We start from the raw sequence: 57,671 nt of genomic DNA on the forward strand, positions 1-57,671 counted from the left end.
CCTAAATTGTGTGACAAACAGGTTTAGCTTACTTAATAATCATTAGTAATAACTATCCGATAGTCATGTTTATTTTACCCGATCAAATGGGTTATGTAAATATAAATTAGCAAATACTGCGTAACGCTTTCAGAAAAAGTTTTTTTAATTTTCAAATCATCATCTTTTAATTTTGTCTATCAAAGCATATAATTACTTTTATCATTCAATTTAAGTAAGGTAAAAATATGAAAAGACAACTCAACTTTTTCGCCGCTCTAGCCACTGTCATGGGCACCATGATTGGTGGCGGTGCTTTTTTCAAAATTGCTAACATTTCAGCTTTAACTCACAATGCCTGGCTAAGTATCATAGTATGGCCATTTGCCGGCTTCATTACTCTAATGGCAGGATTAAGCATAGCTGAGTTAGCGTCAATATATCCCAAAGATGGCGGACCCGTCAGATATCTGGAAGAAATATACGGTCCCAAAGTTGCCTTTTTGTTTGGCTGGTCGCTAATAATCGTCTATTATCCGGCAAATATCGCTGCACTTTCAATCGTATTTGCAACCCAACTAAAAGAAATACCGCATTTTAAAGACTTATCTACTACAGTGATTGCTCTAATCGTGATGCTGGCAATTCTTTTGATCAATTGGATCGGATCAAAATTGAGTGGTCAGGTACAAAAAATAACTTTAGTTATTAAACTATTGCCAATTGCTGCAATTATAATCTTTGCTTTGTTTTATAGTGGACCTAATCAGCTAGCAGGAGCTCCAGCGCCTAAAATAGCATCTGCTTCGGGAGCAATGGCCTTCGGACAGGCTCTTTTAGCTGTGCTTTTTGCTTATGATGGCTGGCTAAGTATCGGTAATTTAGCCAGTGAAATCAAGAATCCCGCAAAAACTTTAGCCAAAGCTATTATTTGGGGACTTTTTGGGGTAACGATCATTTATACTCTTCTTAACTGGAGTTATGTTAGAGTCATTCCCTGGTCAAAAGTTGTAGGTAACCAGACAACAGCTCTACTTACCGCCAAAAAATTATTTGGTAGTGTGGGGGGTACTTTGGTTGCTACAGGTATTTTAGTTTCAGTGTTTGGTGCCATTAATGGCCACCTTCTTTTGGGATCCAGAATGCCTTATGTTTTAGGCAAAGAAAAGAAATTGCCAGCTGCAAACTTTTTCAGCAAATTAAATTCTAAAACTATTGTGCCTACCAACAGCATGATTTTTGAATGCGTAATTGCAACCATTATGATTTTTTCTGGTACATTTGATTCATTAACCAACATGCTGGTTTATGTTTCCTGGATTTTTTCAATTTTATTATTTTTAGGTGTCCTTATCTTACGTAAAAAACAACCAGATCTTTTACGACCGTATAAAACTCCTTGGTATCCTCTTCCACCTATTCTTGGGATCTGTGGTGCTTTATTCATTGTTGTTACCACTACGCTAACCCAGCCACTTTTGTCACTTACAGGTATTTTATTGACTCTTAGCGGCTGGCCGGTTTATGTTTATGTGCAAAAGAGAAATCAAACTTAATTAAAGTATAAAAATCTATATTAAAGACTTTTATAGAACAAAAAATATAGCCTTGGAGTATTTTCTATTCCAAGGCTTTTATATATTTCAAAATTATTTATTTTTTCGCATTTCTTTTTTTAATACTCGAATTAATTTCTTTTACAGTCTGCCTCTGTGACAAAATAATAATCAGCCAAATAACAATATAAACTAAGACAAAGACACCAACCAACCAAAAATCAATCGGCCACTTATTTATCCAGCACATTAACAACACCAATAAAAATGTCCCTATGATATGAACGCTAAAGGCAATAGCAGGTGGTACATCCATCGCAAAAATCATTGATAAAATTCCTATTAATCCAGAAATAATTAAAACAGAAATAACACCTAAACGGGTAGGAATACTAGGAGAAGCAAAAGTCAGTATTATCAAATAAGTAGCTGCACCAAAGCCCACACCGGTAAAGAAATAGTTAATGAAATTACTTAATTTTCTCATTTTACAGACCCAACTCTCTTTTTAATGCAGGCAAATACAATCTGGAAACATCAGCTTTTAGATTGTTTTGTAAAAGTGCGATCATATTTCCTGCAAAGCCTACTTCTATCGATTCCAGAAAATTAATATTGATAATGCCATGTTTCGAAACTTGGATAAACCCATCACCCAGTTTTTCTAGTACCTGATATAATCGACCAGTTGTTTTTATCATGTTTTTAGTAGTATAAAACGTAATATCTGTTGTCTGGATTTCTACTTTGATAATTTCTGTTCGTTTAATGGTTACTATTCTGTCTTCCACTTTAACTGGTAAAAGATCATACCTTTTTTCACCAAATTTATGCAAATAATTAATTAAATCATTAACTACTTCACTTTTTTGAGCTGCTTTAATTTCAACTTCAATTTCCTGTTCATTTAAATCAGAATCCGTTTTAAATTCAATTTTCACTTTACTTATTGCTCCTCCTATCAGTGATAAAAGAAAGCAAACCAATTACTAAAATTAGTATTGCAATCATTAATAGCAAAACGAGCATATTATTTAGCCGCCAATTATTCATCTTAAATTGTATTCCTAAATAATTTGTTAAATGCCGTTTTACATTAGCAGGAAAAGTGGCCAGTGTCTGCTTAAGTAAAAAATATCTTAAAGCAGCTGCTTCATAACTACTTGGTACTAATTTTACCAAACTTTGGGCGCCAGAAACCAATATGCCATAGGGCAAATATGTTGCTACAGCAAACCCAGCAGCAGCTCCTAAAACAGCGGAAAGCCTGCTAAAAGTAGTGCTGGAATGCATGAAAAGCACGATTATTTCATCTAATAAAGTCGCTGCAATCGCACCTACCAAGATATACAAAAGTCCGGGTAAAAGTGCTGATTGAGGAATCGAGATATGATCAACTAATGAAAAGTACATGGCCATTACGATAAAGGTGATGATTTGCATAAAAAAGCTGACTGTTGTTCCGGATAAAATGTAAGCAAAATTTTCTGCAAAACGTGATATGCCAGTTAGTTCAAAATCAGCGTCGGCTCGCGTTTCGCGGTCACTTACTTGTTGACCTAAGGCCTGAAAAGCCGTAGTAATACCAGAAACCGCAACAATACCCGCTATCATCCATAAATCCAACATTTTAGTCACATGAGGTAATTGCTGCCAATTACTTCTTAAATTATTTTGCAAAAAGCCAATATAGATAAAGAAAGAAATCAGTGCACCCAAGCATGACATGAATACAGCAGGAATGTTAGAGAAATAAATTTTCAAATTTCTACGAAATAATGCAAACATTTAATGTATCTCCTTTCCGGTAATCTGAAGGAAGGCATCATTGATTGTTCCTTTGCGATACGAAAAATCAATAATATTTTCTTGATTGTTTTTTAAAATTTCAATTGCTTCTTGAGGGGATAATATGTCAATCGCAACTTGATCTTGACTGAGTCGAATAACTTTTTGTTTAATCTGTAAAATTTTTGTTTCCTTAACAGTAAGAATCAATTTATTAGGGGCAAATTCCGTCTTAATTTCCGCTGCGGAGCCACTGGCAAGAATTTTACCGTTTTCCAAAATATACATTTGGTCAGCATTTTCTGCCTCTTCTAAATAATGCGTTGTCAAAAAAATAGTAAGGTTTTGTTGCTGCTGCAGTTTAGTCAATAATTTCCAAATAGCATTTCTTGTTTGAATATCAAGTCCTGTAGTTGGTTCATCTAAAAAAAGCAAATCCGGGTTACAAATCAATGCTCGAGCTATGTCTACCTTTCTTTTTTGACCACCTGATAAAGTGCTAAATTTTTGATTTAAAAATTCTTTGATGCCGATCAAATTAATTAGGTGTTCAAGCCACTCATTAGAAAATTTACGATACATCTGTGCCCTTAAATAAAGGTTATCCTTGACTGTTAAAACATTATCTAAAACGCTATTTTGAAAAACTACTCCAATTTTAAGATTTGAGGCTTTTGAAATGATACCTGAAGTTGGTTTTAATAGTCCTGTTAACATATTTATTGTGGTTGACTTGCCTGCACCATTCGTACCTAAATACGCCACTAATTGTCCTTGCTTTATTTGAATATCAGCTTTATTAACGGCAATTTTATTACCAAATTTTTTAGTTAACCCTTGTGTTTCAATTAACATAGCGACACCTCTTCCTTAATTTGAAATAAGCATACTAGTTCAAATAAAATTTGTAGCGCATTTTATAATAAGAGACAAAATAGTAATCACAAAAAGATGAAATTAAGACACAAAAATAAAAAAGGTGTTGATCAAATTTTGGTCAACGCCTTTAGTGTTCAAAATTAACTTATTTACTTAAATGAATCTCGCGGTCAAATAATAGCTGCAATTTTTTATCAAAATTATGGGCGATGAAAATGACAGTACTCGGCAATTTAAGGAGTTCTTGCAAGATCGCTCTGGTCCCTGCCTGATCAATTGCACTTGTGCCTTCATCAATTAACAGAATCTTACTGTCATGTATCTGGGTACGCGCTAAAATTATTTTTTGCCTTTGGCCACCTGAAACATTCAGTTTTTGCAAATTTACTTTGGTTTCTATACCCTGAGCAAATTGAGCCAGATCTGGTTTTAACCCAACGGTAACTGCAGCGGGTTCAGCTAGTTGGTTTAACTGAGGGTCAAACATCGTAATATTGTTTTTAATGGTGCTGGGAAATAAAACAGGATCTTGGGCAATATAGCCAATTTTAGCCAAATCAGGTTTAATCACTTTTCCCTCTTGATCCTTAAACGCTATTTTCCCCGAACTCGGTGGCAAAATCCCTAAAAGTATTTTAAACAAAGTTGACTTGCCTGCACCGCTATCACCTGATAGCAAAATTTTTTCGCCAAAATTGACAGTGATATCAGGGAACTTTAGAGTCTCACCATTAGGAAAACTAATTGCCAAATCTTTTGTACTAAAAGCATAAGGTGTTGCTAAGTTTTCCTCATCAGTTTTTACTGGCAAAGTCGCCGCTGTAACTTTATTTCTTAAAGTTTTACTGCCCTTAATTAAGCCAAAATAGAATGGCAAGTATTCGATTGCCAGCGAAATATAATGACTAAAATTACCGATAACCGCAATCGCACCAAACGTGACTAGTCCGCTTTTAATTAAAATACCCGTCCAGACGAACAATATCAGGATCATAATTTGCGCAACACCATTGGTAATAATGGACAAAACTTGTTGTTCCTGTGTCTGCTTGAGGTTGGCTTTTTCTAAATCTTGCGCGCCCTTGTGCATTACGCTAGTTAATTTATCACCGGCAAGATACCGCTCTAATTCAGCAATACCGCTTAACCATTTTTCAATTAGATCCAAATATTGTCTATTTTGATGAGAAACCTTTTCCGTTGCTCTTTGCAACGGCTTTTCAATTATTTTAGGTAAAACAATGGAAACTGCTACCGAAATTAAGATGAGCAGCAACAAACTCCAGTGCATCGTTAGCAGGGCAATTACGGAGAAAATAACATAGCCCAGAAAATTGCAAATGACCGGAATTAAGTTAAAAGACTGATCATTAACCGTATTAAGATCATTGGTCAGGCGACTTTTAACTTGCGAAGTTTGATAATCTTTACGATCATGGTAGATGTGACTTACCATCTTGCTTCTTAATGTGTGATTAAATTCTTGAACTTGTCGTGTCAGTAAACATTCGGAACCCCAGTCAAAAGCATACGATGAGAGATAAGCTAACGTAGTAAAAGCAATGATTAACAGCCACGCTTGACCGTCATGTTGGCGCAAGGCGGTAAATTCCCACATATTTGAGTAAGATGCCCCGATTAAAACAAAGGGTTGCAAGAGGCTAAAAAGCACCATAGATATGAAACGAATTCGATTGGTATGAAAGAAGTTTTTAAAAGTCATTGTGGTTCTCCTTCTGGCTTGCTAACCGAATCGTTTTATCAAACATATTTTTAACTTCAGAATTAAGATTATGAGCAATCATGATCACAGTCTTATTAGTGTGAACAAGTTCAGCAATAATTTGCTTAGTCGCTTTGCTATCAATGGCACTTGTCGCTTCGTCCAGCAAAATAATTTCATCAGCGAAAACTTCTGATCTGGCAAGGATAATCTTTTGCCTTTGACCACCGGATAAATTATTTTTATCCAAATCAACTTGGGTATCAGTTCCTTGGGGAAATCTCGCAATGTCGCTCTGCAATTGCACTTTATTAATTAAATTAGGTACTTGATCCAACAACTGCTGGTGAAACATCACGATATTTTCCGCAATTGTTCCTGGAAACAATTGCGGATCTTGAGCAATGTAACTAATCCGGTTTAAATTTGGTTGAAAAATCTGCCCCGTATTATTTCTAAAAATAATTTGACCTTGATAGGGCTTGATCTTACCCAAAAGAGCTTGAAGCAGTGTTGACTTGCCAGTTCCGCTATCCCCTGCAAGCAAAACTTTTTCACCCTTATTGATCACAAAATCAGGGTATTTAATTATTGGACCATTAGGATATTTAAGCGCCAAATTTTTAATTTCAATTTGGGCAATTTGAGTAGATGACCTATTCGGTTTGGTTTTAGTGTTAGAAATCAGACTAGCAGTAGTTTGATTGATATTTTTAGTAGATTTAATCTTGACCGCAGCACTTGTAATAGAGGATACAGCTGAAAAAATACCAAAAGCAAAAGAAGTCGAAGCTAATGCCGCCCCAATTTTTATTTGACCAGTTAAAAATAGGATGCCTGCTAAAAAGGCAATCGACATTTGCCCTAAAGTATTACCAATTCCATTAATTGTATTGGAAGCACAGTTTTTATTGGTTTGATTGACTTTGGACTTTTCCAACTTCTCAGCATAGCTGCTCAATTCTTTATTTAAGATCGTCCACGCATGATACCGCCGCAGTTCATTTAAGCCATTGATCCATTCACCGATACCAGTTAAAAAAGCGCTAGTATTTTTCATCACTTTTCTACTTGCCTCTGAAGTCATGCGCGCCATTATTTTGGGTAAGCTTAAATCTATTAGAACAAAAATTGCAGTTAGTAAAACAAAAGACCAATTTAAGCTAAAAAGGACGCCAGCAGAAAGCAAGATAATGAATAAATTGCTAAGAACATTAACCCACGGCAGAGCAAAATCGCTGGTCAAAGTATCGAGATTGCTTTGCAGACAGTTCTGCATTTGCGCCACAGTCGCATCGTTTTCAGTATAAAAATGGTCTACCATTTGCCCTCTTAATTGATCAAGATATTCCTGAATCTGTGCGTTAAAAAGGTAAGTCGCTAAAGGTAGAATAAATACACCACAAACTACCGGGATAAATTCAATTAATTGCCAGCGAATGTAAACGGGCAAATTGCCGACGCTTAATCCATTAACTGCAAATTGAAAAAAATATTGGTCAAGTGAGCCGGTAACAGCGAAAATAAAATAAAGTAAGATAATAAAAATTGCTCGTTGTTTATTAGAGCCAATCAGTCCCTTTAATGTCATGTGCTTGCATCTTTCATTTTATGCTAAATCAATTTTATTAAATTTATCTAATAATAAAATGAATGAGCAAGGGTGTCAAATTAGCAGGCAAAATATAATCGCCGGTTATAAAAAAACTAATTCTTTAAAAAGAATTAGTGTGAAAGTGATTAAAATTTTACATTGGCGGTTTACGATAATGATGGTAGTTAATGGTTGCCTTTTTAAACTCAGCCTTTTTATTTAATTTCTTTGCCAATTTTTGATCTAAGTACCCTTTAGTTACTTGACTTTCTTTTTCCAAAGCTATGAACTGATCATAAACTTTTCGTTCTAATGTTCCATTGTTAACAGCTTCTTTAACGGCACAGTCAGGCTCATCTATATGCTTACAATCATTAAAGCGACACTTCTCAGAGAGATCGGCAATCTCAGGAAAAACTTGCTTCAGATTGCCACCACTAACGCCCATACTTTTAATTCCAGGTGTATCAATTAGAACAAAGTCTCCAAGTTCAATTGGGATTAATCTTGAGCTCGTTGTTGTATGCCTGCCTTTATCAGTCTTTGCACTGATACGGTTTGTAGACATCAATTCTTTTTGAGCAATGGCATTAATCAAACTTGACTTTCCAACTCCTGAATTACCATAAAAAGAAACAGTTTGCCCTGGCAAAATACTTGAACGTAATTCAGCCAATCCTTTTCCAGTGATACATGAAGTACAAAAAACTGGTATTTTTAATTTATCAGCAATTTGTTGGGCAAGGTTCATACTCTCTAGGAAAAGATCTGATTTTGTTAAAACTATTGATGTTTGATACTCATTTTCTTTTTTTAAAGCATAAAGAAAACGGTTGATACGGGAAGTCTTTAAATTTTTATTCATTGAAAAACAAATAAACAGCTGATCAATATTGCTTGCCGAATCTTTTTCTTGGGCATGAAATTCTTCACCGGTTATTCGACCTAATGTACTATAACGCGGTAGGCGCTCATTAATTAAATCAAAATCTATTTGTGGGTCTAAGGTTACCCAATCACCTACCAGAAATTGCTCTGACCGTTTTTTAGGAATGGCATTATTTTCACTGCCATCCAAACGCATTACTTTATACATATCAGCAGAATTTAAGAAAATTCTTCCAAGTGTCTGTTCTTTATCAACTGACTCATGTTGTTTATATATATTTAATCCTAAATCCAATAGATGCTCCTATAGATTAATTTAATACTCCGATCTACTTATAAGTTAATACTATAGCATGATTTTATATTAAAAAATAGTTAAAAATTATTCCGATTTCGAAATAACATTATCTAACTTGCTGGTGTCACTTAAATTGGCGTTTAAAAATTCTTGATTATCTATCGGTAAATGCAATTCAAAGTTTTCTATTGGCTGAACGCTGACTGTTACATCTTTCATCGTAGCTGCCAAAACATGACCGCCAAAGCTTAAATTATCTGCCAAAAAGTGATTGTGAAATCCTGAAACTCCAACACCTTGAAAAACAGTTGGTGTGTAATAAGTAATCATTGTGCCTGAAATATTTTCAGCTTCAAACTCTACTTGATTTTCAGCTATTTTCCCCAGAGATGGATATGGCTTATGAGATTTTTTAGAAGACCTCGTACGAATTTTTTGGAAAACACCTTTAGTCAATATTGCGAAAAATTGATTTCGGGCGTTATTTTTGGTCAAAACATCTTTTAGCATTTCTGTTAATTCGACATTTTGGTATTCTTTGAATTCGTGATAATCCGCAAAACTAACGTCAGCATATGTTACTTTAAAGTCATCTGGCAGTTTCACTGCCGGACCACTAACATCTATTTTGTAACCGACACCGTCTAATATAACTAATTCACCATCAACGCCATCACCAGTTCCGATACCAATATTGCCATGTTTTAACAATTCTCGCAGGGGTAAAGTGCCTTCCAATAAACCTTCAACTAGCATTTGCATAGTCCCGTGTTGAAATAATGTGTTTTTCGTCATATTTGCTGCTCCATTAATTCATACACTTATAATAAAACAAGCTTAATTTATTAATATTTTCTATCTGCTTGATGGAAATTTTCTTCTATCAAGTTTATTCCTTCATTACCAATTTAATCCAAAATATCCAAAGCTTTTTTATATAATTCAAAATTATTTACACTTAGCCATAATAAAATACCATTTGCTATAAAAGCCTGTATAATATTTGATTGTTTTGGTAATATTTCCAAAAGCATTTCTTGAGGAGCAATTTCAAATTTAGTAATAGTTTTATTTCTGGCATAAACATTTTTTCCTATAAAAGTCGACTTCCTCATACTATACGAAAAATTCAAATGTGCTGAAGCATTTCTAATTCTTTTATCCATACAGTCAATTAGAAAATCCCAATCAGTAGTTGACTGATGCAATCTATTGATTAAACTTCCCGCAGATTCAAAGTATAAATATTCAAGTGAGTATTCTTTATTATTCAATAACCTGTCAATACAAACCAAATTTGCCAATATTTTTTTATCAAGTTCAAAAGAATTCTCCAAATCTGTTATTAACAAATTAGCTAATACCATTTTATGTATTGGCTTTTTATCAATAATTCTTTGAATGTATTGTCTCACTTCAGTATGCTGATTAATATAAGCATCATAAGATGATCTATTTTCTAAATTTCGATTTTCTTTTGTACCTATTACCCAAGCACCAATTAAGTCCGCTGTTTTGCTTGCATTTACCATACAAGCTTCATTAATTATTAAAGCCAGTTTTCGAGTAATAGTCTTTAAATGATCTAATCTAGTAGAATCTGGAGCAAAAATAGCTATATAATCTTGATAAAATTCTTTCGGAGTTTTAATCTGGTTCATTTTTCAACCTTCTTACAAAAATTACATATCAAATAATAATGATAAGTGTTCGCTATTGATTTCAAAGCCATTAATTCAGTTTACTATTTCATTTAACTTTTAACCATTTTTCAACAACTTAGAGTTTTTTGGAGAGGTGCATATGTACTCTTGTTAAAATGCCAATCTTTCTTTCATAAATATCAAGAAGGTTAAGCACGAATTTATTTTCTTTTTTATAACTTATAAATGCCTCTTTTAATTTTAAGAATTTTATTTTTGCCTTTGCATTGCGATATAAAGACTCACAAATTAAAACATCTTTTTATTAATTATCATCTAAATCATTATCTAACTCAACATTTTTTAATTTAAAAAGCCCTCAGTTTTAACTAAGAGCTTAATCAATACGGTAAACCTTTGATATAAAAAACTTCTAATTTTTTATATGGGATATTGCCATTAAATATGATTCTATAAAAATTTAATTTACCCTCTTATTCCCACTCAATCGTTGATGGTGGTTTACTGGTGACATCATAGACTACACGGTTGATGTTTGGCACTTCATCAACAATACGCGTTGAAATCTTTTGCAAAACATCCCATGGCAAGCGAGCAAAGTCAGCGGTCATCCCATCAATTGATGTAACTGCACGAATACCAATAGTATAGTCGTAAGTGCGACCGTCACCCATCACGCCCACGGATTTGATTCCGGGTAAAACGGTAAAGTATTGCCAAACTTTTTCCTGTAAACCGGCTTTTTTAATTTCATCCCTCAAAATTGCATCACTGTCACGCACCAGTTTGAGTTTATCCTCAGTTACTTCGCCAATAACGCGAATGCCAAGACCAGGTCCTGGGAAAGGCTGACGCCAAACCAAATCATGCTGAATGCCTAATTTTTCACCCAGTTCACGCACTTCATCCTTAAATAACTTGCGCAAAGGTTCAATTAATTTAAAATGCAAATCTTTAGGTAACCCACCAACGTTATGGTGCGACTTAATTGTCTGGGCAGTATTTGTGCCACTCTCAATAACATCGGTGTACAGGGTGCCTTGGGCCAAAAAGTCTACATCCTTAATTTTCTTTGCTTCGTCCGCAAACACCTCAATAAACTCTTTGCCAATGATTTTACGCTTTAGCTCTGGATCGGTGACACCTTTCAGTTTATTTAAAAAGCGCTCTTGGGCATTCACACGAATAATGTTAACGCCTAAATCACGGTTCAAGGCAGCCATTACTTCATCGCCTTCATTTTTGCGCAACATACCGTGATCCACAAAAATAGCCGTCAGCTGATTGCCAATTGCTTTGTGTAAAAGTGTCGCCGTGACACTGGAGTCTACTCCACCTGATAGTCCCAGAATTACTTTCTTATCTCCCACAGTTTTTCTAATCTCAGCAATTTGCAGGTCAATAAAATCAGACATTGACCAATCAGCCTTAGCACCGCAGACTTTAAAGGCAAAATTACGCAAAATATCAAGACCATATTGCGTATTGCGTACTTCTGCGTGGAACTGAATACCATACATTTTGACTTGATCGTTAGCAATAGCGGCAATCGGGCAATTCTTACTTGAAGCGACCGTTTCAAAGCCAGCAGGCGCACCAGTGACCAAATCACCGTGACTCATCCAGACGTATTCATCTTTGGGCAAACCGGCAAATAAAACGGAGTTAGTATCTTCAACTTCAATGTCGGCACGACCGTATTCAGAATTATCAGCTTTTTCGACTTTGCCGTTTAAATAAGAAGCCATTAGTTGCATCCCGTAACAAATGCCTAAGATAGGAATGCCCAATTTAAAAATTGCAGGATCTACTTTCAAAGCGTTTTGGTCATAAATACTGTTGGGCCCACCTGAAAAAATAATGCCCTTGGGGTTAATCTTTCTTATTTGGTCCATACTAATATCATGCGGCAACAACTCGGAATAAATTCCAAAATCCCTCAGTCTGCGTGTGATTAGTTGATTATATTGACTGCCAAAATCGAGCACAATAATCTCATCAAAATCACTAATATTCTTTTTCACCGACATCCAAGCTCCTTTACTAACTATCTTCAATACCATATCAACTTTACTAAGAAATAGGTCACTGGTCAACAATTTTTTAGCGTCATACTAATAATTCACGAATATTTTTAAAAATAATTATCTAAATAATTCGCGATTTCATTCTAAAATTGGTCTTGCACATATTATGCGACTCTGTTACAATGCTTGCAACAGGAAAATAAATATCTATATATTGCCGTAATGAGGTCGGCAGTTTCTACTCAGAACCGTAAATTCTGAACTATGGATAATATAGCATTTTGTGCGGCTATTTGCTGCTTTAAAGGGCTTTTTTTACCATAGTTTTGGTAGAAAAAGCCCTTTTTGTGATGAAGGAGGAAAAAGTGAAATTATTAGAAGACCGGATTCGCAGTGACGGAGAAGTTTTACCCGGTAACGTTTTAAAAATCAACTCATTTCTAAATCATCAGGTAGATCCCGAACTAATGAAGAAAGTCGGAGAAGAATTTAGTCGGCTATTTAAGGATAGTGGTGTTACAAAAGTGTTGACTTGCGAAGCTTCCGGAATTGCCCCTGGAGTAATGACAGCCTATGAATTGCATGTGCCTCTGGTCTTTGCTCGCAAGAAAAAGCCTGCAACACTGAATGACGCGGTTTATTGGGCAGATGTTTATTCTTACACTAAAAAAGTTACCAATCAGATTTGCGTTGAACAAAAATTCCTGCACAAAGATGACCACCTGTTAATTATCGATGACTTCCTGGCAAACGGTGAAGCTGTTAAAGGCATGATTAATATTGCTAACCAAGCTGGTGCTGAGGTAGCTGGTGTCGGTATCGTAGTTGCTAAAACATTTCAAGGCGGCAGCAAGTGGATTAAAAATCACGGGTATCACCTTGAAGCATTGGCAGAAATCGATAGTTTGGCCAATAATCAAGTACATTTTGTGGGGGAAAAATAATGGCAGAAAAAGAAGTTAGCCAGCAAAAAGCAGCGGTTTTAGGTTTACAGCACTTATTAGCAATGTATTCCGGGGCAGTCGCTGTACCCCTTCTAATTGGTAATGCACTAAAATTTTCTCCTGCACAAATGACCTATCTAGTTTCAATTGACATTTTCATGTGCGGCCTTGCGACACTTTTGCAATTAATGCGCAATAAGTACTTTGGTATTGGCTTCCCAGTCATTTTAGGTTGCGCCATTCAAGCAGTTGCCCCCTTGCAAATGATTGGGCAGAAATTCTCAATTAACGACATGTATGGTGCCATTATAGTTGCCGGCATTTTTGTCGTTTTAATCTCAGGCGTTTTTGCTAAAATTAAAAAATTCTTTCCTCCCGTCGTAACAGGGACTTTAATCACCACTATCGGTTTAACACTTGTTCCAGTGGCAATTCAAAATATGGGTGGTGGAAATTCTGCTGCTAAAAGTTTTGGCAGTGGTCAAAATCTCCTTCTGGCTTTTTGCACCATGTTCATTATCTTGGCACTGGAAATTTGGACTAAAGGATTCATCAGGTCAATCTCAGTTTTAATCGGCTTAGTTGCTGGGACAGTAATTGCAGCCTGTATGGGCCTAGTTTCATTCACTCCCGTCATGGAAGCATCTTGGTTCCACTTACCCCAACTGTTCTACTTCGGAGTGCCGAAATTCGAATGGTCTTCCAGTCTGACAATGATCATCATTGCTTTAGTCTCAATGGTCGAATCAACCGGCGTATTCTTCGCTATCGGTGACCTCTTACACCATGACGTCACTGAAGAAGACTTGAAGAAGGGTTACCGCGCAGAAGGTATCGCCCAAATTTTTGGCGGTTTATTCAATGCGTTTCCTTACACTACTTTCTCTCAAAATGTTGGTCTTTTGCAATTATCCGGTATTAAAACCAAGCGTCCGATTTACTGGGCCGGCGGATTACTCATGGCTATGGGTTTATTGCCTAAAATTGGCGCAATGGTAACAATCATTCCTACCCCAGTTTTAGGCGGTGCCATGCTGGTCATGTTTACCATGATTGCTGTTCAGGGCATTAAGACTTTAGCTAAAGTCGACCTCAGTGATAACAATAATGTGCTAATTATAGCCATCTCAGTGGGACTTGGACTCGGCGTTACTATTTATCCCCAATTTTTCAAAAACCTGCCGGCTACTGTCCAATTATTTCTAAGTAATGGGATCGTGATTACCAGCTTGTCAGCTACTATTCTGAATTTCTTACTTAAAGGAGGTGATAGAAAGGCAAAACAAAAAACTCAAACTGCAAATATCATGTAAATAAAATTGTTTTTACCCTTGAGACAATTTTGTTTGCGCCAAAAAAGTATCTTCTTATTTTGAAGATACTTTTTTAATTTGTAAATATCAAAGCACTCATGTTTGCCTTGTCGCTATTTTTCTTTCTGATGCCTAAAAATGAAAAACAAGTTGCCAGCATTTGTTCACCAATTTGCTTAAATGGCTTGTCAGCAATTTTTTCAGTATATTTCATAATTCCAATCGCAGTTATAAAAATTAGAAAGGACTGCGTCAAAGGAGTAACTGCTACTTCTTCACCACATTTTCTATACCCATTTATAAAGGAAGCAATTAGTTTTTGATTTAATCTAAAATCTTGGTAAAAAAGTTTAATGAAGTCCTGATAATTTACCCCCATGCGAGCGCGCTCAAAATCAATTAAACTCAGTTTCCCTCTAACAATTTTATAATTACGTAAACCTACATCCCCATGTAAAACTGTAGTTGCATGTGCTATCAAGTCTTTTTCAATATCCGCTTTTTGCGCTGTAAATAAAGCTAACACTTGCAGCAATCTGCTTTTAATTTCTTCATTCTGCAAGCTATTGCTATCCGACTTTGCTTTCTCAAACAATTGATTATTAAGATATATGCCAGAAAAAGGTTTTACGTTTCGGTGAAAACGAGCTAACTGTGTTCCCATCTTAAATGCTAAATCAGGGGTAATTTGTCCTTTAACATCAGTTGGCGCCAAATCTTTCATGACCAAAACAAATTGTTGCGTTTGTTTGACAACAAAAGAGTCTAATACCCGAGTATTTATTTGCTGGTTAACAGCTTTTTCAGTTAAAAATTTCCCTGCTTGTGCAAAGACTTTAACAAATATTTTTTGCTTAAACTTTGCACTATCACCAACAAAAGTGCTGTTTTGTGACTCGTGCGTGATCTTTGTTAAATTAGCTTGCAGTTTTTCTTGTACAATTTTTTCTATAGTCATTAGCCTAGTTCTCTCATTTCACCAATGCGGGCAATGCCCAAGCAACTTAGCACAAAAGTGGTTTACCGGTTTTCTTGCCAATCAAGGTAGCAGTATGAAAATGCACAATAAACAATGTTCTTCTTTGTATTAATCATTTTTTTCGCCTTCATATAAGAACAATTCGTCAACCGTTACCCTTAATATTTGCGCCAAGTGAAAAGCGTGTCCTAAAGATGGGTCATACTTATCATTTTCAATAGCATTGATCGTTTGCCAAGTAACATGAGCAGCTTCTGCTAATTTAGCCTATGAGTATCTCTGCTCTTTACGCAATTGAGCAATTCTATTTTTCACTAGTTCACTCTCCTGTCAAACATATTTGACTATTTTAGTAAACCAACTTTTACATTTTTCGTCAATCATAAATTAGAATTTAGTTAAAATCGTTAATTCGAAAAAGTAATAATAATTTAGGTTTAAGTTTACTTATTTTTTTGCAAACAGCCCTTCTTTTTTAATACAATATAGGTTAAGTAATTTTGAAAGGACAGATAAGATGAAAAAAGCAGAATGTACGACTATTCTCGTCGGTAAAAATGCCACCATTGACGGCTCAGCTATGATTGCCAGAAGTGAAGACGGTGGCCGTGAAATAATTCCTGAAGGGTTTGAACTTATTACACCTGAAAAGCAACCTAAGCACTATGAAAGTGTCATTAGTCACCAAAAGATTGATGATGAGGACTTAGCAGAAAAGCCTTTACGTTATACTAGTGCACCTGATGTCTCTGGTGAAAGCGGCATCTGGGGTGCAGCCGGAATTAACTCAGAAAACGTAGCAATGACTGCTACTGAAACTATTACCACAAATGCACGTATACAAGGCATTGATCCCCTTCTTGCAAAAGGCGGTCTTGGTGAAGAAGACTTTGTTACTTTGACATTGCCTTATATTCACAGCGCACTTGATGGCGTTAAGCGCATTGGTTATTTGCTGGAAAAATATGGCACTTATGAAATGAACGGTATGGCTTTTGCCGACCACGATGAAGTTTGGTACCTGGAAACTATTGGTGGTCACCACTGGATTGCACGCCGTATTCCTGATGACGCCTACGTTGTTGCTCCTAACCGTTTAAACATTGATGAATTCCATTTTGGTAAAGATGGTTTCTTGGCAGACGATGCCTTAGAAGATTTGATCAAGGAATACCACTTAAATCCTGACCGTGAAGGATACAACATGCGACACATCTTTGGTAGCTCAACCATAAAAGACGCCCACTACAACAATCCACGTGCCTGGTTTGTTCACAATTACTTTGATCCAGAATTCGGTGGCAAGCCAAGTGATCAAGATCAACCATTTATTTGCCATGCTAACCGCAAGATTAGCATCGAGGACATTTGTTTTGTTGAAAGTTCCCACTATCAAGATACGCCATTTGATCCTTATGGCGACCAAGGTACTTCTGAACAAAAGAAGACATTCCGTCCAATTGCCCTTAACCGGAACTTTGAAACCCATATTTTGCAAGTTAGAAATGATGTTCCTGAAGAAATCGCTGGTGTGCAATGGCTTTGCTTTGGTCCAAATACCTTTAACAGCTTTGTCCCATTCTATACCAACGTTAATGACACTCCAGCCAGTTTCCAGACTGGTCCAAAGTTCGATTTGAATAAAATTTTCTGGTTGAACAAATTAACAGCACAATTGGGTGACACTAATTTTAAGGTCTACGGTGAACTAGAAAATGACTTTGAGCAAAAATCATTGGCCCAATGTCACTTCATTCAACATGAAACTGATAAAAAAGTTGCAGGTCTGTCAGGCAAAGAAGCTGAAGACTTATTAACTGAGGCCAACCAAAAGATGGCTGATCAAGTTTACGACAACACCATTGAACTGCTGGGTAACATGGTCAATGAAGGCCATAATCTAGCAACACTTAAGTTTGACCTATTAGACTAATTTAATAATCAAGCTCTTAAGAAAAGTTAAAAAAGGCTCAATTACGTTAATTAACGTTATTGAGCCTTTTATATTGCCTATTTAGCAAAAAGTACAAATTTTAATGGAATCTGTCGTTACCTAATTCTTATTTGATAAACATCAGGATCCACAAATTCTTCACTACACTGAACTATTTTGCCATCCTGATTTTTAAGTACATTGTCAATATTCAATAATGAACAACCAAACGGCTTAGCCAGCAAATCAGATAATTCTTTATCAGCTTCAGTTGCACTGACTAATGTTTCTTGGGGACTTAATTTTTTAATAAGTGGATTCCTTTTTAATGCTTCATATAAAGATATTTCAATGTCACTTTTTTGCAGAAATTCATAGAATGGAGCCAAAATATAACTATCATCAACAATTACTGGTTGTTCATCAAGAAACAGAACCCTTTTAATGTTTAAACAAGTTGACGAATTTAAGCGAAAAATATTTTGAATTCTGCGTGACGGAATAATTTGGGCAAAATTGATTATCTTGGATGAAGGTAAAAAGCCGTTCTTTTTAGCCGTGTATGAAAAACCTTCTACAGAATTAAGCCGCAGAAGCTTTTTTACTTTTTCAGGTTTCCTAACATAGCTGCCATTACCTTGAATCTTTTCGATTAGTCCTTCTGTTGCCAATTGATTAATTGCTTTTCTTAAAGTTACGCGACTAACTCCAAATTCATCTTGTAATTCACCTTCGGTAGGAAGCTTAGAATCGACTGGATACTCACCATCCTGTATTTTTTGCTTTAGTTTTAGCATTACTTGATAATACAAAGTATTTTTTGCTTTCATTCTTTTGAAAACCAACTTCACTTCATTTAAAATTACTTAACGCTATTTGCTTTAGTTATCAAAACATCTTTTGTATTCGGATAATTCCTAACATTAAGGTCCTTACCCTGACCAGTATAAAGTAAATAAGCAAATAATTGCAACGGTATACAATATTCTAACGGGCAGAAATCTGCATCATTCAAAAATGATCCTTTTAATACATGATTAGAGGATATTCCTTCTTGTGAACCAATAGAATATGCATGATCAGTTTGTTCATTCAAGGCTTTGAAAAGCTTATTAGCTCTTTCATAGCCATAATTTACTGGTGCAACAATAATAGTATATGTTTCTTTATGCATTGAAGCAATAGGACCGTGTAAAAATTCTTCTACTTCAAAAGGTTGGAAATAATCTCTAACGGTTTCCAGAGATTTTAATGCACCTTCCATTATTGTGCCTTTATTATTACCATAACCCAATAAGTAACCGTGATGGCAGTTTTTCAAATCAGCTGAGTTTTCTTCAAACCAATTCTTACTTTCTTTGATAATTTCATTCAAGTTATTAACTGTTTTTTCTAGACGGTCAATATATTCATCAAATTCTTTAGTGGTCAATTGGCCCGCCCTTTTAGCCGCTTCTAGTGCAATTAAATAAAAGGTAAGAATAGATGCACTATAGCCTTTTGTTTTAGGGCCAACGTGCTCAAAGCCGCAGGCCAAAACAATTTTGTTTTGCGCTACCTGTGAACAAGAATTATCCCGATCTTCAGTAATCACAAAATTATCACAATTTAGGCTGTTTGCTCTGTTTAAAGCTGCAATTGTGTTAGTGCTTTCCCCCTCTTGGGTAATAGCTATGACTAGATCAGCACTCGTTGCCAACTGTTCATAATGAGCAAAATTATATGAGTTAACTGGAATTATGTGCTTTTTCAAGATTTTTTCCATAAAAGGCTGAGCTGTAATGCAAGAATTGAAAGATGTACCTGAGCCAACCAAATAAATATTGTGGTATTTATTCGTATTATCTGCAAAAGTTTGTGCAAAATTGTTATACAATTGTTCTCTATTGGCAATCATTTTTTTAAGAGTATCTTCTGTTTCATCAATATAATCAATCATTGACCAAGTTTTCATTATTAATTATCCCTTTCTCTGTTTAATAGCGAGTTTTACTTAAAAATCCCGAAATATTTAAAAATTATTCCAAAGGCGAAGCAGCCGATCATAATCCAAGAAGTTTTAACGTGCTTCTTTTGTAGTAACCAGTATATGAAGAATGTAACTGCTAACGGCAACAAATCTGGACATATTTGATCAACAATACTTTGTAGATTCAAAACCGTTTTACCTGATTTAAAGACATAAGCAAACTTGATATTAACCATTGAAGCTATCATGCCGCCAATTACAGTCAATCCCATGACAGAAGCAGCATTAGTTGCTTTTTGGAAACCACTACCACTAGATAGAGAATCAATTGCTTTAGTTCCCAGATCATAACCAAGAAACAAACCATAATACCTGGTCAAAAAATGAGGAATATTGTATAAAATCAAAAATAATATTGGTCCCAGGATATTTCCTTTTAAAGCTAAAGTAGTACCGACACCGGCAGCAATAACTCTAAATGTTCCCCAGAAAAATGTGTCTCCAATTCCTGCCATTGGCCCCATCAAGGCAACTTTAATATTGTTAATAGTTGAGATGAAAAAGTTGGAATTAGTAGCTGCCTCTTCCTCCATTGAAGCAGTAATTCCCAGTATAAAAGGTGACATAGCATAAGTGGTATTGTACACTTCGGATTCTCGGGTCAAAGCTTTACTCAAATCCTTTTTATCAGGATAGAGCTTTTTTAGCACAGGAATAATTGAATATGCGAATCCAGGTGCCTGCATTCGGTCCATACTATAACAAGCTGGTAACAAGAACGCGCGCCAAAAAACTGACATTAAGTCTTTTCTAGTTAGCTTTTTCCCTTTAAACATTTCTTCTTTAGATTTCATTGTCTTCTGTCTTCCCTTCGACTCCACTGCTGTTAGATAATAATATTAATGCTGCAATTACCGCACCAACCATTGCGACTCCAATGTTAGTAAGCTTAAAGAATGCTACCAAGATGAAACCCAAAAATAGGTATGGAGCAAATTTTTTGGTAAATGTCAGTTGCATAAGCAATGCAAAACCTAATGCTGGTAAAATACCTGCTGCTAAGGCAAAACCACCGGTAAGCCAATCTGGAATAAATTTCACCAGAGATTTAAATACTGGTGCACCTAAAAGCATAGCTACCAAAGCGATCAAGAATGGGAAAATAAAATAGTTAAATAATCCCAGCCATTGATTTCTTTCCATCGTTTTAGTATCGCCTCTGCCAGCAGCTTCTAATGACTTTTGACTTAAAATTTGATTTAAAGGCACATAGGTGATGTATTTTGTTGCCATTGCAAATGCAGCAATTGGCATTACCAAAGCAAGTGCAAGTTTAGGGTCAGTATGCGATTGCAATACTAGTGCAGTGCTAAGTGCACCACCCAAAATAACATCAGGTGGTGCGGCATTGGCTCCAATTCCTACAACACCCATTGAAAGAAGTTCAATTTGAGCTCCCAAAATTAACCCTGTTTTAACATCTCCATAAACTAGCCCCACCAGCGTACAAATTACAAGTGGTCTTTCCATCATGGTCATACCGAAAAGTCTTTCATCAATATGTCCAATTCCTGCAATTAACGCAACCAAGAATGACTGAATCATAGTCTTCCCTCTTTCTTTTCAAACATAACTATTGTTTATCAGTAATACTTTTAAAAGTATCTGACAAATCTTCAAATTTATGGTTAGGCGTAGGTTGCATACCGACCTTTATTCCTTTAGCCATAATCCTTTCAAATGAACCAATATCCTCCAATGTTAAATTTAAATTATCACGAATCATTGGTGCATTTTTTCTTATTCCACCAATAGTAATCTTTTCAACCCCACTTACTTGATCACAAATTTTTTCAGCATCGAAGGGATTATTAGTTAAAACCATCACGCGATAAGAACTATTTTGCGGATTATTTAAAAATTCAATAGCGCCATCAATTGTTCTAAAACCGATTTTGGTACTCGTTGGCACAGCCAATTTCATAGTACTCCGACGAATTTTATCGTTAAAAACCGCGTCATTCGCTACTAAAACTACATTTGCTTGTACTCTTGGAATCCAAGTCATGACAACTTGGCCATGTACGAGTCGATCATCCATATGCATTGCTACAATCAAAATAATATCCTCCTGTCTATAAATAATACGTTTTAAAACATATTATACATATTTTAAATATTTTTACAATATTTTATTAATAACTATTTAATTTTAAGCCATAAAAACCCTCTAGATTGTACAGATTTCATCTAGAGGGCTGTCTAATAACAATATTTATTTTAATTGGTTGATGTTTACTTCATTAAAGATATAACAGAACAAAATTTACAGATCTATTTAGTTATTTTGATTCCATGCCCAAATGATCCCTTTTGTCTAATCGTTTTAGCAGCAGCTAGAGCAGCTTTAGTTAGGCTCTCATTTATATCTTCTTCCGAGATGTTTTTTAAGTCTTTAGCTTTAGCGAGCAAATAGACCACGAGGTTAGCAAAAAATGTATCCCCAGCACCCATAGTATCAATGGGTTCAGGATCATACTGAACTTGGCCAACATACTTTTTCCTTTGATTACAGTCAAACAACAAAGGTGGCTCACCGCCATTTGTAAATAAGACAAAAACAGTATTAAGTCTCATGCACTGCGTTAATATTCTTTCCATATCATCAGCTTTTGCTTCCGACAAAGAAAATTGCGCAATATCGACATTTTTGGCTACCTGATTTAAATACTCAGTAGTATGATATTTAGCCATTTCAGAAAAATCATAAGCAATTAGGATACCTCTTTGGTGGAGTTTAGCAATAGCATTTTCAGAATTTGCATGGCATGCACTATATACCACCAGCGCTGAATCCAGAATTTTCATTAAATCGGGTTCATCTAGTGATGGCAACTGCCTGGCTCCTCTTATACTGTCAATAAATTGACGATCTCCATCCACAATGTTTACAAAAGTCTTTTCGGTTTTAGCATTAATTCGGTTGCAAAATGATGTGTTTACGTTTTCATCTTTTAAACTATTTAAGATTAATTCCCCATCATCATCTTTTGCTAGACTACCAACATAATATGAATCAACAAGTTGCTTTGGTGCAAAAACAGAAAAGTTAACTGCATTGCCCCCAGGATATTTTACATTTTGGTTTTGATAGTAATCTACTACATTATCTCCTAAACCAACAACATGTTCCTTTGACATCTTAAACAGCTCACTATCTAATAATCTACTACACGATAATAGCGACGTTTAGTTAAAGGATGATCTCTAATATCTTCCAAATGTAAACTCACTCTGCGTAAAGCGGCCCACATTACTGATGGTTCAACTATTGGTCTAAATTTCGTTGAAATATGGGATAAAGTAAATTCTTTCATATCAAACTTGGTGAATTGGTCTGTATATTTAGTAGCAAAGTTAGCCACTCGCTCATCTAACGGTCTCGTCGCTCCTTCTGATTCAAGCAGTACCACTGGAACATCCTTCTCAACCAATTCAAATGTACCATGGAAAAATTCAGGTGAACTAACTGATTTTGTTCTAAGCCATTGTGATTCTTCTAACACACACATTGAATAACTATAAGTCGTTCCCCACAGATCACCAGAACCAACCCAAATTTGATAGTCGGCATTTTGATATTTTTCTGCAAATTCTTTTGCCTTACTGTCAACCTCTTGGGCAACAATGTTCATGTCTCCTGGCAATGATTTAAGTTCATCAGCAAATTGTTCATAGTCATTAAATTCATTATTCACTTGCATAATTTTGCCAATCAAGAAATAAAAAGCTAATTCCTGAGGATGGTAGCCAAAAGTATTAACGGCATAAGTTGAGTGATGTGCTAGTGGCGTATTATCTTTGTTAACAATTGAAATAGTTCGTATACCCAATTGTTCCATCTTTTTAGCCAAAGCAACAGTTTCCTTAGTATCACCAGATTTAGAAAGTAGAATAACTATACTATTTTTATTTAGCTTCTTACTTCCTACAGCTAAAAAGTCCGCAGCTGTCAGCAAATAGCTGGGAATTGATGACTTACTTTCCATCCAATAATTAAATGGCTGCATCACAGCGTTTGAACCACCAGAGGCAGTGAAAAATATATTACTAATTCCTTCTTTTTGCACTTTCAGAGCAATTTGTTCAATATCGGCCCGTAAGCTATATGCCTTTTCCCCTTCAGTTACAAACTTTTCAGCGTCAAACTTTAACATTACAGTTTTCCTTTCTTCTATGCCTTTAAAATTCCTAAATAAGCCATTAAAATGCCGAATACAAAAATTCCGACCAGTATAGTAATTGTTGATACCTTTTTCTTTAATAACCAATAAATAAACAGCACACACGCAAGAGGCAACATATTCGGTAAAATACCGTTAATCATAGCATTCCATGTTTGGGCATCATTTCCTTGACCCAACTTACCTGCAACGGTGATTGTTACCATGCTTGCCGACATTCCACCAATAACCATCAAACCAAGAATTGATGCACCATATGCAAATTTTTCAAGCAAGCCAGAAGACTCGGCACTCTTTAGCATTGATGCTCCTAAATCATATCCTTTGACTAAACCTATCCAGCGTACTAAAAGTGCGGGAACATTGTAGACTAACAAAAATAATATCGGACCTAAGATACTCCCTTTTAATGCAAAAGAAGTTCCTAAACCCGTGGCTAAAATTCTTAAAGTGCCCCAAAAGAATGAATCTCCGATTCCTGAAAGAGGTCCCATCAAAGCCGCTTTAACATTATTTATTGATTCTGGATCAAAATTATCTGGATTTTTAGTATTTTCTTCTTCCATTGCTGTAGTAATTCCCATTACTAACGTAGAAAGTGGTGGTGAGCAATTGAAAAAAGCCATGTGCCTTTGAAGAGCCTCACTTCGTTGCTTTTTTTCTGGATATAACTTGTCTAGAACCTTATTCATAGCGTAGCTATAGCCCATATTTTGTTGTCTTTCAAAATTCCAAGAAGCTTCTAATGTGAGAGAACGCCAAAATATCCCTTTTAAATCTTTTCTAGTAATAGCTTTTGTAGCAGAATTAGAACTCATTATCATCATCCCCTCCTTGATTATTATTTAACTTATTAGCATCAATTTTATTTTCGAGATGCAATACGATGTACATTAGGCAGAACGCAAAGATAGAAATTCCCAAAATTGGTATTTTTAAATAACTGTACAATGCAAAACCAAGTACAAAGTAAATTGCCACATTTTTCTTTAAAATCATTTCCAATAATAAAGCAAAACCTAGTGCTGGCATTATTCCAGCTGCAACGTTTATACCATTTTGAACAAAATCAGGGATCATATTGAGCAACTTTGTCATTACTGGGCCACCTAAGTAAAAAGCAAGTCCGACAAAAACCGCTCTCGGTATACATTTGACTGTGATAAACCCATACATGTTCATTCTGCTCAGATGTCTACTATCACCTTGTTCAGCATATTTATCACCCTTCTTCAAGAATATAGGTAAAATTACAATCGTTAATAAATTGTCAATAATCAAATACAGTGCAGCAACCGGAAAGGCTAAAGTAATAGCAAAACCAGCTCCCTTGCCTGTTGATATTGCAAAGGCTGTGCCCAAAACTCCTCCAGCAGGAACATCTGGTGGTCTGGAAGCACCAATAGTAATTGCACCCATAAATGCCAGTTCAATAGTTGCACCCATTATGATTCCAGTCTTTAAATCGCCCAGAACTAATCCGGTTAGTGCTCCGGTAACAAGTGGTCTAGACAAGTTACTAGTTCCAGTTAACCAGTCGGCTGGAGCAAGAGCTGTAATTAAGGCTAGCAAAATTGATTGAGTCAATGTGTTCATTTTTCAAACCTCCTTCTTAGTATTTATAATCGTTTAATCAAATCTATTTTTTTATCTGTTGGTACCATTTGGGCAAATATTTCCATGTTTTTTTGTGCTAATTGTTTGAGATCAGATATATCTTTATCATTTAAAAACACTGAAGAAGTTATTTGGACAGAACCAGAAGTTTTACTAGTCCCACCTACATTAAGTTCCTTTATTTGTGGGCAACCGTTTAACAATTGGTAAGCATCATTAACCGTTTTTAAAACGATGAAAAGACGATATTTATCAGTAACACCTGAATTTATTTGCTTAACAGAATCAGCAATAGTTTTAACTACGACTTTTACACCTTGTGGTGCTGCTAATTTTAATGCAGTCATTTGCATATCATTATTTGCAGCTGCATCGTTTGCAACCAAAATACAATTAGCGCCAATAGCAGAAATCCAAGAAAATGCAACTTGCCCGTGAACAAGTCTATGGTCTACCCTTGTCCCAATAATCATTGTTTTCTACTTCCTTTTTTAAAATTCATCTCGTTTAATATCCAAATTAAGTTCATTACAAAATTTAACGCTGTCTTTTGCGCTTTTGATTGATCTTTTTATAATTTTATTGATATTATCTTGAGACTTTTGTTCTATTTTTAAAACTAATTCAATAATTAAAGGCAAAGATAAACCAGCAATTAAATAAAGATTGCCCTCTTTATTCAAATACTTCATCCAATTATTATTAACGCTGCCACCAAAGATATCGGTACATACGATAATAGTTTGCCCACGATTTTGATTTAAGTAATCTACAATCTTCTTTTCAATATCATCATTGCCATCTACATACGCATTGATGTAATCGAGAAATTTTACATCACCAACTATCATCTTGGCCGACTGAACAACGCCTTGTGCCATTGTCCCATGACTCATGCATAAAATTTTCATTTTTACCATCGGCTCCTCACTAGATCTTTATTAATTGACTAACTAAAAACTGAGGTTTTAATCAAATTAATAAGGGATTCTCTTGTAATACCTACGAACAGTCAGAGGATGCTTTCTTTGATCTGAAAGATATGCACTAACTCTTTCCAAAATTGTAGCTAATACGATTGGAGAGATAATCTTTCTCGTTTCATTTGAAATATCCATCTGATAGTCTTTCGTATCAATCACAGTAATGGTATCTGTAACTTCAGGTAAGAAATGACGAACACGATCTACAATTGGTCTTGAAAAATCTTCTCCTTCAAAGACAATGACACTAACTCCCTTTTCAACTAATTCTAATGTTCCATGGAAAAAGTCTGCAGCTTGTACGGGTCTGGTTTTTATCCACTGCATTTCTTCTAAAATACACATACCGTAATAATATGCTTCAGTAAATGAGTCACCTGCACCTGTAATAATATGGTACGGAGTATCTTGAAATTTCTGAGCAAATTCTTTCGCCATAGGTTCTGCCTGTTGTTTTACTTTTAATAATTCTCCAGGCAATTTGGCAAAATCTTGGAAATAAGAATCATATTTTTCAGTTGTTATTTCACCCTTTTTTAACATTACGCGCAGAACTATCATCAAGCCCTGTAAATAATAACTTTCAGAACTTGTATCATCTAAAACATCATTATAGACAGTGTAGGTTGCCTCTTTTTCAAGTGGTGTGTTTGGACTGCCAACAAGTGCCAAAGTTTTAACATGTTTCTTATTGCAAAAATCAACTAGTTCCAATGTTTCTTTAGTTGTTCCCGATAATGAGGGTATAACAACTAATGATTTGCTTGAAAAAGTTTTATTGGGAGATGCAATGAATTCAGCTGCTAAGACCCGCTGAAATGGGAAAGCACTTCTAGTCCTTGCAAATTCGATGGTAGAGTCAAACAAAATTCCTACACCACCTGAACCGATGAAGAAGATATTATCAATTTCAGGTAGCAATTCATCAATAACAGTATTGATATTATCCTTCTGGTTCACTGCCCCTGTTTGAGTCTTCAAAAATCTGTTTTTATCAAAGTTAAACATTTTATTCCTCCTAAAAATTACCTTTGGTTAACTTTTACGAGTAAAGATTAGCATTTATATTACAATGTGTCAATATTTTGTTGACATTATTATTTACCAAAGGTAATATATAATGCGTAAGCGATTACAAATTGAAGGGAGTAAAACATGATTTCACTATTCAGAATTGATGACCGTCTTATCCACGGACAAGTTGCAATGGCTTGGTCTAAGGCAGCTAACGCTGACATAATCATAGCGGTAGACAAGACAGCAGCTAATGATCAATTACAAAAAATGGCTTTGCTTTTGGCCAAACCATCGGGGGTCGAAGCTAGAATAATTGATCCTAAAGATTTTGCTAAAACATACCAAGAGGTAAAAGAAAGTAAAGTTATGGTAGTAGTTGGCAATCCGATCGATGCCAGCAAAATAGTCAAAGAACTAAAAGGAAAAGAAAATTTTGATATCAACTTAGGTAATCTAAAAAGTGGTGATAATAAAGAAAAAATTTCTGGATCTATTTATGTAACTCAAGAAGAAAAATTAGCATTAGAAGAAATAAAAAAAGATGGCTTTAAGATTTACATTCAAGGCACACCAACTTCCAAGAAAGATTTTTATTAATTTAATTCCAATTATTTTGAAAGGGATGAATTTAAATGATATTAAAGAACTTACTTATAGCTCTTGTTGCTTATATTTCACAACTTGATGAAAGATATCTCGGGGCATCAATGATGAATCGTCCTATTATTATTGGGCCTGTTGTCGGTCTTATATTAGGCGATTTACAAAAAGGCATTGTCATTGGTGCAGCTTTAGAAGCAATGTTTATTGGTATAGTTACTATTGGTGCAGCCTTACCTCCCGATGTTGGAGTAGCCAGTGCTATCGCAACGGCACTAGCAATCCAAAGTGGTGCAAGTACTAATGTTGCAGTAACGTTAGCAATGCCATTTGCCATAGTTGCTCAAGGACTTAACATGCTGGCCTTCACACTTAACTCTTACACTATCAAAAAAGGCAGAGACGCAATTAAAAGACATAATTTTAAGAGTATGCAAAGATGGCATTTTTTCCCATTAATTCTCAGACTGCCTTCTGGAATCTTGACTTTCTTAGTACTTCAACTAGGAACAAAAGCTGCTCAGTCTTTAATAGCTTTATTACCAACAAAGATAATGACTTCTTTTTCAGTCGCGGCTGGTTTGCTTCCAGCAGTTGGATTTGCAATGTTAATACTAATGATGATGGATAAAAAAGTTGCTCCATACTTCTTTATTGGCTTTATTCTTAGTTCATATTTAAAGATGCCGGTAATTGGGGTCTCAGTACTGGCTTTACTTATTGCACTTTTAATAACTCAAAAAAGTAATGCAGCAAAGAATAATCAACAGTAAATAGAGGTGATTTTTTATGGCTAAAAAGAAATTAACAGTAAAGGATTTAAATCGAGTATTCTGGCGCTCTTTTGCATTACAAGGATCAGAATCTTATACAGACATGCAAGGAATGGGCTATACTTTTTCAATTTTACCAGCTCTTAAAAAGATTTATGCTGGCAATGATGATAAGCTCTACGAATCTGCATTACGAAATACAGCTCTTTTTAATACGACTCCACACATAGCTACATTTATTATGGGAATGTCATTAGCTTTAGAAGAAGAAAACTCCGTTGACCCGGATTTTAACGTTGAGGCTATTTCCTCCTTAAAAGCTGCATTGATGGGTCCTGTAGCTGGAATCGGAGATACTTTATATTGGGGAACATTTAGAGTAATTGCTGCAGGAATTGGTCTTTCTCTTGCTACTCAAGGTAATATTTTAGGACCAATTCTCTACTTTTTAATCTATACTACTTTACATTTTATTGGTCGCTATGGTGGAATAAGATTAGGTTATAGCATGGGTGCCAAGGCAATGGAAAAAGCTTATGAAGGAAATTATCTTGAAAAATTTACGTTGGCCGCTTCCATTGTTGGTTTAATGTCCATTGGTTCTATGACATCTTCATTAGTTAACTTTAAGATTTCTGCAATCTTTAAAACTGCTGGTGGCACAATTAATGTTCAAAGCATTCTTAATGATATCTTTCCCGGACTACTGCCTCTTGGCTTAACCTTTTTAATGTATTACCTGTTAAAGAAAAAGGTTAAGGTAATCTGGTTAATATTAGGAATTTTCGTCCTTGCTATTGCAGGAGTTTATCTGAATATCCTAAAGTAAAGAATTGTTATTAATTAAAAAATGTGCAAAACGCATTATTTGCTGTTTTACACATTTTTTCTTTGTTCAACTGAAAATCACTAAATGAGTCTTATATATGATAGAATTAATATTTACTATATTAGTTTAACTTTGAAAAAGAGTATTAAAATAGGATAGAGCTAGTTATCTTGCTAGGAACTACTATTGAAGTATACACTTAAATATATAAGAAATTTCGCTAAAATTAAATGAAATTTGTTAGTTTTTTTAAACTAGCAATTTTGTCAATAGCTATGCTTGTTATATAATTCTACAAGTTACAAAACTTGGATCAGGTTCCAAAATTTATACTCATATTGGGTGTGATTATTAATGATATATAAACAAATAAAAGAAAAGATTTTCAATCAATACATTAAAGTGGCAGACAAAACCGGTTTAATTCCTTCTGAAAGAAGTTTATCAGAAAAATACGAAGTAAGCCGGCCAACAATCAGAAAAGCCTTAACATCTTTAGAACAAGATGGTCTGATAACTAAAGACTATGGTCGAGGCTATATAATTAATCAGGCTGTATCAAACCAAGATAAATATGTAGATCATGAGCTAAGCACATTTATTGGTTTTTTTGAAGATGCCGAACACCAACAAAAACCAACTTCTTCAAAAGTTTTACAACAATCAGTAGAATATGCGGATGAAAATATCGCTAAAAAGCTAAATCTTGAAAAAGGCGATCCTATTTTTGTTCTGTCAAGAATACGTTATATAAAAGAAACACCAATGTGTGTTGCTAGGTCCTATATCCCACTAAAATTTGATGGCAACCTAATAAATCAGGATTTTAGTAAGAAATCTTTATTTACAGCTTTGAAAGACAATGGACTTAAATTAAACAAGGCTAAACGCACAATTGAAGTCGTTAGAGAGGAATCGCCCGACTACCTTTATTTAAAGATAGATAAAAGTGAACCAATTTTAAAGTTTACCAGCATAGGGTACACCAAAAAAGGTATACCATTTGAATACGAAGAGTCAAGATATCCTGCCTACAAAGTAAAATTTGAAAGTACTGTTTGTTAAAGTTGATAATCACAGAAAACAAAAAATGTTCTTGAACGTAATATGTTTAAGAACATTTTTTATTATTCTCGTAATAATCTTTTTGCCAAAGCAAAATCACCAACAGTCGCAGAACCATTATTACTGATTTCCGGCATTGTTATATATTCCTCAAGTGGTGGAACATGCACATAACCGTTCAGTAATGTCGCAAAATCACGCCGTACTTTTTCTAGAAACTTTTCACTGGTAACGCCGCCGCCAAAGACAATTTTGTCCGGGCGTAAAATTAAAGTGACTTGCAAGGCTGCCTGTGCTACATAGTAGCTCATAATATCCCACACAGGATCGGTAAGCGGCACATCTTTTCCAGATTTATTAAGACGTGCTTCAAATGTAGGACCTGAAACCAAACCTTCCAAGCAATCTTTATGAAAAGGACAAACACCAGCAAAATCCAAGTCATCTGGATGGCGCTTAACTTTAACGTGTCCCATTTCGGGATGACCTAAAGAGCCTACCAACTTGCCGTTAATAATAGCTCCGCCACCGACACCAGTGCCAATCGTGTAGTAAACAAGTGAATCAACATCTTCATTTGATAACTGTGACATCACGTATTCGCCAAAAGCAGAACCATTAACATCAGTAGTAAAGAAAACTGGTACTTTAATTGTTTTTGTCAAAAATCCGACAAAGTCAGTATTGCTCCAGCCTTTTTTGGGGGTATCAGTAATGAAACCATAATTAGGCGCCGTTTTCCGTATTTCAATTGGTCCAAAAGACGCAATTCCAATTGCATCAACTTCAAACTGCTTAAAATAATCTACCGTTTTTTGTAAGGTTTCCTCTGGTGTCGTAGTGGGAAAAGTTGTTTGATCCTTAATTTGATAATTCTCATTGCCCACCGCACATACAAATTTTGTACCACCGGCCTCAATTGATCCTAGTAACATTTATATCTCCTTATCTATAAATCGAATTTATTTGATAACTAAATCCTACCACTTTATCCTTACTATCAAAATCTACTTTTATTTTTGAAGACTCAAATTCACATTTACTAGTAAAAACAAATTCTCCATCATTCAGATATAGTTCGATTAAGTCCTTATCTATATATAGATCTAAATTACTAATTTTTTTCAAATCGTTTATTTTTTGATTATGCTTACGAATACGATCTTTAACCTTTAAAAATAAAATATTATTTTCAACTGTCAGTTTATAACTAGCTGAATTTGAAGAAAGTTCAAAATTGAATTCACTTGGAACCTGTTTAAAAGTAAATTCAGAAAAATTAGTACATATGCTAGTTTCAGCTGTAAATTCTTTTTTGTTATACCTCAATTTCTTATATTCATTTACTGGTTTTTGAAACAATTTTTCATTCTTTATTGTTAATTCTCGAAGAAGTGTTAACGCACCTATACTAATAAAATTATTTTGTCTTTCCTTTTCCTGTTCAGTCGGTAAACCTGACCAGCCAATTAATAATCTGCGTTTTTTTACAGGATCAAACAATGTCTGCGGGGCATAAAAATCATAACCATAGTCTAGATTTTGTGGTGTTGGCAAAAATTCATTATTAAATTTCAAATTATTGAAATAATAAAAAGATCCAAAACCGTGCTTTTCACTTGTTTTCATTCCTTTAGGCGAACAAAGAAGAATATGTTTTCCTGAAATGTCAAAATAATCTGGACACTCTAACATATTTCCCTGTTCGCTCCTTTTATTTGAAATTCTTTTCAAATATTTCCATGGACCATATATATTATTTCCTTGATATAGAAGCAATTGTCCAATTTGATCAGTGCTTTCACCTCCAACAATTATATAGAAATAATTGTTTTTAAAAATAATCTTTGGATCTCTAAATCTTTTTGTATTAATAGTGGAATCTCTACTAATAATGGGGTTATTTTTGCTCTTAGTAAAATTAATTCCGTCCTGGCTTTCTGCTACACAGATCGACTCGACATAAGTATTTTTTTCATTTCTGTGTCCAGCATAAAATAAAAAAAGTTTATTTTGAAATACAATTGCACTTCCTGAATAACAGCCATCCTTATCATATTTTTGATCTGGAGCCAAAGCAAACTTAACTTGCTGCCAATGAACCAAATCTTTAGACACAAAATGACCCCAAAAGATTTTATTAGCAGTGGTACTAAAAGGATCATTTTGCATGAAAACATGATAGCTGCCTTTATAGTAAATTAATCCATTTGGATCATTGGACCAACCAGAATTTGGTGCAAGATGATATTTATACTTATGTGAATTACTTTTTAGTGTCTCATTTGCTTTATCAATTAAATTCATTTTAGTTCCTTCAAACTAACAAAAGTAGTAAGACATTTGCTTACTACTTCTTTTTTACTCGTCTTCTGGATTATTTTGTATTTTTTTCAATTTCTCTGAGTATGTTTGTAATTTACTTATATTCATTAGTCTAGGAATAACTTCTTGTAATGAGTAACCCTGATTACGCATATTTATAGCTTCTATCAACGTCGGCATATTAGCTCCTGCTATTATATCAGAGTCATTTTTGACAAGGAATATTCTTTTTGCAATCTCGTTAAAAGGCGTGCCATATGATAAATCAACTAAAAAAAGTGTACTTTGGCCTTCGATACTATTAAATATTTTATCTAAGTCAGTTTGAAAACTAGTTAAGCCTTTTTCGCCTATACTCACAGTTGTTATTTTTCTCTCATCAGGAAAGAAAAGCTTTACTGAATTTTTCATCGCTTCAGCAAATGGTCCGTGTGATGCTATGACAATGTTATACAATTCTCTTCTCTCCTTATTTATTAAAATCTAAAGTATGTCTTTTAAATAAACTAATTTGTCTGTGGGTACCATTACGGCTGTAATCTCAACGCCACGTTCCAAAAGAGTACGGAATGCTTTTTCTTCATCAGACGTAATACTAACACTTGGTTTAATATGGTGTGTATTATCTCGTGTAGACATATTACCCACATTCACCTTTTTAATATCTAAGCCTTTATCCATTAATCTAAGTATTGTCTCTGGATCTTTAACAATCACTAATACTCTTTGACCTTTATATTTGCCACTCTGAATATTATTTACAGCCTTTTCTTCAGTTAATAGAGAAGTAGAAACGTTTGACGGAGCTGCCATTCTGAGCATCGTTTTCTGTACCTCATTATTTGCTACTTGATCATTAATCACCATTATTCTAGTAACTCCCAATTCATTAGTCCATAAAGTAGCAACCTGGCCGTGAATTAATCGGTCATCAATTCTGATATGAATAATACCTTCCATCACATAAACTCTTTCTAAATTTATTTCATTATACCTAATACATACAAGATTATTGAAAGTGCAATAATAATTAATATTATATATATTGGTTTTACCTTTTTACTCAATAAATAATATACACCAAATACTAAAGCTGCTGGTAATAGCCCTGGCATAATTTGATCTAAAATTTGATTACCTGTCATTGACAGTGATCCTTGTTTAAATTTAAGTGCCAAGTTCGGTTTTACAACAGTAGGAATTAATCCACCGACTACCATTAGGCCTAAAATAGAAACACTTTCGGTTATTAACTTCATTTTTGTTTCAATAGAAGCCAAAAGACTTGTACCAGATTTCATTCCAGCTTTAAACAAAGGTATACCCAAGCCACGAAGAAGCCAAGTTACAATGAACCAAAGAAAAATGCCTACTGGACTTCCATTTAATGCCATATTGGCAGCTATGGCTCCAAAAATTGTCCACGGAATGACAACAAAAACGCTGTCTCCTAATCCAGCCAAAGGTCCCATCAAGCCAGTTTTTAGACCCATAACTGTGCTTAAACTTTTTTCTTTTTCTTTTTCCTCAATTTCTATATTCATTCCCAATACATATGGTGCCAAGTATGGATTTGTGTTAAAAAACTGTAGATGAGTCTTAACAGATTCTTTTAACCCTTTTGGATCTCCTTTATAGTTTTCTTTCAGAAAAGGAAGCATTGAATACGTATAAGATAGACCCATCATTTTTTCATAGTTTAAGGATGCGCCACCATTTAAAATCCACCTAAATAGAACTCTATTTTTAGTTTTTTTACTTACTGCTTTACTCGTCATCATTCATACCTCCAGTATTTTGAATATTAGCTTGTTCCTCACTATTTCTCTTATAAAGGATTAACGCAACAGCTGCTCCAGCAAGAGCGATACCTAAAACTGTCATTTTTAAGTAAACGGCTGCAATGAAGCCAATAATTAAATAACCAAAATAACTTTTTACTGGTAAATAGCGCAGTAACAATCCAATACCCAAAGCAGGAAGCAAGTTACCAGCAACTGTTAATCCACCTGTTACCCATTGAGGAATAAAAGCAATAATCGATTTAACTAACGAAGGACCTGCAATAACTGTTAACAAAACTGGTAATCCTGAGGCCATCATTGTGGTAAGTAAACCACAAATTTGCATTAACTCAATTTTGCCGTATTTTTCTTCATCTGCGTATTTTTCAGCTTTATTTTGAAAGTAAATATTGACTGTCCATTTTAATACATCCAATTCAACCATCAACATAGCAACAGGAATCGCCAGTGTTATACCAATGGCACCCTTTTGACCTGTAGTAATGGCAATATAAGTACCAATTAAAGCTGCTGTTTGGTAATCTGGTACTGAAGCTCCACCAAAACTCGAAATACCTAAAGTCATTAATTGCAAGGTACCACCAATATAAAGACCAGTAGGTATATCCCCTAAAATGAGTCCAACTAAAAATCCGGCCACTACCGGTTGAGAAGTCCCAATCATTGGTCCATTTTTATCATAATTAATAAAGAAGCCATATAACACTATTAATGCTATCTGCCAAAACTGTACATTCACTTTATTTCCTCCTCAAAAGTAAAATCATTGCTAAAACAATCTTTCATTTTTAATTGATTCAGCTCAATTTTGTTTTCCAATTTTTTATTAGCAAATATTATGCCAAATGATTTCAAAGAAATAAAAAAAGCCTTTAATCGGCTTCTCTACTGCTTATTAAAAATTATTTGATCAACATAAATTAACTCTGATCTAGGTATTTTCACACTATAATTTTCCTTTATCACACTGAAGGCAGAATTAATTTTATCTATATCTTGATTATGTTTTTTTACAAATTGTTCTTCAAACTCTGGATTTAAATTATTCTTTTCTTTCCTGACTAATCGTTCAATTAAGTAACTAACATGAACATATAAAGTAAATTTTTTTTGATTTGACAGGATTAATGAAAATTGCCTTTCAAGTTCTTGAATAAAAATTGTAATGTTTTCAATAACTTTCGGTGCATCTAAAATAGTAACCATGTTGATTGTCTGTTCTAAAGAAAAATTTTTTACTAAATTATTTGATATAGTGTCAATTTCAGCATTAGAAAAAGAACCAGCAAACCAGTTTTTTAATTCTGCAGTCCCCTTATCAGACAATATTTTTTCCAAGAAAATGAAATTAATTCCTGCAATATGTGGATTTTCCGTTCCAATTATTCCAACTACATCATACATTCTTTTTATTACCTGTACTTTATGAGCATCCTGCAATGCTTGAAAATCATAAGCAATAATTTTAATTTTTTTCGTAGAGGGCAGGCAGCGCTCCAGCAGTCGGGCGACATGCGTAGCAGTCCCTATCCCTGAATAGCAAGTAGTCAATATTACTTTAATTTTATTTCTTGCCGGATAGGTTAATTTAATATCTAGTTGACTTATTTTTCTTGCATGTTCACTAATTTCTTTAAAACTGCGCTTCTTTAAAATACTTTCCCCTACTTCCAAAGCTAACGGAGTAGAAACATTATTCATCAGTAAAATAGGAGCATTTATCTGACGGGGAAAAAGTTTTTCAATTTTCTTCAGTGATCCCATATCAACCAATATAATTAATCCATGTGAAATGTCATTATTCTCACTGTAATCAATTATTTGGTTAGCTATTTGTTGAGTACTAACATTAATTGGCATGTCAAACGCGTCTAAGGTGTGTGTATTAAGTAACCTATTGACAACATTTGCAATACTACCTGCAGTTGCGTAACCATGTGCAATTACAATAGCTTTAATTAAACCAGTTTTAGTAATTATTTCCAATTTGTTCAGGTAAATTGTTAGAAAAATATAGTCTATTTCATTTAACTCAATATCCAGGTTATCCTTAATCAAAGTCACTAACCGTGAAACATATAAATAGACATCTGAATACCTTTGTTGAACATTTTTATTAAGTTCAAGCAGGGTTTGTAAATCATTGCATTCATCAATGGTCAATTGTATTTTTTGACGTTCAAATAGGTAATAACTAACGGCGTAGATGGCGTTACCGCTAATTTTTAATTGGTATGCATTCGTTAACTGATCAAATACTCTTTTAACCCCTTCAATAATATATGATAAAAGGGGAATTTGTTTTCTATTATCCTTTTCAAAAAGAAGCGTGTCAAAAAGCTGGTAAACTACTTGTTTTAACTTTGACTCGCATTGATGCAAATTATGCTTACTTTGCATATAAATTGTTAGTATTCTTTGTAAGCTATTAACAAAAATCTTCTTTTCTGATGAGTTGCGAGCAATCAAATCTTTTAACTCGGTATTGGCAGAAATAACGATTGACTTATTTTGAAAATGATAGGAATCACTTTTACTATTATTTAAAACCTCATCAGGTAAAAATGAAGCAGTAATTGATATGTCTTTTTCTTTTTTATTTTCTGCATTGGCTCTTGCAATCGTTAATTTAATTGCATTCTTTAAATCGCCAATGTTTCCTGACGGTTCAAAGGAAGAAAGCTTTTTTAATACTTGATTGCTAATTTTCAGAGATTTGCCAATTTTTTTCTGCTCATTTTTAAGTAAAGTAAAAACTAAATTTTGTCGTTCTTCTCTACTTCTTTGACTTAATGGCGGTAACGTAATTTTTACTGGAATTCTACGCATAAATGTAGCTAAAAAATTGTCGTCTAAGTCTTCAGTAGTTGCAAAACATAAGCGCACATTAACCTTCTTACCTCTTTTAGTTTCTCCAACTGGATACACAACCCCCTGATCAAGATAAGTAAACAATTTTTCTTGTCCCTTTGATCCCAGTCTATGGACTTCATCTAAAAAGAGAATCCCACCGTCAGCTTCTACAAAAGCTCCATCATGATCAAAATCTGCTCCTGTAAAAGCACCTTTTTTATAACCAAATAAATTACTGGTTAATAATTCTGGATTATCAGCGTACTGGGCACAATTAACGGTAATAAATGGAGCATTTACCTTAATAATTTTTTGTGTTCGACAAAATTGATTGATTAAACTAACTAAATAACTTTTACCAGTTCCACTTTCACCCGTTATCAGTAATGGTAGCCCACCATTTGGATAGAGAATAGCCGCCCGTACCCGTTCTATACTTTCTTTCAGGCTGGGATTTATTTGGGTAAAATCTTTTAAAATATCCTGCTTATCTTTTTCCCGTTCAATATCTGAAATAGAATGGTAGATATTACTTTTTAAATGAAAATTACTCTTTTCAAATTCTGCCTTATGAATGAAATGTACAGGTCGTGTTGTGATTTTAACTAATTTTTGTTCTTTTGTTAGTTGGTTTAAGTACAAACTAACCGTATTACGCTTTGCTTGTATAGCTTCGGCAATGCCACCAGCCGTAAAATCCTTATTCAACCTTTCTAAGTCAATTTTTTTAGTTTTAGCATCTAAATAACTTAGTATTTCATCTTTTAGCATGTTAACCCCTACTATCGAATTTTGAGCTATTTTATATTTTCTTTTATTGCCATTGTAACCTATCTTTATTAATACTTCAGAAGTTTTTTCACTCTTTATTACTGTGAAAAGCTACTGAAAAGAAATAAGTTGTGTTCATTCCTTACCGTTAATGGTTTCATGTTTATATTAATGAAAACAATTTTTAAACAAAAAGTTGTTGTGTGAAAAATAAAACTTAGTGTGAAAAGACCCAAGACTCCAAAGTCCCAGATCTTTTATTCTTATTCTTAAGATATTCTACCCTTAAAAATAAAAAGACTATTCTTGACGAATAGCCTCTTTATAATATTCTTTTTTTATAGCTTACAAACTCATTACTTTTCAGGCACATCCTGAATTTTTACATCAGCTCCAAGCAACCGTAATTTTTCTTGGACGCGATCATAGCCTCTTAAAATATTGCCAGCATTGTTGATAACAGTTGTACCATCGGCCATTAAACCGGCTATCATTAAACAGGCTCCTGCGCGAATTTCGCCAGCAGAAACCGTAGTACCATGAAGTTTAGCAGTAGGATGGACCAAAATGATATTGTCTTCAACCTTAATATCCGCACCCATTTTGCGTAATTGCTCAATGTGTCCAATTCTTTTGGGGTAAATTTGGTCAATGATGACACCTTCACCGGACTTAGCAGAAAGCAAAAGCGGTGTTACCGGCTGTTGTAAATCTGTCGCAAATCCCGGATAAGAAGAAGTTCGAATTTGGGTCATTTTTAAATCACCAGCAGGATAAACATAAAGCGAATCCTCTGTGGCATCAATTACCACACCCATTTCTTCTACTTTAGCTAAGTAAGAATCAAGGTGTTCTTCGATAATATTGTGAATACAGATGCCGTTACCAATACAACCAGCAAGAGAAATATAGGTGCCAGCTTCGATTCGATCCGGAATAATTGTATGAGGAGTCTTGGCTTCAAGTCGTTCAACGCCTTCAATCCTAATAGAATCGGTCCCGGCACCTCTAATGACTGCACCCATATTATTTAAAAAAGTAGCTAAATCAATTATTTCAGGTTCTTTAGCCGCATTATCAATAATAGTTTGTCCTTGAGCCGTTACTGATGCCATTATTATATTCATTGTTGCACCTACAGAAGGCATTGCTAAATGAATAGTAGCACCATGAAGTCCCTCTGCAGGGGAAGTAATTTTTATTTGATCATTCTCATTTTTTACACATGCGCCTAAGGCTTCAAATCCCTTAATATGTTGATCTATGGGGCGGGGACCAATATCATCTCCACCAGGGAAGCCCACAACAGCCTTACCAAAACGGCCAAGAAGTGCACCCATAAAATAATAGGATGCACGCAAACTCTTGATTTTACCACTTGGCAATGGGCTCATCTTAATGTGTTCTGGATTGATACGCAATGTTGTATTGTGAAAGTCACTCACAACATCCATTTCACTGAGCAGATCCATTAAGTTGTCAACATCTGCAATCCTTGGAACACCTTCCAAAGTTACTGGTGTACGCGACAATATTGATGCTGGAATTAAAGCAACAGTCGAGTTTTTGGCACCACCGATCCAGACATCACCTTGCAGGGGCTTTCCACCATGAATTATCATTTGCTTCATTGGCGAAAAAATCCTTTTCTATTTCGTTTAGTCATAATAATGTTATAGGAATTTAACAGAAAAAACAAGAGAAGACCTTTGCCTTCCCTCACCCAAAAATCTGGTTTTTGTATTATTCAACTTTGCCAATTAAAGCTTTTCTTCAGGAAGACCACAGGCAGCACCAATAAATGCTTTATATAATCCTTCCGGCCTTTGCGGTCGGCTCAAAAATTCAGGGTGATATTGTGCAGCAATGAAGAATTTGTTTTTAGTCAATTCAATAATTTCAACTAAGTGGTTATCTGGTGATACTCCGGCAAAAGTCATTCCTGCTTTTTCAAATGCTTCACGATATTCATTATTAAACTCGTAACGGTGACGGTGACGCTCCTGAATGACATCTTGATTATCATACGCAGCAGCAGTCTTTGTACCCTTCTTCAAGGTTGCTGGATAAAGACCTAAACGCAAGGTTCCGCCAATATTTTCTTCATCACGTTTGTCAGCCATAATGTCAATTACATTATGCTTAGTCTTAGGATCTGCTTCGGTGGTATTAGCGTCCTTATATCCCAAAACATCACGGGCAAACTCGACAGTCGCCATCTGCATCCCCAGGCAAACTCCTAAAAACGGAATATCGTTTTCCCGAGCATATTTAATTGCTGTAATCATTCCCTCAAAACCGCGTGAACCAAAACCACCGGGAACGATTAAACCATCAGAATCTTTCATAAAGTCGGCAATATTATCTTCAGTCACGTCTTCTGCCTGCACTTTATTAATTTTGACATCAGTATTGTAGGCATAACCAGCATGCTTCAAGGCGTCTGTAACGGAAATATAGGCATCCTCAAGTTCAACATACTTACCAACAAGAGTAATCGTGGTAGTGTGCTGCAAGTTTTTAACTCTTTCATCAAGCCTTTGCCATTCAGCCATATCAGCTTCATCCTTAGGACTCTTAATATGGAGAAAATCACAGACCTTTTGATCCATCCCCTGCTTTTGGAAAGCTAACGGCAAGTCAAAAAGTGTTGGTGCGTTAATTGATTCAATAATGCGATCAACTGGCACATCAGTGAAGTTGGAAATTTTATCCTTATGCTCCTGGTCAATTGGCATTTCAGCACGTAACACCAGCATATTGGGCTGAATACCAATGCTGCGCAGTTCGGCAACAGAATGTTGAGTCGGCTTAGTTTTCATTTCTTGTGCTGCGTGTAAATAAGGCACTAACGTACAATGAATGTACATTACATTTTCTTCACCTACTTCACGACGCATCTGTCTGATAGCTTCCATAAAAGGAGTAGATTCAATATCGCCAACTGTACCACCAATTTCTGAAATAACAACGTCTGAATCAGTGGTCAGACCAGCACGCATAATTTTTTGCTTAATCATGTCTGTGATATGGGGAATGACCTGAACAGTAGCTCCGTGATAGTCCCCGCGTCGCTCTTTTTCCAGCACTTCTTTATAAATTTTACCGGTAGTAACATTCGAATATTTGCTGGTGCGTACGTCAACGATTCTTTCGTAGTGTCCTAAATCAAGGTCCGCCTCAGTACCATCATCAGTGACAAACACTTCCCCATGTTGATAAGGATTCATTGTTCCGGGGTCAATGTTAATATACGGATCAAACTTTTGCATTGTCACCTTTAAACCGCGGTTTTTTAGTAATCGACCTAAGCTAGAGGCAGTGATGCCCTTACCTAGTGAAGAAACGACACCGCCAGTAACGAAGATATATTTTGTCATTAGCCCAAACTCCTTTGCAAAAAATAAGAATAATCAAAAATAAAAAAGCTCCCATACGGGAGCTTAAACGCACATAACGTGCCCAAATAAAATATTATCTATTTTAGGACGCAAAGTCAAGAAAATTATTCATCGTCATCTTCGTCGTCATCATCATTCAATTCAGACAACTGACCCTCAATGCCATCTGGCAAGTCTTCATCATCGTCATCATCTGTATTGACATAATCATCGTCATCATCAAAGTCATCAGGCTCATCATCAGCAGTGGCATCCAAGTCTTCGTCTTCCGGATCATCATTATCATAGTCAATGATATCATCGCTACCTGTAGCACTTGCTAAAAAGGCATTAACTTTTTTATGGTGTGTCCGAGTATCTTCTTCATCCTCGTCTTCAGGGTGATTAACCTCTTCATCTACAGATTCATAAGGAAACCATGAACGAAGAGCCCACACATTTTCACCCATAGAAATGAATTCACCATCGGTATTCATGTCAGTGTAGAATTGGGGCAAACGTTCCCTTATTTCTTCATCGCTGACGCCTAGGTACTTTTGCACTGCATTAACAATATCAGCAAAAGCCATTCTCTTATTGTTATCTTCTAAAATTGCGCGAGCAACTTCAATCATTGATAATTCATTGCGATTTTTATTTTTAAAGTCGTTTAATCCCACAATGTATTCCTCTCTCTTAAACAGTCTTTCTTATTTTACTAGGCGTTCAAGTAAAAATCAATGTGACGGCATAGTTACCTATTAAGTATAGACCACTATATAGGTTATATTCAATCTGAAGTTCGCTTGAACCATCATTTTTAGGGAAAAATTTAATAAATTCAGTCGTACTTTGGAGATCCATTTGATAGCCTTGAGCAACATAGCGACAGTCTTTGCGCTCACCAACGACAAAATGGAGTTGTGAGTAGTTATTTCTGTCAGTTCCCCGCCTAATAATCACATTATCTTCTTTAATTAATATTTTAACGGGAATTTTGCCATCTTCCAAATAAAAAACTCTGGTATTACCTGCAGATTCAATTAATTCGCCATCAGCTTTTTTCTTGAAAGTTTCACTATCTTTGCCTTGGATTATTTTGCTAGTAAAATCAATTTTTACTTTAGTCATCTATCTGATTCTTTGAAATAAAAAAGCCAACCTTCCAGATTAGCAAATATGTCGTAATGTCCTTCTTAATTTTAGCAGAAAATATTATAAAACAAATTATTTTTTAACGCCAATAATTACTTTAAATAGTTTTTTTAGGTCTTGCCAGCAAAATATTTATACCACCTATGATAATTAAGCTTGCACAAAGAACAATAATAAATTTTTCACCAACATGATCAAGAATTATGCCAGAAACAACTGACGAAACGGGTCCACCAATATTGGCAAAAGTTCTGATTGTTGTTAAAACTCGCCCCAAATAATTGTCTGCTGTGGAAGTCTGAATGACAGATTCTGCAAGAACGTTATGAATACTGGTAACAGGACCAAAAAGAAAAAGCAATGCGCAAAGAAGTACCATGTTTTTTAAAGAAAACAACATCAAAATAAGCGGTATGGCGCTAATAGTCCAAGCCCAGCCAACTGTTATAATTTTTGCTTTCATTTTGCCGGCTATTAAGGCTCCCAGTATTATTCCCGCCAGTATGCATATGTAGAAAGTGCTATAAAGTGCCGGCTGTCCCGCTTTTGCGGCTATACGAGGTAAAATTAAAATCATTGCAGGTTGTGCAAACGAATAAAGCAAGCCAGACCAAAGATAGTGCAATAAAAAGACATTTTCCTTAATGTAACTGTAGCCACTGAAAATCTTTTGCCAATATTTAGTTAGGCCTTCTGCTTGGCTTTCTTTTTCTTTAAATGCATTATGAACAGGTATTTTTCTCAGAGCTGCAATTAACAATAACAGCCCCAGTAAACTCAAGCAGGCACAAGCTAAAATAATGTCTCCGCTTGCCATAAAAGCCAGTAATGAACCAGAAAGTGCAATGCCACCAACATTTACCAGTTGATCCACGATATTAATCTTGGAAATAATACTAGTCATTTCTGTTTCATCCAGAAGAGATTCTTTTAAAATAGCGCGATCAGCAGGATTAAAAAATTCATCACAAATTGATAGTAATCCAGCAATAATAATAGCTAAAATATAACTTTGGCTAAAATAAATCATCACAGCTGTAAGCATAAACAATAAGACTACCTGTATCACCATAGAATAGATGCTGGTTTTCTTAAAAGAGTGACTGTCAATAAAAGGACCATAAAAAATAGAAAGAGCAGCAGTTACTGTGAAAATAGCATTAGTAATGCCAACCATAGTTGAACTTTTGGTTTGAATTTGGATCCACCAAATAAAAACCATGCCATAAAGCGAGTTGCCCAAGCCACTAACTAAGCGTGACAATAAGTATGGTTTTTTCTCTAACATGATTTTTCTCGTTTCGCGCTAGTTCTGTTAAAATTCTATTTTAATTAAAAACTAATTAAATATTTAAAGCAATATATTTTTTATTAATTAGGTTAAATTCTTTTAGAACTTGCGGTATCTTGCATGTCTTTTATCTAGTAAATCGGTTAAATTTATCTTCTGAAATTTTTTCAACTTCTGCTCAATTAATTCTTTTAGTCCTTCTGCTTGGTTTTCTAAAACTTGTTCAGGCAAAACCAGTTCAACTATGCCCTGTTTCTTTAACCACTCAGGTTCAATGTGCATTATTTCTGCAGCTTTTGTGGCTAGTTTAGCATCTTTCCACATAATTGAAGCAAATCCTTCAGGTGACAAAACTGTATACATGCTGTGTTCCAGCATCCATACTTCATCACTGCAGGCCAAGGCCAACGCTCCACCTGAGCCGGCTTCACCAATAATAATAGTTAGAATTGGTACCTTTAACTGCAGCATTTCACTAATATTAGTAGCAATAACCTGTCCTTGACCATTCTTTTCTGCCTCTGCTCCCGGATAGGCGCCTGGGGTATTGATAAGCGTGACAATGGGAATACTCATTTTGGCAGCTGTTTTCATTACCCGCAATGCTTTACGATAACCTTGGGGCAAGGGACTGCCAAAATTCGTTGCCATGCGCTCTTTTAATTCTTGTCCCTTATTAGTTGCAATGACGCAGACACTCATACCTTTTATGGTTGCAAAACCCGCGATTATGGCTGCATCATCACTACTTGTGCGGTCTCCGTGCATTTCAAAAAAATCTGGAAACAGTTGAATTACCAGACGATGCATGTTACTTTTATGGTCACTTCTTGCCCCATCCATAATGGCTAAAATTTTATCACTCGCCATGAACTTGAGCCTCCCATTTTTCTGCAGCAAAAATTTTAAGTATCTGACTAAGTTTGGCTACCTGTTCATCACGAGGAACAATACTATCAATAAAGCCGTTTTGGTAGGCATGCTCAACTGTCTGAAAATCTGGTGGCAGTTTCTTATTAATAGTCTGTTCAATTACTCTGCGTCCGGCAAAACCTAATAAAGCTTTAGGTTCAGCTAAAATAATGTCTGCCTGCGAAGCAAAACTGGCAGTGACACCGCCAGTTGTGGGATCCATAATTACGCTGACATAAAGCAAATGTGCTGCGCGATGGTCATTAACTGCCTGCGAGATTTTAGCCATTTGCATTAGTGAATGAATTCCTTCCTGCATTCTGGCACCACCCGAGGCGGTGAACAAAACAACGGGTAATTTCTTGGTGGTTGCTTTTTCAAACAAGCGAGTTATTCGCTCACCAGTGGCTGTTCCCAGACTGCCCATTATAAACACCGGATCCATAATACCCAAAGCAGTTTCGTAACCGGCAATATTGGCTTGACCGGTTAAAACCGCATCCTTAAGTTTAGTTTTGGACTGCATTTTTTTAATTGTAGCTTGATAATCAGGAAAATTGAGGGGATCAGTAGTCGTTAAATCTGCATCCCATTCCGTAAAGTCCTTTGTCAGCATTTTCAAGCGAGCTCTGGCGGTTACCCGAAAACCGTAGCCACAATTAGGGCACAGCTGATATTTACCAGCACGATGAAAATAAAATTTACTGCCACATTTAGGGCAAATCCTAAAAATACCTTTAGGAACATTTTCCTGATACTTTTTTAAGGCACCATGGGGATGACTTGCAAATCTAATTGCCATTAACTTGCGCTTCCTTTTCATTATTTCTCAGTCGCTGAAGATAATTAGGTAAAAATTCTTGATCTATATACGTTGTTAAATATGTACCGGTCTGAAATTTATCATCATTAAGCAAAGCAATCAAAAAATCGCGGTTAGTAACTAAACCTGTAATCTCAAATTCCGTAAGTGCATCAAGCAAACGCTTAATTGCCATTTGTCTGTTAGTTGCATGTGCAATAATTTTGACAATCATCGAATCGTAAAATGGTGAAACGGTATCTCCACTGTGAACTCCACTTTCAATTCTAATACCCAAACCACTTGGTAATACCATTTTTGCAATCTTACCAGCTTGGGGGCAGAAATTTTTGCTAGGATCCTCTGCATTAATACGAGCCTCAATTGCAGCGCCATGGACATGCACATCTTCTTGAGATATGCTCAAATCTTTGCCTGCAGCAATATTAACTTGTTCTTTAACGAGATCGACATGAGCAACTTCTTCTGTAATTGAATGTTCAACCTGAATCCTGGTATTCATCTCCATAAAATAGAAATGATGAGCAGGATCCATTAAAAATTCGATAGTACCAACATTTTCATAATTTATTGCCTTTATTGCTTTAACAGTTATCTGTTGCAAATAGTCTCTTTCTTTTGCACTAATTTGTGAACAAGGCGTTTCTTCAATTACTTTTTGCTGGTGACGTTGCATTGAGCAGTCTCTTTCGGGAAGTGCTACCACATGTCCTGTTTTATCTGCCATGATCTGTACTTCGACGTGTTTGGCTGGGGAAATAATTTTTTCCAGATACATTCTGTCGTCTCCAAAAGAAATTCTGGCTTCTTCTTGTGCCTGGTTAAATGCTTCTGTTAAGTCAGCAGCTTGAGTCACACGTCTTATTCCTTTTCCGCCACCACCTGCAACGGCTTTAAGCATTACAGGGTAGCCCACTTTATTTGCAATTTTCACTGCAGCTGCAGCATCTTTAACAATTCCATCACTTCCAGGAATAACAGGTATATTATTCTTGCGCATCATTTCCCGAGCGTTAGCCTTATTTCCCATTAAAGAAATGGTTTTAGACTTGGGACCAATAAAAACCAGGTGGCATTCTTCACACATTTGAGCGAATTCAGGACTCTCTGATAAAAAACCGTATCCTGGATGAATTGCATCTGCTCCCGTTAAAACAGCCGCACTGATAATATTTTGCATATTTAAATACGAATCGGCTGGCTGAGGAGAACCAATACATATGGCCTCATCAGCTTCTTTAACATGTTGGGCATGTTTATCGGCCGTCGAATAAACAGCAACCGACTTAATTCCCATTTCGCGTAAAGCTCGAATTATCCTTATAGCAATTTCTCCACGATTCGCTATCAAAATTTTTTTAAACATAATGTCACACTTTACTGAATTGCAAATATTAACTGAGCAGTACAGGCAACTTTATCTTTAACAGTTGCTTTGGCCTCACCAATCCCGGCATTTCCATGCAGCTTATCCAACTTAACTTCTAAATTCAGAGTATCTCCCGGCTTAACCATTGTTCTAAAGCGAGCATTCTTGATACCACCAAAATAAACAGTTTTTCCTTTAAATTCCGGTAGTGTCAGCAATGCAACTGCACCAGTCTGCGCCAAAGCCTCAGTTATCAAAACACCCGGCATTACCGGATTACCCGGAAAATGTCCCTGAAAATAGCTTTCGTTAATTGTGGTATTTTTTTGAGCAACAGCATATTTTCCAGGCTCATAATCTAAGACCCGATCAATTAACAGCATTGGGAACCGGTGAGGCAAAATAGCCTGAATCTGCAAACTATCTAAAGTGTGTAACTTTTTTGGTTCACTCATATTTGCTTCCTTCATTCTGGAATAACCGTTATCAGTGGTTGATCATATTCAACCACTTGTTCATTTGTAACTAAAATTTTAGCAATAGTCCCTGTAAAATCGCTTTTAATTTCAGTCATCATTTTCATTGCTTCAATAACGCAAACCACATCACCTTTATTGACATGATCACCCGGCTTTTTATATTGAGGTTTTTCTGGACTTGCTTGTAAATAAACTATGCCAACAAGTGGTGCCTTAATTTTTAAAGTTTTCTCCTTGGGTGCAGCTATCTTGCCAAGTGGTTGATGTGCAGTTGCATGCCTCTCTTTAGCAGCTGGTTGACCATTTGACCTTTCTTCACTAATTTCTACTGGTGTAGCTTGACTTTTATCAATCTTAATATGGCCACCTTTAAAGTCTAAATCCAGTTTGGTGATATCACTTTGATTAATTTCTGCGATCAATTTTTCAATTTCTTCAAAAGTCATTTAATCATCCCACCTTTTTAATGCAATCACCGCATTATGTCCACCAAAACCAAATGAATTGCTGATGGCATAATCTATTTTTTGTTGACAATTTTGTTTATTGACCAAATTAACTTTGCACTCGGGGTCTTGCTGGGTTACTCCTACATTTATCGGTAATAATCCTGAATTAAGTGCCAAAATTGTGGCAATAGCTTCAATAGCTCCTGCTGCTCCTAGTAAATGACCCGTCATGCTTTTAGTACTTGAAACTAGCACCTTGCTCTTTTGACCAAAAACCTGATTAATTGCTTTAGACTCAGCCCAATCATTTGCTTTGGTACTTGTCCCATGAGCATTGATATAGCCCACTTGCTCAGGGCTGACCTGAGCTTCATTAAGAGCCAGTTCCATAGCTCTTGCAGCCTGACTACCACTTGGATCAGGAGATGTAATATGGTGTGCATCGGAACTAGTCCCATAACCGACAATTTCACCTAAAATATGTGCGCCACGACTTTGAGCATGTTCTAGCGATTCTAAAACAAGAGAACCTGAACCTTCTCCCATCACAAAACCGTTACGATTTTGATCAAAGGGAATACTTGCTTTTTCAGGATCCGTTGTCGTGGACAATGTTGAAATTGCAGCAAAACCGGCTATTCCACTTTCATTGATTGCAGCTTCTGAGCCACCAGCAATCATGACATCAGCATAGCCATCTTTTATCTGTCTAAAAGCTTCACCGATTGCATTTGTACTCGAAGCACAGGCAGTCACAATTGTGGTACTGATTCCTTGAGCATGATAGCGAATAGAAATATTGCCTGCTGCCATGTTAGCAATTGAAGTCGGAATAAACATTGGCGACACTCGATCCAGACCTTTTTCGTGCCATTTAATGACTTGCTTCTGGATGGTAGTTAGTCCGCCAATTCCTGTGCCCCAAATTACGCCAAAACGTTCACTATTGGTATTTTTTTCATCAATTCCTGCTTGTTCCATGGCTTGTGCAGTTGCATACATCGCGTAGAGTGTGAATGCATCCATGCGTTTAGTATCTTTTTTAGTTAAAAAAAGCAATGGGTCAAAATTGTCCAGTTGCCCAGCCAGAGTGACCCCACTTGAATCAGCATCAAAATAAGTAATTGGCTCAAAACCAACTTTTTGACTATTGAGTCCAGCTTCAAAGCTGGCAACGTCATTACCAATAGGTGTTAAGGCACCCAAACCTGTAACTACTACTCTTGTCATTACTTACTCCTTACTGCATTGTCAATCCGCCGTCTACCGTTATTGTCTGACCAGTAATATAGTCATTTTGGGCTAAAAAAACTGCGGTTTGTGCTATTTCTTCAATTTGTCCCAAACGTTTCAGCGGAATTTCCTTAACTAATTGTTGCTGGATTTTTTCACTAAGGCTTCTAGTCATTTGTGTGTCAATCATTCCTGGAGCAATGGCGTTACAGCGCAAATTGCGTAATGCTGCTTCTTTAGCAACAGATTTAGTTAAACCAATAATTCCTGCTTTACTAGCGGCATAATTAGCCTGACCAATGTTACCTGTTAAGCCAACTACACTCGATAAGTTAATAAAACAGCCTTTTCTTTGCTTATACATCGGTCTCAGTGACTGTTTAGTAACATTAAAGGTGCCAATCAAATTGGTGTTAACTACACTTAGAAAGTCTGCTTTAGACATGCGATTGAGCAGTCCGTCTTTGACAATACCGGCATTATTGACCACAACATCTAGATGTTCAAAATGATTGATAATTTTGGCAATCATTTCTTTCACATCTTCTTCTTTGGTAACATCTGCGCTAATATCCATTACTTCAACATGATCTTTTTCAAACTGGTCGATGACTTCAGAACTAATTGGTTTGCGGGCATTTAAAACTATTTTTGCTCCCTGTTTGGCAAAAGCTTGAGCAATTGCCAGGCCAATACCGCGTGAACTACCAGTGACCAAGACCACACTATCTTTTAACTTCATGAATTAAACTCCTTTAAAGCAGAAATCGTTTCTTGCATATTGGCCACGCTATCTGTTTGATAGGTTGGAACTCCTTTAAGAATCTTTCGCGCAAAAGAAAGCAAAGTTTTACCCGGGCCTAATTCAACAACCGTAGTTATATCTTGGCTGTATTGAGCCAAAGTTTTTGCAAAATAGGTAGTTGAAACTAGCTGCTCCGTCAAAGTCGAAACAAGGTTGCCAGGTGCAAACTCTTTTTGGGTCGTAGTGCTATAAATGGGAAAAGTACCACTATGCCAATCAACTTTTTGCAATTCAGTTTTCAAAGCTCCTTGAATTGATTTCATTAATGGTGTGTGAAAAGCACCGCTTACTTTTAGTGGAAATACACGCGCACCATCTTTTTCAAGTTGTTCACGCAAATTTTGAACTGCATTTTTTTCACCACCAACAACAATTTGATTAGGAGTATTAACATTTGCTATCCCAATCAGACCTTTTTTTTGGGCATCCTTTATGGCTAATTCAACATTTGCTAAAGAACTCTTCATGACTGCCACCATAACTCCTGGATTTTGACTGCTTGCTTGTTGCATAAGTTCACCGCGCTTTTTTATTAAGCGAAGTGCTGACTCAAATTCTAAGTAGTTAGCACAAGCAAGACCGCTATACTCACCCAGGCTAAGTCCGATACCTAATTTTTCAAAATCAGCATTTTCGCTAAGAATTTGGTACAAGCCGTAACTCATTGTCAAAATAGCGGGTTGAGAATAACGCGTTTGTGCCAGCTCATTTGCCTTTTCTGCATCAAATAATAATTCCGCGAGATCTAACTGCAATATATCACTTGCTTTAGCAATGATTTTCCGGTAGTGCGGTTCAGTTTGGTATAAATCATATGTCAGACCGGTTTTTTGAGCCCCCTGACCACTAAATAGTAAACAGATCATTAGCTTATCTTTCCCCATTTAGCAGTTTGTCTGCTTGACTATAAACTTCAGCTAGAATTTCAGCAGCAGGTTGTTCCTTTTTTACCATGCCGGCGATTTCACCTGCCATGAAAGATCCTGTTTCAGAATCGCCTTCAATTACCGCCCTTCGCAAACTACCGGTTCCCAGTTCCTCTAACTTGTCATAATCAGGATGCGGCTTTAACGCCTCTTCCTTTTCAATTCCAATATACGTTTTAGCCATCTTATTTTTTAAAACCCGTGAAGGATGGCCTGCATATTCACCAGTAACTAGGGTACTGGCATCTTTGGCACGTAAAACAGCTTTTTTATAATTAGGATGTATCTTTGATTCAGTTGCTACTAAAAAGCGAGTGCCCATTTGCACGCCCTCAGCACCCAACATGAATGCAGCAGCCATACCGCGACCGTCGCCTATTCCTCCAGCTGCAATTACGGGAATTTTAACTGCATCTACAACTTGTGGTACCAGGGCCATTGTTGTTAATTTTCCGATATGACCACCTGATTCCATCCCTTCGGCCACAACAGCGTCAACACCTACACGTTCCATCATTCTAGCCAAGGCAACGGAACCAACAACTGGGATTACTTTAATACCAGCATCTTTTAACTTTTCTATGTATTTTGCCGGATTGCCAGCTCCAGTAGTCACAACTGCAACACTGTCTTTATTGGCCAAAATAACATTGACAACTTCATCAGCATAAGGTGAAAGCAACATCACATTTACACCAAAAGGCTTTTTGGTTAGTGCTTTTGCTGATTCAATCTCGTCAGCCACAACATTTCCAGGTGCATTGCCCGAACCAATAATTCCTAAGCCACCAGCATTTGAAACAGCAGCTGCCAGTTTGCCATCCGCAACCCAGGCCATGCCTCCTTGAAAAATTGGGTATTTAAGACCCAGTTCTTTCATAAATGGACTTAATTCCATTTGTTAACCTTCTTTCGCTGCCAGTTGTTTTTTAACAAAATCGACTAAATCCTGAACTGTTTCAATGCCCTCTTCACTTTCAATTTTAATGTCAAATTCATCTTCTAATTCATTAATCACTTCAAATACATCCAGACTGTCAGCATTTAAATCGTCTTTTATATTGGATTGAGCTGTGACAGCACTTTCGTCTTCTCCGGTTTGTGCAACAATAATTTCTTTTACTTTGTTAAAAATTTCTTCTTCAGTCATTTGATTTCTCTTTCTTAATAAATTATCTTTAAAAGCTTAAAGCAATGCTGGCAGCCGTCAGACCACCACCAAAGCCACTTAATATTAGTTTTTGATTGCGTTTAATGATGCCAGAATTAACTGCTTCATCCAATAGTATTGGCACACTGGCAGCAGAAGTATTGCCATATTTGGCAATATTTTCCAAAAATTTTTCTTCAGCAATATTTAGATGCTTTGCTATCGCAGATATAATGCGTCCATTTGCCTGATGGAGCAAAAACCACTGCACATCATCCTTTTTCCAGTTTGCTTTTGTTAAAACTCGCCTAATGGAATTGGGTACTTCATGAGTAGCAAAGTCATAAACAGCTCTACCATCCATCTCAAAGTATTTCTTGTGTTTTGCAATCTTATCCGAACTATACGGTGAACATAAAGGTTGGTACCCTGCGGTTAATTTTGCTCCCAATTCTCCAAAAGCTGCCAAATCTTCAGCAACTATTCCTTCTGCTTTAGAACTTTTTTCAACTAACACGCCACCACTGCCATCCCCAAAGAGAACAGCAGTTGAACGCTCTTGCCAATCTATCAACTTTGACAAAACTTCTGCTCCGATAACTAATCCTCGTTGATAGGGTCCAGCTAGCAATTTATCTGCAATTGCCAAAGCATAAATAAAACCAGAACAAGCTGCATTAATATCAAATGCCAATGCTTTGCCAGCGTGCAGTTTCCCCTGCACAATTGCTGCAATTGAAGGTGTCAGATAATCAGGCGACATAGTTGCCACAATAATAAAATCTAGTTGTTCAGGCTTGAGATCAGCTTTTTGTAAAAGCTGTTGAGCAACAGTTAAAGCCAAATCCGAAGTCTGTTCACCTTGAACTACATGTCTTTCTTTAATTCCTGTCCTTGAAGAGATCCATTCATCTGAGGTAGTCATTATCTCTGCTAAATCATCATTGGTAATTACCTTAGGAGGAACATAATGAGCAGTCTGACTAATTCTTAAGCCCATCAATTAACGCTCCTTTTATTATCAATTCGTGGCGGAAATTCAAGAAAAGCACGCAGGTTCAATAGCGCACGTTCGATAATTGCCACCTGTTCATTATCAAAGCCTGCAATAAACTTTTTCACCATATGGCGGTGAAATGAATCGTGCGCCCTATAAATTAAGCGACCCCGACTGGTTAAACCCAGTCGGATTATCCTGCGATCATCTTCACCATTTATTCGTATTACATATCCCTTACGTACCAAGTTATTTACCATAGTTGACAGCGAACCTGCTGTTACCATCAATTCACTTGCTACTTGGGAACTGGTCTTGTGTTCATACATGGTAATCGCGTCGATTGCGTGCAATTCTCTGAGTGAAATGTCTTTAAATTCGCTTTTACGTAATTCGCGTTCTTCAACTTTCATAATATCTGAATAAACTGTGGACAAAAGATTATTGATGCGTTTTAAACTTGTCTCCAATAGCATCACCTCTTACTCAACTATATAATCTGTACAAATAAACTCTTGATACTAATTTATAAATATATATAAAGCTATAATTTAAATTTTTAATTCAAATAATTTCGCTTTATATTAACTAACAGCATCTCCTTTAAATACTTTTATATTCAAAATAAATTATTAGAGTATGATATGGTATTATTTATTAAATGTCAAACTCCTTTTTGCAATATTAGTTTATTTGCGTTATCAAGGCAAGTATTTTTTAAAAAACTCTAAAAATAAATAGTTTGAATATCAAAGTATTTTTACAAATTTAATTAGGTATAAGGATAGATTATTAATGAATAGTTTAAAAAAACAAGAATATCTCAAAATATTGTTGAACAAATTTCAACTAGAAATTAATTGGTGGGAAAGCATCGATTCCACAAACTTGTATGCAAAACAAAAACTAGCTGCTAAGGGATATTCAGGTCCCGTGCTATACGGAAGTGATGAGCAAACTTCCGGCTATGGTAAACAAAGTCGTCACTTTATTTCACAAAAAGGGGGCATTTATCTATCACTAGTTATCGAAGTGCCGCAATTGAACTGGCAGAATCAAGGTTTATTAACTACAGGTATTGCATGGCAACTGTATTTGGCTATTAAAGAGGTATTTCATCTAGATACTCAATTCAAATGGGTGAATGATCTGCTTTTTAAAGGTAAAAAAATAGCTGGTATTTTGGTTGAAGTACCACAGCCCCAAGTTGCCATTATTGGGATTGGCTGCAATCTTTACCAGGATCATTTGCATAATGAATTAAAAACAGCTGGCAACTTACTAACAAAAATCCCTAGTGAAAAGCAAATTTGTCAATTTATCGCACAAATTACAGAAAATTTATTAGAATTTATTCCTCATTTTGATCAAAGCAATTTTTTGCCTAAATACAAAAAGAAGCTGGCACTAATGAATCATGAGGTAGTATTGCGAGTGGGCAAACAAATAATACAAGGAAAGGTGACAGACTTAACGCAACAAGCAAATTTAGTTTTAGAAACTGAAGAGGGTTTGAAAAATTTTAATGCTGGCGAGGTAACAAAAGTGAGAAATTTTTAGCAAACAAAAAAGACGAAACCTCTTCGTCTTTTAAAAATGTATATTGTCTTAAACAGTTATAGCTTTTAATATAACAAACACACCTGCAAATAATGCATTTTACAGGTGCGTTTGAAAAGCTATTACTTTCTCTCTGCCTTATTTAAAGAATCTTTGAAAGCTTCTTTTATTCTTTGAATGGTGCTGAGTCGTTTTAAAGTTGGCCATCTAATTATAAAGACGACTATTTAAAATATTAGACTGTTATGATTTGGTCAAATTTATCTTTATTTTCTTCATGTAACTGGTGACTGACAAACACAACAGTAATTTTGGGTTGATTTAAAAAGTCATTTTCAACTTTAATGGCTCCTGCTTTGTCCAAGCTGCTTGTAGATTCATCAAGCAAAAATAACTTGCGCTTTCTAAGTAATCCACGAGCTAAAGCCAAACGTTGCTTTTGTCCGCCAGATAAACTAGCGCCTCCCTCGCCAACTTGTGTATCTAATTTCCGTGGCAAATTATTTACAAAATTCCATAAATCAGCCTTTTCCAATGCAGATTCTATTTCTTCATCAGTAAAATGCTGGCCTAGCTGCAGATTATAGCGCACAGTATCATTAAAAAGATATGCAGTTTGATCAATGTAAACAACGTTAGACCGTAACGTACTATTATTAATATTTTTAATCTCAGTTTTATCTAATTGGAGATCACCTGTGTAATCTGTCAACCTGCCAGCTAAAATTTTTAACAACGTACTCTTACCACTACCTGATTCACCCTCAACCGCAACTTTTTGACCATAAAGAATAGTAAAATTGAGTGGTTTTTTAAATACTGGTTTATCTGGAAGATATGCAATTTGTAAATTTTTAGCTGTAATATTGATATCAGCAATTTTACTGCCAGCTTGAGCATGAGCTTTAACTGGTTCATCTAATTGGTATTTGCTAAAAATCGGGTTGAGCGCTTGCAACTCAGTCAAAATTGGTGCAATAACAGCAAGTGAATTAAAAACATTAAAAGCAAGTGAAGTGGACGAATTAATTACCCCAATAATTACTTGTTTTTCTAAAATTAATAAACCTGTCCAAGCTTGAATAATTACTTGACTGATAACATTACTGGCGCCAGCTATACTGCCATTAAAAGACCTATATTTTGCTTGTCGAACTTTTGCCCCAATTAATTTATTAACGGCAATAGTAATCCGCTTTTCTATTTGCTGTTCTGCAGTAAAAATATTATAAGTGGCAAAGCCTTGCAGACAGTCATTAATTACATTAACCACCTTTTCATTTTCCTTACTGGTAGTGAAGTTGCTGCTGTCCACTTTCTTTCGCACAAGCTGAGGTAATCCCAAAGTAAAAAGAGTCAAAATTGCTACCAGAGGCAGAAAAGTCCAGTTAAATTTTATCAATGCAATTAGAGAAAAAACAGAATCACCAAAAATTTGTACCATTGAAAATAAATTGGTAAACCCATTTTCTTTAACTAAATTCATATCATTCGTTAGCCATGATGTATAAATTCCAGTATCATTCTTTTCAAACCGTGAAACAGAGTAATTTTCTATGTGTTCAATAATATCCTGACGTAATCTTAAGCTAAGAAACTGTACTGTTTTAACGCTCAATACTTGTTCACTAATTAAAAATACAGTCATCACCAAGAATAATAAAATATTTAATAAAATGTATTTAAAAAAGCCTGAAAATCAAGTTTAATTAAACTATTTAAAATAAAAACATTAATTAGTGAATTAAGAACCCTAAAAGCTGAACAAATTAATTGGAGGATTACCACCAAAGTAACTTTAGTCGGTTCTTGTTTAACATATTTGAACAAACTTTTCATAAAACTTGACCTCAAACTCAACCTTTTATGTTCAGATTCAAAATAAATTTGACCGTTAAAACTACTTGGGTAAAATTTTACCATTAAAATTTAATATTGACTTATTTTTGTAAAAAAATTTTAAGATTTAAAAGGTCCCAAAAGTTTGATACCCTTGAAACCCTCTTTATATTAAAACCACTTATTTTTAGTTTGATTTACTCAATCTTTTTGAAATAGTGCAGAACACAGTAATACGTTTTACAATTTAAGTACACAATATTAGTTCTTTTTGTTTTGTAACTAATTTTTCAAAATATCAGCCATAGTTGGACTAGCAAATTTTGATTAAAGAAGTTTAGTATGATTTTATTACTTTTTGTTTTTTTCATTATACTTAGATAATATGTAACTATTTGTAAGAAATCAGTCTGCAGTGACACGACAATCATAAGATTATAAACTCATTGACATCATTTTATCGACAGGTAGGCTCTCTACAAATAGAGCTTGGATTTAGAAAACTCAGTTATAATACTTTAAAATTCAAGACATTTGAATACGATAACTAAATCTTATTAGAGTTTTTACATAAAAAAATAGGTAAATATAAAAATTTACCTATTTTTTAAATTATTTTGATTTTATTCATCTGCAACAATAATGATTAATCCTCTTACTAGATCCATAATTTTCTCCCTCCCTTCATTAGCTTTCTATTTATATAGTTATTTTATAACTTTTGAATCTACAAATACTTAAGTTTTCATATTTGAAATTATTTATTCATTCTTTTTACTATTGATTTATATCCAGATTCATATAAAATCTCTTTAATTTGTTCTCCTTTTTTCTTATGTCCATTAATTAATTCTCCAAAATAAAGCCCCATAATTTTAGTAAATGCT

58 protein-coding genes, 1 pseudogene and 1 riboswitch (1 of these 60 cut by a window edge) are annotated in these 57,671 nt (G+C 35.4%); of the genes and pseudogenes, 9 read left to right on the forward strand and 50 right to left on the reverse strand.

Translation table 11 applies throughout. The annotated features are described in order from the left end of the window. Positions 1-227 precede the first annotated feature (227 nt). A complete protein-coding gene (locus tag JF76_RS07585) occupies positions 228-1,535 on the forward strand; it encodes an APC family permease (protein ID WP_045928485.1) in 1,308 nt (435 codons plus the stop codon). Positions 1,536-1,632: 97 nt separating this feature from the next. On the opposite strand, the gene JF76_RS07590 is transcribed toward JF76_RS07585, so the two are convergent. The 10 genes from JF76_RS07590 to guaA all read right to left on the reverse strand — a co-directional run bounded on the left by JF76_RS07590 (position 1,633) and on the right by guaA (position 12,399). Next, on the reverse strand, positions 1,633-2,022 hold the full coding sequence (locus JF76_RS07590) for a DUF3021 family protein (RefSeq protein ID WP_045928486.1): 390 nt from the start codon (positions 2,020-2,022) through the stop codon (positions 1,633-1,635). Position 2,023: 1 nt separating this feature from the next. After that, positions 2,024-2,476 (reverse strand): LytTR family DNA-binding domain-containing protein, encoded by a 453-nt coding sequence (locus JF76_RS07595; RefSeq protein WP_045928487.1) that lies wholly within the window; start codon positions 2,474-2,476, stop codon positions 2,024-2,026. A gap of 1 nt (position 2,477) precedes the next feature. Continuing rightward, positions 2,478-3,323, reverse strand: a complete 846-nt coding sequence (locus JF76_RS07600; protein WP_045928488.1) for a hypothetical protein — start codon at positions 3,321-3,323, stop codon at positions 2,478-2,480. After that, a complete protein-coding gene (locus tag JF76_RS07605; RefSeq protein WP_045928489.1) occupies positions 3,324-4,178 on the reverse strand; it encodes an ABC transporter ATP-binding protein in 855 nt (284 codons plus the stop codon). It lies immediately after the preceding gene. A 169-nt stretch (positions 4,179-4,347) separates the two neighbouring features. Then, entirely contained in the window at positions 4,348-5,925 is a 1,578-nt protein-coding gene (locus tag JF76_RS07610; RefSeq protein ID WP_045928490.1) for an ATP-binding cassette domain-containing protein, read from the reverse strand. After that, a complete protein-coding gene (locus JF76_RS07615; protein WP_045928491.1) occupies positions 5,915-7,516 on the reverse strand; it encodes an ATP-binding cassette domain-containing protein in 1,602 nt (533 codons plus the stop codon). Before JF76_RS07615 ends, JF76_RS07610 begins: the two co-directional genes overlap by 11 nt. A 157-nt stretch (positions 7,517-7,673) precedes the next feature. After that, positions 7,674-8,702, reverse strand: coding sequence for a ribosome small subunit-dependent GTPase A (gene rsgA / locus JF76_RS09995; protein WP_052697098.1), 1,029 nt, complete (start codon positions 8,700-8,702; stop codon positions 7,674-7,676). Between the two features lie 87 nt (positions 8,703-8,789). Then, positions 8,790-9,500, reverse strand: a complete 711-nt coding sequence (gene budA / locus JF76_RS07625) for an acetolactate decarboxylase (RefSeq protein ID WP_045928492.1) — start codon at positions 9,498-9,500, stop codon at positions 8,790-8,792. Between the two features lie 113 nt (positions 9,501-9,613). Next, complete coding sequence (locus JF76_RS07630; protein ID WP_045928493.1) at positions 9,614-10,366, reverse strand: hypothetical protein; 753 nt, start codon at positions 10,364-10,366, stop codon at positions 9,614-9,616. A 476-nt stretch (positions 10,367-10,842) separates the two neighbouring features. After that, on the reverse strand, positions 10,843-12,399 hold the full coding sequence (guaA, locus tag JF76_RS07635) for a glutamine-hydrolyzing GMP synthase (RefSeq protein WP_208854442.1): 1,557 nt from the start codon (positions 12,397-12,399) through the stop codon (positions 10,843-10,845). A 184-nt stretch (positions 12,400-12,583) separates the two neighbouring features. After that, a riboswitch (purine riboswitch) is annotated at positions 12,584-12,681 on the forward strand. 80 nt (positions 12,682-12,761) lie between these two features. On the opposite strand from guaA, the gene JF76_RS07640 reads away from it, so the two are divergent. Together JF76_RS07640 and JF76_RS07645 are read left to right on the forward strand one after the other, a co-directional pair. Next, positions 12,762-13,340, forward strand: a complete 579-nt coding sequence (locus JF76_RS07640) for a xanthine phosphoribosyltransferase (protein ID WP_045928494.1) — start codon at positions 12,762-12,764, stop codon at positions 13,338-13,340. After that, positions 13,340-14,653 (forward strand): nucleobase:cation symporter-2 family protein, encoded by a 1,314-nt coding sequence (locus tag JF76_RS07645; protein WP_045928495.1) that lies wholly within the window; start codon positions 13,340-13,342, stop codon positions 14,651-14,653. The genes JF76_RS07640 and JF76_RS07645 overlap by 1 nt, the downstream gene beginning before the upstream one ends. Positions 14,654-14,726: 73 nt before the next feature. On the opposite strand, the gene JF76_RS07650 is transcribed toward JF76_RS07645, so the two are convergent. Continuing rightward, complete coding sequence (locus JF76_RS07650; protein ID WP_052697099.1) at positions 14,727-15,611, reverse strand: phosphotransferase; 885 nt, start codon at positions 15,609-15,611, stop codon at positions 14,727-14,729. 129 nt (positions 15,612-15,740) lie between these two features. Beyond that, a pseudogene (locus JF76_RS10130) lies at positions 15,741-15,884 on the reverse strand (helix-turn-helix transcriptional regulator); the annotation flags it as partial. A 265-nt stretch (positions 15,885-16,149) separates the two neighbouring features. On the opposite strand from JF76_RS10130, the gene JF76_RS07655 reads away from it, so the two are divergent. After that, positions 16,150-17,565, forward strand: a complete 1,416-nt coding sequence (locus JF76_RS07655; protein WP_045928496.1) for a C69 family dipeptidase — start codon at positions 16,150-16,152, stop codon at positions 17,563-17,565. A gap of 116 nt (positions 17,566-17,681) precedes the next feature. Here the strand turns inward: JF76_RS07655 and JF76_RS07660 are convergent, their stop codons facing one another. The 12 genes from JF76_RS07660 to JF76_RS07715 form a co-directional block, all read right to left on the reverse strand. Further along, complete coding sequence (locus JF76_RS07660) at positions 17,682-18,395, reverse strand: GntR family transcriptional regulator (protein WP_141639326.1); 714 nt, start codon at positions 18,393-18,395, stop codon at positions 17,682-17,684. A gap of 32 nt (positions 18,396-18,427) precedes the next feature. Further along, positions 18,428-19,519 (reverse strand): SIS domain-containing protein, encoded by a 1,092-nt coding sequence (locus tag JF76_RS07665; protein WP_045928498.1) that lies wholly within the window; start codon positions 19,517-19,519, stop codon positions 18,428-18,430. Positions 19,520-19,554: 35 nt separating this feature from the next. Beyond that, a complete protein-coding gene (locus JF76_RS07670) occupies positions 19,555-20,388 on the reverse strand; it encodes a PTS system mannose/fructose/sorbose family transporter subunit IID (protein WP_081945388.1) in 834 nt (277 codons plus the stop codon). After that, entirely contained in the window at positions 20,378-21,139 is a 762-nt protein-coding gene (locus JF76_RS07675; RefSeq protein WP_034981518.1) for a PTS mannose/fructose/sorbose/N-acetylgalactosamine transporter subunit IIC, read from the reverse strand. Before JF76_RS07675 ends, JF76_RS07670 begins: the two co-directional genes overlap by 11 nt. Positions 21,140-21,167: 28 nt before the next feature. Next, complete coding sequence (locus tag JF76_RS07680; RefSeq protein WP_045928499.1) at positions 21,168-21,653, reverse strand: PTS sugar transporter subunit IIB; 486 nt, start codon at positions 21,651-21,653, stop codon at positions 21,168-21,170. 215 nt (positions 21,654-21,868) lie between these two features. After that, positions 21,869-22,735, reverse strand: coding sequence for a PfkB family carbohydrate kinase (locus JF76_RS07685; protein WP_045928500.1), 867 nt, complete (start codon positions 22,733-22,735; stop codon positions 21,869-21,871). Between the two features lie 17 nt (positions 22,736-22,752). Next, positions 22,753-23,751: an SIS domain-containing protein gene (locus tag JF76_RS07690; RefSeq protein WP_045928501.1), complete on the reverse strand. Its 999-nt coding sequence runs from the start codon at positions 23,749-23,751 to the stop codon at positions 22,753-22,755. A 17-nt stretch (positions 23,752-23,768) separates the two neighbouring features. Continuing rightward, entirely contained in the window at positions 23,769-24,602 is an 834-nt protein-coding gene (locus JF76_RS07695; RefSeq protein WP_045928502.1) for a PTS system mannose/fructose/sorbose family transporter subunit IID, read from the reverse strand. After that, a complete protein-coding gene (locus JF76_RS07700; RefSeq protein WP_045928503.1) occupies positions 24,586-25,374 on the reverse strand; it encodes a PTS mannose/fructose/sorbose/N-acetylgalactosamine transporter subunit IIC in 789 nt (262 codons plus the stop codon). Before JF76_RS07700 ends, JF76_RS07695 begins: the two co-directional genes overlap by 17 nt. A gap of 23 nt (positions 25,375-25,397) precedes the next feature. Continuing rightward, positions 25,398-25,868 (reverse strand): PTS sugar transporter subunit IIB, encoded by a 471-nt coding sequence (locus JF76_RS07705; RefSeq protein WP_045928504.1) that lies wholly within the window; start codon positions 25,866-25,868, stop codon positions 25,398-25,400. Between the two features lie 18 nt (positions 25,869-25,886). Next, complete coding sequence (locus JF76_RS07710) at positions 25,887-26,315, reverse strand: PTS sugar transporter subunit IIA (RefSeq protein WP_045928505.1); 429 nt, start codon at positions 26,313-26,315, stop codon at positions 25,887-25,889. A 57-nt stretch (positions 26,316-26,372) separates the two neighbouring features. Beyond that, positions 26,373-27,386 (reverse strand): SIS domain-containing protein, encoded by a 1,014-nt coding sequence (locus tag JF76_RS07715; RefSeq protein WP_045928506.1) that lies wholly within the window; start codon positions 27,384-27,386, stop codon positions 26,373-26,375. Positions 27,387-27,533: 147 nt separating this feature from the next. Here JF76_RS07715 and JF76_RS07720 point away from each other — a divergent pair, with 147 nt between their 5' ends. From JF76_RS07720 to JF76_RS07735, 4 genes are all read left to right on the forward strand, one after another. Next, positions 27,534-27,992 carry a PTS sugar transporter subunit IIB gene (locus tag JF76_RS07720; RefSeq protein ID WP_045928507.1) on the forward strand — a complete coding sequence of 153 codons (459 nt, stop codon included), beginning with the start codon at positions 27,534-27,536 and terminating at the stop codon, positions 27,990-27,992. Positions 27,993-28,027: 35 nt separating this feature from the next. Beyond that, complete coding sequence (locus JF76_RS07725) at positions 28,028-28,768, forward strand: PTS mannose/fructose/sorbose/N-acetylgalactosamine transporter subunit IIC (protein ID WP_052697101.1); 741 nt, start codon at positions 28,028-28,030, stop codon at positions 28,766-28,768. A 16-nt stretch (positions 28,769-28,784) separates the two neighbouring features. Next, positions 28,785-29,597: a PTS system mannose/fructose/sorbose family transporter subunit IID gene (locus JF76_RS07730; protein WP_045928508.1), complete on the forward strand. Its 813-nt coding sequence runs from the start codon at positions 28,785-28,787 to the stop codon at positions 29,595-29,597. Between the two features lie 354 nt (positions 29,598-29,951). Further along, positions 29,952-30,662, forward strand: coding sequence for a GntR family transcriptional regulator (locus tag JF76_RS07735; protein ID WP_045928509.1), 711 nt, complete (start codon positions 29,952-29,954; stop codon positions 30,660-30,662). 62 nt (positions 30,663-30,724) lie between these two features. On the opposite strand, the gene scrK is transcribed toward JF76_RS07735, so the two are convergent. The 24 genes from scrK to JF76_RS07855 form a co-directional block, all read right to left on the reverse strand. Beyond that, positions 30,725-31,597: a fructokinase ScrK gene (gene scrK / locus JF76_RS07740; RefSeq protein WP_045928510.1), complete on the reverse strand. Its 873-nt coding sequence runs from the start codon at positions 31,595-31,597 to the stop codon at positions 30,725-30,727. 10 nt (positions 31,598-31,607) lie between these two features. Next, entirely contained in the window at positions 31,608-32,969 is a 1,362-nt protein-coding gene (locus JF76_RS07745; RefSeq protein WP_045928511.1) for a glycoside hydrolase family 32 protein, read from the reverse strand. A 54-nt stretch (positions 32,970-33,023) separates the two neighbouring features. Next, a complete protein-coding gene (locus JF76_RS07750) occupies positions 33,024-33,443 on the reverse strand; it encodes a PTS sugar transporter subunit IIA (protein ID WP_052697102.1) in 420 nt (139 codons plus the stop codon). 27 nt (positions 33,444-33,470) lie between these two features. Continuing rightward, the gene (locus JF76_RS07755) at positions 33,471-33,947 is read right to left on the reverse strand and encodes a PTS sugar transporter subunit IIB (RefSeq protein ID WP_045928512.1); all 477 of its coding nucleotides are present in this window, start codon (positions 33,945-33,947) and stop codon (positions 33,471-33,473) included. Between the two features lie 20 nt (positions 33,948-33,967). After that, entirely contained in the window at positions 33,968-34,768 is an 801-nt protein-coding gene (locus JF76_RS07760) for a PTS system mannose/fructose/sorbose family transporter subunit IID (RefSeq protein WP_156962771.1), read from the reverse strand. Continuing rightward, positions 34,755-35,531 carry a PTS mannose/fructose/sorbose/N-acetylgalactosamine transporter subunit IIC gene (locus JF76_RS07765; protein ID WP_045928514.1) on the reverse strand — a complete coding sequence of 259 codons (777 nt, stop codon included), beginning with the start codon at positions 35,529-35,531 and terminating at the stop codon, positions 34,755-34,757. The genes JF76_RS07760 and JF76_RS07765 overlap by 14 nt, the downstream gene beginning before the upstream one ends. A gap of 146 nt (positions 35,532-35,677) precedes the next feature. After that, positions 35,678-38,416: a sigma 54-interacting transcriptional regulator gene (locus JF76_RS07770; RefSeq protein ID WP_045928515.1), complete on the reverse strand. Its 2,739-nt coding sequence runs from the start codon at positions 38,414-38,416 to the stop codon at positions 35,678-35,680. Positions 38,417-38,772: 356 nt separating this feature from the next. Beyond that, entirely contained in the window at positions 38,773-40,047 is a 1,275-nt protein-coding gene (locus JF76_RS07775) for a UDP-N-acetylglucosamine 1-carboxyvinyltransferase (RefSeq protein ID WP_045928516.1), read from the reverse strand. Positions 40,048-40,176: 129 nt separating this feature from the next. Next, a complete protein-coding gene (locus tag JF76_RS07780) occupies positions 40,177-41,796 on the reverse strand; it encodes a CTP synthase (RefSeq protein ID WP_045928517.1) in 1,620 nt (539 codons plus the stop codon). Positions 41,797-41,921: 125 nt separating this feature from the next. Next, positions 41,922-42,476 carry a DNA-directed RNA polymerase subunit delta gene (gene rpoE / locus JF76_RS07785; protein ID WP_045928518.1) on the reverse strand — a complete coding sequence of 185 codons (555 nt, stop codon included), beginning with the start codon at positions 42,474-42,476 and terminating at the stop codon, positions 41,922-41,924. A 46-nt stretch (positions 42,477-42,522) separates the two neighbouring features. Further along, entirely contained in the window at positions 42,523-42,927 is a 405-nt protein-coding gene (locus tag JF76_RS07790) for a YwiB family protein (protein ID WP_045928519.1), read from the reverse strand. A gap of 121 nt (positions 42,928-43,048) precedes the next feature. Continuing rightward, on the reverse strand, positions 43,049-44,239 hold the full coding sequence (locus JF76_RS07795; RefSeq protein WP_045928520.1) for an MFS transporter: 1,191 nt from the start codon (positions 44,237-44,239) through the stop codon (positions 43,049-43,051). A 102-nt stretch (positions 44,240-44,341) separates the two neighbouring features. After that, on the reverse strand, positions 44,342-45,112 hold the full coding sequence (gene accA / locus JF76_RS07800; RefSeq protein WP_045928521.1) for an acetyl-CoA carboxylase carboxyltransferase subunit alpha: 771 nt from the start codon (positions 45,110-45,112) through the stop codon (positions 44,342-44,344). Further along, a complete protein-coding gene (locus tag JF76_RS07805) occupies positions 45,102-45,956 on the reverse strand; it encodes an acetyl-CoA carboxylase carboxyltransferase subunit beta (RefSeq protein WP_045928522.1) in 855 nt (284 codons plus the stop codon). Before JF76_RS07805 ends, accA begins: the two co-directional genes overlap by 11 nt. Next, the gene (locus JF76_RS07810; RefSeq protein WP_045928523.1) at positions 45,946-47,343 is read right to left on the reverse strand and encodes an acetyl-CoA carboxylase biotin carboxylase subunit; all 1,398 of its coding nucleotides are present in this window, start codon (positions 47,341-47,343) and stop codon (positions 45,946-45,948) included. Before JF76_RS07810 ends, JF76_RS07805 begins: the two co-directional genes overlap by 11 nt. Before the next feature lie 11 nt (positions 47,344-47,354). Beyond that, positions 47,355-47,801, reverse strand: a complete 447-nt coding sequence (fabZ, locus tag JF76_RS07815) for a 3-hydroxyacyl-ACP dehydratase FabZ (RefSeq protein WP_045928524.1) — start codon at positions 47,799-47,801, stop codon at positions 47,355-47,357. Between the two features lie 11 nt (positions 47,802-47,812). Next, the gene (accB, locus tag JF76_RS07820; RefSeq protein WP_045928525.1) at positions 47,813-48,271 is read right to left on the reverse strand and encodes an acetyl-CoA carboxylase biotin carboxyl carrier protein; all 459 of its coding nucleotides are present in this window, start codon (positions 48,269-48,271) and stop codon (positions 47,813-47,815) included. Continuing rightward, complete coding sequence (gene fabF, locus JF76_RS07825; protein WP_045928526.1) at positions 48,272-49,504, reverse strand: beta-ketoacyl-ACP synthase II; 1,233 nt, start codon at positions 49,502-49,504, stop codon at positions 48,272-48,274. Positions 49,505-49,514: 10 nt separating this feature from the next. After that, positions 49,515-50,249 (reverse strand): 3-oxoacyl-[acyl-carrier-protein] reductase, encoded by a 735-nt coding sequence (gene fabG / locus JF76_RS07830; protein ID WP_045928527.1) that lies wholly within the window; start codon positions 50,247-50,249, stop codon positions 49,515-49,517. Then, positions 50,246-51,196 carry an ACP S-malonyltransferase gene (locus JF76_RS07835; protein WP_084600350.1) on the reverse strand — a complete coding sequence of 317 codons (951 nt, stop codon included), beginning with the start codon at positions 51,194-51,196 and terminating at the stop codon, positions 50,246-50,248. Before JF76_RS07835 ends, fabG begins: the two co-directional genes overlap by 4 nt. Continuing rightward, positions 51,183-52,136 carry an enoyl-[acyl-carrier-protein] reductase FabK gene (fabK, locus tag JF76_RS07840; protein WP_045928529.1) on the reverse strand — a complete coding sequence of 318 codons (954 nt, stop codon included), beginning with the start codon at positions 52,134-52,136 and terminating at the stop codon, positions 51,183-51,185. Before fabK ends, JF76_RS07835 begins: the two co-directional genes overlap by 14 nt. Positions 52,137-52,139: 3 nt before the next feature. Then, positions 52,140-52,388 (reverse strand): acyl carrier protein, encoded by a 249-nt coding sequence (locus JF76_RS07845; protein ID WP_038523954.1) that lies wholly within the window; start codon positions 52,386-52,388, stop codon positions 52,140-52,142. A 28-nt stretch (positions 52,389-52,416) separates the two neighbouring features. Continuing rightward, positions 52,417-53,388, reverse strand: coding sequence for a beta-ketoacyl-ACP synthase III (locus JF76_RS07850; protein WP_045928530.1), 972 nt, complete (start codon positions 53,386-53,388; stop codon positions 52,417-52,419). After that, on the reverse strand, positions 53,388-53,861 hold the full coding sequence (locus tag JF76_RS07855) for a MarR family winged helix-turn-helix transcriptional regulator (RefSeq protein ID WP_084600351.1): 474 nt from the start codon (positions 53,859-53,861) through the stop codon (positions 53,388-53,390). Before JF76_RS07855 ends, JF76_RS07850 begins: the two co-directional genes overlap by 1 nt. Positions 53,862-54,180: 319 nt before the next feature. Here JF76_RS07855 and JF76_RS10000 point away from each other — a divergent pair, with 319 nt between their 5' ends. Beyond that, positions 54,181-54,945, forward strand: coding sequence for a biotin--[acetyl-CoA-carboxylase] ligase (locus JF76_RS10000; protein WP_052697103.1), 765 nt, complete (start codon positions 54,181-54,183; stop codon positions 54,943-54,945). Positions 54,946-55,180: 235 nt separating this feature from the next. Here JF76_RS10000 and JF76_RS07865 read toward each other — a convergent pair whose 3' ends face one another. Together JF76_RS07865 and JF76_RS07870 are read right to left on the reverse strand one after the other, a co-directional pair. Further along, positions 55,181-56,593, reverse strand: a complete 1,413-nt coding sequence (locus tag JF76_RS07865; RefSeq protein ID WP_244267933.1) for an ATP-binding cassette domain-containing protein — start codon at positions 56,591-56,593, stop codon at positions 55,181-55,183. A gap of 948 nt (positions 56,594-57,541) precedes the next feature. Further along, a protein-coding gene (locus JF76_RS07870) for a helix-turn-helix domain-containing protein (protein ID WP_045928532.1) crosses the window boundary here: on the reverse strand, positions 57,542-57,671 show its final stretch. 701 nt of this gene lie beyond the right edge of the window; the window shows 130 of its 831 coding nt (coding positions 702-831); its start codon lies beyond the right edge, outside the window; it ends in the stop codon at positions 57,542-57,544.

The sequence above is a fragment of the Lactobacillus kullabergensis genome, from assembly GCF_000967195.1.
In the GTDB taxonomy this organism is placed as follows: Bacteria; Bacillota; Bacilli; order Lactobacillales; family Lactobacillaceae; genus Lactobacillus; species Lactobacillus kullabergensis.

What these genes read in the sequence shown, in the direction of transcription:
- JF76_RS07705 (WP_045928504.1), bottom strand. Translation starts at nt 25,868, where the DNA reads ATGATTATTGGGACAAGGGTAGACCATAGACTTGTTCACGGGCAAGTT.
- JF76_RS07610 (WP_045928490.1), bottom strand. Translation starts at nt 5,925, where the DNA reads ATGACTTTTAAAAACTTCTTTCATACCAATCGAATTCGTTTCATATCT.
- JF76_RS07835 (WP_084600350.1), bottom strand. Translation starts at nt 51,196, where the DNA reads ATGGGGAAAGATAAGCTAATGATCTGTTTACTATTTAGTGGTCAGGGG.
- JF76_RS07725 (WP_052697101.1), top strand. Translation starts at nt 28,028, where the DNA reads ATGATATTAAAGAACTTACTTATAGCTCTTGTTGCTTATATTTCACAA.
- JF76_RS07775 (WP_045928516.1), bottom strand. Translation starts at nt 40,047, where the DNA reads ATGAAGCAAATGATAATTCATGGTGGAAAGCCCCTGCAAGGTGATGTC.
- JF76_RS07690 (WP_045928501.1), bottom strand. Translation starts at nt 23,751, where the DNA reads ATGTTAAAGTTTGACGCTGAAAAGTTTGTAACTGAAGGGGAAAAGGCA.
- JF76_RS07700 (WP_045928503.1), bottom strand. Translation starts at nt 25,374, where the DNA reads ATGAACACATTGACTCAATCAATTTTGCTAGCCTTAATTACAGCTCTT.
- JF76_RS07630 (WP_045928493.1), bottom strand. Translation starts at nt 10,366, where the DNA reads ATGAACCAGATTAAAACTCCGAAAGAATTTTATCAAGATTATATAGCT.
- JF76_RS10000 (WP_052697103.1), top strand. Translation starts at nt 54,181, where the DNA reads ATGAATAGTTTAAAAAAACAAGAATATCTCAAAATATTGTTGAACAAA.
- JF76_RS07670 (WP_081945388.1), bottom strand. Translation starts at nt 20,388, where the DNA reads ATGAAATCTAAAGAAGAAATGTTTAAAGGGAAAAAGCTAACTAGAAAA.
- JF76_RS07855 (WP_084600351.1), bottom strand. Translation starts at nt 53,861, where the DNA reads ATGCTATTGGAGACAAGTTTAAAACGCATCAATAATCTTTTGTCCACA.
- fabG (WP_045928527.1), bottom strand. Translation starts at nt 50,249, where the DNA reads ATGAAGTTAAAAGATAGTGTGGTCTTGGTCACTGGTAGTTCACGCGGT.
- accA (WP_045928521.1), bottom strand. Translation starts at nt 45,112, where the DNA reads ATGGCGAGTGATAAAATTTTAGCCATTATGGATGGGGCAAGAAGTGAC.
- JF76_RS07770 (WP_045928515.1), bottom strand. Translation starts at nt 38,416, where the DNA reads ATGCTAAAAGATGAAATACTAAGTTATTTAGATGCTAAAACTAAAAAA.
- fabF (WP_045928526.1), bottom strand. Translation starts at nt 49,504, where the DNA reads ATGACAAGAGTAGTAGTTACAGGTTTGGGTGCCTTAACACCTATTGGT.
- JF76_RS07795 (WP_045928520.1), bottom strand. Translation starts at nt 44,239, where the DNA reads ATGTTAGAGAAAAAACCATACTTATTGTCACGCTTAGTTAGTGGCTTG.
- JF76_RS07685 (WP_045928500.1), bottom strand. Translation starts at nt 22,735, where the DNA reads ATGTCAAAGGAACATGTTGTTGGTTTAGGAGATAATGTAGTAGATTAC.
- budA (WP_045928492.1), bottom strand. Translation starts at nt 9,500, where the DNA reads ATGACGAAAAACACATTATTTCAACACGGGACTATGCAAATGCTAGTT.
- JF76_RS07655 (WP_045928496.1), top strand. Translation starts at nt 16,150, where the DNA reads ATGAAAAAAGCAGAATGTACGACTATTCTCGTCGGTAAAAATGCCACC.
- JF76_RS07660 (WP_141639326.1), bottom strand. Translation starts at nt 18,395, where the DNA reads ATGAAAGCAAAAAATACTTTGTATTATCAAGTAATGCTAAAACTAAAG.
- JF76_RS07755 (WP_045928512.1), bottom strand. Translation starts at nt 33,947, where the DNA reads ATGGAAGGTATTATTCATATCAGAATTGATGACCGATTAATTCACGGC.
- JF76_RS07715 (WP_045928506.1), bottom strand. Translation starts at nt 27,386, where the DNA reads ATGTTTAACTTTGATAAAAACAGATTTTTGAAGACTCAAACAGGGGCA.
- JF76_RS07810 (WP_045928523.1), bottom strand. Translation starts at nt 47,343, where the DNA reads ATGTTTAAAAAAATTTTGATAGCGAATCGTGGAGAAATTGCTATAAGG.
- guaA (WP_208854442.1), bottom strand. Translation starts at nt 12,399, where the DNA reads ATGTCGGTGAAAAAGAATATTAGTGATTTTGATGAGATTATTGTGCTC.
- accB (WP_045928525.1), bottom strand. Translation starts at nt 48,271, where the DNA reads ATGACTTTTGAAGAAATTGAAAAATTGATCGCAGAAATTAATCAAAGT.
- JF76_RS07675 (WP_034981518.1), bottom strand. Translation starts at nt 21,139, where the DNA reads ATGATTCAGTCATTCTTGGTTGCGTTAATTGCAGGAATTGGACATATT.
- JF76_RS07720 (WP_045928507.1), top strand. Translation starts at nt 27,534, where the DNA reads ATGATTTCACTATTCAGAATTGATGACCGTCTTATCCACGGACAAGTT.
- JF76_RS07600 (WP_045928488.1), bottom strand. Translation starts at nt 3,323, where the DNA reads ATGTTTGCATTATTTCGTAGAAATTTGAAAATTTATTTCTCTAACATT.
- JF76_RS07850 (WP_045928530.1), bottom strand. Translation starts at nt 53,388, where the DNA reads ATGGGCTTAAGAATTAGTCAGACTGCTCATTATGTTCCTCCTAAGGTA.
- JF76_RS07745 (WP_045928511.1), bottom strand. Translation starts at nt 32,969, where the DNA reads ATGAATTTAATTGATAAAGCAAATGAGACACTAAAAAGTAATTCACAT.
- JF76_RS07735 (WP_045928509.1), top strand. Translation starts at nt 29,952, where the DNA reads ATGATATATAAACAAATAAAAGAAAAGATTTTCAATCAATACATTAAA.
- JF76_RS07760 (WP_156962771.1), bottom strand. Translation starts at nt 34,768, where the DNA reads ATGATGACGAGTAAAGCAGTAAGTAAAAAAACTAAAAATAGAGTTCTA.
- JF76_RS07645 (WP_045928495.1), top strand. Translation starts at nt 13,340, where the DNA reads ATGGCAGAAAAAGAAGTTAGCCAGCAAAAAGCAGCGGTTTTAGGTTTA.
- JF76_RS07730 (WP_045928508.1), top strand. Translation starts at nt 28,785, where the DNA reads ATGGCTAAAAAGAAATTAACAGTAAAGGATTTAAATCGAGTATTCTGG.
- JF76_RS07605 (WP_045928489.1), bottom strand. Translation starts at nt 4,178, where the DNA reads ATGTTAATTGAAACACAAGGGTTAACTAAAAAATTTGGTAATAAAATT.
- JF76_RS07590 (WP_045928486.1), bottom strand. Translation starts at nt 2,022, where the DNA reads ATGAGAAAATTAAGTAATTTCATTAACTATTTCTTTACCGGTGTGGGC.
- JF76_RS07805 (WP_045928522.1), bottom strand. Translation starts at nt 45,956, where the DNA reads ATGGCAATTAGATTTGCAAGTCATCCCCATGGTGCCTTAAAAAAGTAT.
- JF76_RS07845 (WP_038523954.1), bottom strand. Translation starts at nt 52,388, where the DNA reads ATGACTGAAGAAGAAATTTTTAACAAAGTAAAAGAAATTATTGTTGCA.
- fabZ (WP_045928524.1), bottom strand. Translation starts at nt 47,801, where the DNA reads ATGAGTGAACCAAAAAAGTTACACACTTTAGATAGTTTGCAGATTCAG.
- JF76_RS07615 (WP_045928491.1), bottom strand. Translation starts at nt 7,516, where the DNA reads ATGACATTAAAGGGACTGATTGGCTCTAATAAACAACGAGCAATTTTT.
- JF76_RS07650 (WP_052697099.1), bottom strand. Translation starts at nt 15,611, where the DNA reads ATGACTATAGAAAAAATTGTACAAGAAAAACTGCAAGCTAATTTAACA.
- JF76_RS07780 (WP_045928517.1), bottom strand. Translation starts at nt 41,796, where the DNA reads ATGACAAAATATATCTTCGTTACTGGCGGTGTCGTTTCTTCACTAGGT.
- JF76_RS07865 (WP_244267933.1), bottom strand. Translation starts at nt 56,593, where the DNA reads ATGACTGTATTTTTAATTAGTGAACAAGTATTGAGCGTTAAAACAGTA.
- JF76_RS07585 (WP_045928485.1), top strand. Translation starts at nt 228, where the DNA reads ATGAAAAGACAACTCAACTTTTTCGCCGCTCTAGCCACTGTCATGGGC.
- JF76_RS07710 (WP_045928505.1), bottom strand. Translation starts at nt 26,315, where the DNA reads ATGGTAAAAATGAAAATTTTATGCATGAGTCATGGGACAATGGCACAA.
- scrK (WP_045928510.1), bottom strand. Translation starts at nt 31,597, where the DNA reads ATGTTACTAGGATCAATTGAGGCCGGTGGTACAAAATTTGTATGTGCG.
- fabK (WP_045928529.1), bottom strand. Translation starts at nt 52,136, where the DNA reads ATGGAATTAAGTCCATTTATGAAAGAACTGGGTCTTAAATACCCAATT.
- JF76_RS07695 (WP_045928502.1), bottom strand. Translation starts at nt 24,602, where the DNA reads ATGATAATGAGTTCTAATTCTGCTACAAAAGCTATTACTAGAAAAGAT.
- JF76_RS07790 (WP_045928519.1), bottom strand. Translation starts at nt 42,927, where the DNA reads ATGACTAAAGTAAAAATTGATTTTACTAGCAAAATAATCCAAGGCAAA.
- JF76_RS07665 (WP_045928498.1), bottom strand. Translation starts at nt 19,519, where the DNA reads ATGAAAACTTGGTCAATGATTGATTATATTGATGAAACAGAAGATACT.